Raw genomic sequence first — 54,699 nt, forward strand, 5'->3', positions numbered from 1 at the left:
GCGGTCCGGTCAGAGGGCCTGTGCCAACAGGTCGGCGAACAGGGCGTCGGGGTCGACGTCCAGGCCACGGGCCGTGAACCAGGCGCACACGGTGCGGCAGTCCCGCAGCAGCACGTCGCTCGCGAACGGGTTCGCCACGAGGTCCACGACCTGCGGCAGGTCGATGATGACCAGCCGCTCGCCGTCGGCCAGGATGTTGTACGGCGACAGGTCGCCGTGCGCGAAACCGAGCCGAGCCAGCACCGACATGCCGTGCGTCAGCTGGTCCCAGTACGACTCGAGCAGGTCGTCCGACGGGCGTACCCGGGTCAGCCGCGGCGCGGCGACCGCCTGGGTGCGGCCCTCGTCGTCGGTCACCTCGGTGCCCACGAACTCCATGAGCACCTCGGTGCCGTCGATCTGCACCGGGTAGGGCACCGGCGCGCCCGCCGACCAGGCGTCGCGCAGGGCGACGAACTCGGCGTCGGCCCACTGGGTGGCGGACACCGCGCGGCCCCACGCGGACTTGCGGTCCTCCATGGCGCGCTGGTCGCGCGTGCGCCGGACGCGACGGCCCTCGGTGTACTCGGTGCCGCGGTGGAACTGCCCGTGCTCCAGGCTGCGGTACCGCTTGGCGACCAGGAGGCAGCGCTCGGCCTCCTGGTCGGACGCGGAGCCGGACGCCGGGTCGGCGCCCGGCGGGACGGCACGCTCCACGAGGAACGCATCCGCCTCCTTGCCGGTCTTGAGGATGCCGAGCTCGGTGTCGAACGCGGCGTCGCGGGTGACCAGCCAGTCGGGCAGGGGCTCGGGCCCGCGCTGGCCCTTGGCGACCGACCGCCAGGTGGACCAGCGCTGCCCTGGCCCGGGCTGGGCGGGGTCGACGCCGGGTGGGTTGGCGCCGGGTGGATTGGTGCCCGGCAGATTGGCGCCGAGCATGCCGGTGCTGCGCGAATCCAAGTCGGCCCCGGTGGTGTCCTGTTCGACGCCGTGCTGGTCGCCTTCGTACTCATCGGCGCGGTACTCACTGGCGTCGTACTCACTGGCGTCGTACTCACTGGCGTCGTACTCACCGGCGTCGGCCGGATCCGCCACGAGCGTGCTCGGGTGCGGGCCCTCCAGGTCCTCGCGGCTGATGCGGGCACGACCGGACGCGCGTCGCTCGGCGGCGCTCGGCCGGGTGTCGGACTGGTTGCCGTCCCCGCGTGCGGCGCGGATCAGGACGGACTTCGGTGCTTCGGGAAAACGAGGCAAGACGGTGCTCCTTGATGCTGGAGCATCGCCGGATCAGTGCCGGGTGCTCCTGGTGACAGTGGCGTCTGCTGCCGCGAGGGCAGCCGCGCGAACGACGTTGTCCATGACCGCCTCCTAACCTGTCCGCACCGCACACGAACGCATCGTGCCGGAGCCGTCTTCCTACCTGGGCTGGCCGGCCATCGAGCGCCTCAAGGGTTGACCCGGTGACCGTGCGACGAGCATGCCACGCCCCTGCAGCGGACCGCACCTGTTTTTTCCGGTGACCGAATTGAGCGGCCGCCGATGCACATAGCTCGGCAGCGTCCTGTGAGGTCGGCAGTCGGCACCGAGGTCGGCTCAGGCCTGGACCGACCTCGGTGCCAACTGCCGACTCTGCTGTGCAAACTGCCGACCGCGTCGTGAGTCGGAGCACCGTGACGGCGTCGGTGGGCTGTCCTTCGGCAGCGGTCCGGCCGTCAGGCCGGCGGCAGGAGCGGGTTGATCCGGGCCCTCTTCACGACATCCGGCGGCATGTGCGCGGTGAACCGGGCGAGCATCGACCGGATGTCGCCGCGGTCGGATGCGCTCGCACGCTCCACCGTGACACCGGCTCTCCGGATGGCTTCGGCGCGGTCCTTCTCGCCCATGTACTCCTGCGCGGGGTCGTGACCAGGGCGAACGCCGTCGAGCCTGTACTTGACCAGCCCGTCGAACTCGATCCCGAGCGCCCACTGCTCATATCCGAGATCGGTGTGGAAGACCCCGCGCTCGGTCTGGACCGCCATCTGAGTGCGCGGTCGGGGCAGCCCGGCACGCAGCAGCTCGTACCGCACCCAGGTCTCCCAGGCCGACTGGGAACCGCCGTCCGCCAGCTCGATCACCAGCCGGGCCCGCCGGATACCGCGCAGGCCGGTTCGGGCGTCGAGCATCATGAGTAGATCGTCCCGCTCGGCGCCGAGCCGCAACGCGGAGTCGGCGATCACGAGCGCCTCCAGCGGGTGGAACGTCAGCGCGCAGTCGACGACGGTGCGCGTGAGCGAGGTGACCGGTAGACCCTGGGCTGTGGTGATGTCCTCGGGCGGAAGCTTGCCTCGGTGTCGTGCGATGTCGTTCGCCGAGCGGGTCGAGGCGCGATAGTCCTGATACACGTGCGTGCTGTCCGGCACCGTCCAGACGAGGCACCCCAGCAGCAGCGCCGCCGTCGTATGGCTGAAGACCGGATCTGAGCGCAGCTGGGTGTGCAGCGCGCGTGCGCGTGCCAGCTCCTTGTTCCGCTTCTCGCGCGCCGCCGCCGACGGCCCGTCGACCCGGATCGCGTCGGTGGTGCAGTATGCGCCACGCCGGATCCGTACGAGGGTGCCCTGGCGACTTGCCAGGGCGAGCTGGTTCTTGTCGCGCTCACGTGCGAGGAGGACATCGGGAACTGACACGGTGGCCAAGGTTGATGTGGTGTTCATGACCACGAGAGTGCCCGGCAGCACGTAGGGGCGGTTCGGCGGGTAGCGCCGTCTGTGGACAGATGCATCCCAAGCGCACCTGTGGTCGCGCTCGAACGGTTGCGGCACCGTATGGAGAGGCCGCATCTACACCGACGAACTGCTGGGAGTGGCAGTGGCAACGCGTCGGCGTCGTGGTGAAGTCCAGCTACGCGGCTGCCGAGGTCGGCAGTTTCCTGTGAGGTCGGCAGTCGGCACCGAGGTCGGCTCAGGCCTGGACCGACCTCGGTGCCGACTGCCGACTCTGCTGTGCAAACTGCCGACCGTGTGGGCGCAGACCAGGAGGCCGCCGACCTCGGCAGTCATGCGCCGGCGTCAGCCCCAGGCCGCCGACGGCGTCAGCCGCTCGGGTCTGAAAGTGCCGACGCAGGCGCAGGCGCCTCAGCTGTTGTTGTTGCTGTCGCTCCAGGGGAGGGCGTCCTCGATCGACTGCCAGACCGAGTCCCGCACGTCCTCGGTGGTGTCCTGGACGCCCTGCTCGAGGTCGTCCTGGATCTGCTCCCGCTGCTGCTCGAAGGAGTCACGGGCGTTCTGCGTGACCTGCTGCGCGTAGCCGACCACGCCCTGCACGGCGATCACGATCACCCACACCACGACGACCACCCAGAGCGGCCACGTACGCCCGCTGCGGCGCCTGCGCACCGCCGGCACGACGTTCACGACGGCGGAGGTCACGATGCCGAGCAGCGGGATCGACAGCTCCGCCATGCGCGGCGCCCACACCGGGTCGAGGCCGAGCATGGACACCGCGAGGTCGCCGAGCGCGGCGAACAGCGGCAGCTCGGCCGCGCTCGGCATCACGTCGAAGCCCGGGACCAGGCGCACCAGCTGGTAGACCGCGACGGCGAGCAGCACGCGCGGGATCCAGCCGACGATCGTCGCCACGGCCCGCGCGCCCCCGTCGGAGTCGCGCCTCGTGGCCTCCCGCGTCTCGCGGGCCTCGCGGGCCTCCCGCTCGTCGCGGCGCGACACGGGCTCGGCCGACGGCGCCGGCGGCTGCGCCGGGTCGCTGGGCCGGACCGGGGGACTCGGCTGCGTATCGGTCAGGGGCGCTGGCCGCTGCGCGGGGGCGGGCGCCGGACGCGCGGCAGCAGCCGCCGATCCCGGGCGGAACGACGGCGCGACCTGGGTGGCCTGCTGGTTGGTGGCGGGCGCCAGGCGCTGGGCCGGGCTGCTGGTCTGGCGCCGGGGCGCGGCCGTCGTCGGGCTGCCTGGCAGGGGCAGGCCGTGGCGCTGCCGGTAGGCGGCCCAGCCCTCGAACGTGTCCGCGTACCCCTCGGGCGTGAAGGCGGGCGCCCAGCGCATCGCGGCCCACAGGTAGTCCTTGATCTCCACGGGAGCGCGCCCGCCTGCCCGCTGCGGCCCGACGGCGGACAGGTACGTGGAGATGACCGCCTCGGCGGCGCCGTCGAACCCGTCGGCGTGCACCTGGTGCAGGCGGCCCATGAGCTGCTGGTCGTAGACCAGGTTGGTGATGGGCTCGCCCTGCTGCACCGGGTTGTTCGCGAGCACGCTGGTGGGCGCGACGGCGGACGGCGCCCCGCTGCCCGTGAGCACCTCGGTGACGAGGCCGCGCTCGACCATGGTGACCCCGGCGGCGGCGAGCAGCGCGGGATCGAGCCCGGCGCTGTCGCCGGCGAGCTGGGCCACGGTGCGCGACAGGTTGTGCAGCGGCGGGCGGTCCTCGGGCCGGTGCCGCGTCATGGCCAGGATCAGGGGCAGCAGCCGCTGGTCGACCGGCCCGACGTCGGCCGCCGTCAGGTCGCGGCCCGCGAAGTTGAGGTCGTTGGGCAGCTCGCCGGTGGCGAGGAAGATCAGCAGGAGGCCCAGGCTGTACACGTCGGAGCGGGCGTGCGGCTTGCGCACGAACAGCTCGGGCGCCATGTACGAGATGGTGCCCGCCGCGTGCGTCGAGGTGCTGGTGCCGTGCCCCTTGGCGATGCCGAGGTCGATGAGCACGTACCGGTCGGGCGCGGCGATGATGTTGGCCGGCTTCACGTCCCGGTGCAGGAAGTGCTCCTCCTGGAGCACGGCGAGGGCGTCGAGCACGTCGTCGGCCACGCGCAGCACGTCGTGCAGCGGCATCGGCCCGCCAGAGGCCAAGCGCTGGGAGAGGGTGGGACCCGGCACGAGCTCCATGGCGAACCAGGGCGTCGGCCCCTCCAGGTCGGCAGCGAGGAGCTGCGGGAACCCGCGCCCGGCGAGCCGCTGCAGCAGAGCGGCCTCGCCGGCGAACCGGTCCAGGGTGCCCGGCTCATGGTTGGTCAGGACCTTGAGCGCGACCTCGCCGCCCTGGCCCGTCGCGCGATACACGTGGGCGAACCCGCCGTGGCCGAGCGACTCGCCCAGCTGGAACGGGCCGAGGACCTCGCCCGTGGCGGGGATGCGCGGCGCGGTCGAGCCCCCGTTGCCCGCGTGCCCGACGGCGCCCCCGTGCCCAGCGGCGCCCGCCTGCCCAGCGACCCCCGTTTGTCCGGACGGCCCGGCGGGCGCCACCACCCTCGTCGGCGCGGTGGGCGGCACCACCCGCGTGGGTGCGGGCGGGGGCGGCACGAAGGCGGTCTGGTCGCCACCCCGGGCCGGCTGTCCGGCAGGGCGTGCGGCCGTCGTGCGGGTGGTCTCGTCGGACAAGAAAAGGACTCCTCAGCAGCGCACCGGAACAACCGGTCGGACCGGAGAAACGCTATCAGCGTCCCCCCACGCATGCGGGCAAAGTCCCCGAGCTGTGACCTGTTATCCGTTGCCGCCGGGCAGGGCGTCCTCGAGCTGGTCGGTGATGCCCTGCTCGACGCTCTCGGTCGCGTCCTGCTTGGCGTCCTCGACGCCCTGCTCGACCTCGTTCTGGACGGATTCCTTGGCGTCCTGCTTGGCGTCCTCGATGCTCTGGTCCACCGAGTCCTGGACGTCCTGCTTCACGTTCTCCGTGGCTTCCTGGGCGTAGCCGATGATGCCGCCGACGGCGAACACGACGATCCACGCGACGATCGCCAGCGCGTAGGGCCAGATGGCCAGCGACGTGTTCAGCGACCGGATCGTGTTGAACAGGCCCGCGAGCGCGATGCCGAGCACCGGGATGGTCACGTTGGCCGCCTGGTCGGACCACTCGGGGTTGAGGTTGAGCATGCCGAGCACGCCGTCGCCGATCCCGCGGAACAGCGGGAACTGCGAGACGTCGGGCATGACGTCGAACCCGGGGACCAGCCGGACCAGCTGGTAGACGCTCAGCACGAGCAGGATCCGCGGGATCCAGGCCAGGACGGCGCCCGCCACCGAGCCGCCCCCGCTCGAGTCGTCGTCCCGGTCGCGGTCGCGGCGCGGCGGCAGCGGCGTCTGCGGGCCGTAGCCCTGGTCGAAGGGGGAGGGCTGGCCCGGCTGCTGGCCGGGCTGGCCGTAGCCGGGCTGCTGCCCCTGGCCGTAACCCTGCTGGCCGTAACCCTGCTGCCCGTAGCCCTGCTGTCCGGGCTGTCCGTAACCGGGCTGCTGGCCGTAGCCCTGCTGGCCCGGCTGTGCGTAACCCGGCTGACCCTGCCCGTAGCCGGGCGCCTGTGCCTGCGTGGGCTGCTCGGTCTCGTACGGCCGGAACGGCCGCGCGGGCGGCGGCGTCGCGCTCCGGTAGTCGCGCTGCGGCTGCGCCATCCCCGCCGGGGGCATGGGGGGCATCATCTGGGTCTGTTCGTCGCCGGCGGAGCCTCCCCGGGGCGGCATCACCTGGGTCTGTTCGTCGACGGCCGAGCCTCCCTGGTACTCGGGAGACCACTGGCTGGCGGCCTGGCCCGCCTGGATCGCATCCATCCGCTGCGTCGCGGCATACGATGACGGGGCGCCGGGCTGTCCCGGACGAGAGGGTGGGCGCCGGATCTGCGTAGGGTCGTCCGCCGGAGGAATACGGCGGGTGGGCTCGTCGGACACGCGAAAGGCTCCTCGGTTGTGGTCCCGGTTTCGACACCTGTTTGCGCGAGAACCTACCAGGTGGGGTGAATGCCCCGTTGGGGTGGCCAGGCGGCCGATCATGTCCGACCCTTGCTTCGGGGGCGAACCACGCAATGCCGCCTGCCCAGGAACTTCGGAGGAAACGTATGAGCTCTGACACCGTGCCCCGCTGGCCTCGGATCGACGCGATCGTCCGGGAGGACGGCTCCGGTGAGGTGACGATCGACGGGACGTTCCACCCCATCAGTGCGGGGAGCCTGGAAGAGGCGCGCGTCGAGGTCCTGCGCAGGGTGACCGAGAACGCGGCGAAGGTGGGCCGGCCCGTGCGGGCCTCCGCGACCGGTCCCGAGGGGCTCTGGAACCTGATCGTGCACCCGGACGGAACAGTGGTGCCGGAGGAGGACGAGCTCGCGCCGCCGTCGTCCCCGACGCCGCAGGCGCCGCCCGCCGCGTCGATGCCCGAGCCGACGGCGGGGCCGGCCACGATCCCGGCCCCCGCGTTCGAGGGCGTGCCGGTCGCGGACCTGTCGCAGGGCGACGAGCCGACGGCGGCGGACCCGATCGCCACGCCCGGCATCCCCGGCGACGGCGCAGGGCCGGACGTGTTCGGCCCCGCCGTCGAGACCGACTCGGACGAGACGGTGCGCCGTGCCCCGCGGGCACCCGAGGCATCGGACGCCGGGGCGCCTCCGGCGGACCGGCCGGTACTTCCCGGCGCCTCGGCAGCCGCGCCGGGGCCCGCGTACACGACTCCGGTCTCGTCGAACGGCAAGGGCGCAGATACGGTCGTAGACCCCGGTGTCGCCGACTGGGTACGCGAGAAGGCAGCAGAGAACGGTCCGGGCAGCGTCCCCGGCGGTATGGCCGGCGGTGTCGCGAGCCCGGTGTCGGGGCCCGTTGCCGCGGTGCCGGCGGGCGGGTACACCAGCTCGGGCGGTGGCCTGTCCGCGCCGCCGTCGGACCCGACGCCGGTGACCGACGGCGATGGCCCGCGCTCGCGCCGCGAGGCACGCCAGTCGTTCCTCACGCACCAGCAGGACGAGGACCCGGCGACGCGTGGCTTCCGCGGGGTGCTGACCCGCATGGGCATCCGGGTCGGGCCGAGCGAGGCGGAGCGGGCCGAGCGGGCCGACGAGCGCGCGGTGAGCCAGCACTGGCCCGGGCCGCGCACCATCTCGACGGTGAACGGCAAGGGCGGCGCGGGCAAGACGCCGTCGACGGTGCTGCTCGGGGCGGTCTTTGCGCAGTTCGGCGGCGCGGGCGTGGTCACGTGGGACAACAACCAGACCCGCGGCACGCTGGGCTGGCGCACCGAGCAGGGCCCGCACGAGTCCACCCTGCTGGACCTGCTGCCGCAGACGGACCGGCTCCTGGGCCCGTCGGCGCAGGCCGCCGACCTCGCGCGGTACGTGCACCACCAGACGCGCGACCGGTTCGACGTGCTGCGCTCCAAGCCGATAGCGATGGCGAACGAGCAGCGGATCGAGCCCCAGGACGTGGACGCGATCCACTCCGTGCTGTCGAAGTACTACCGGATGATCCTCATCGACTCCGGCAACGACGAGTCCGACCCGATGTGGCAGCGGATGATCGACCTGACCGACCAGCTCGTGGTCGCCACCACCACGCGCGACGATCACGCGGAGGCCGGGGCGCTGCTACTGGAGGCGCTGGCCACCCGCGACGGGCGGTCGGCGTACCTGGCGCAGCAGGCGGTGGTGGTCGTGAGCCAGGCCGACCAGAAGGAGTCCCCGGGCGAGCTGGAGAAGGTCGCCGACGGGTACCGGTCGCTGGCCCGCGAGGTGGTCACCATCCCGTTCGACCCGGCGATGGTCGACGGCCACCTGCGCTACGGCGCGCTACGCCCGGAGACCCGCCGCGCCTGGCTGGCGGCCGGCGCAGCGGTAGCGGGCGGCCTGTAAGCCATTCTTGTTGTGGGCGTGATCGTTGCGCCTAGGACGGACGCACAAGCGCAACGATCACGCCCACGACAAAGCCCCGGGGGTGTCAGCCCGGGAAGAACGCGACGATCTGGTTCCAGACCGACATGGTGTCGTAGCCCATCTCGTTCAGCAGCGCCCACACGATCCCGATGATCGCGTAGAGCGACACGGGGATGAGGAAGATCCACTCGCGCACCGAGCCGGCGTCGCCAAGGATCGGCAGCGCGAGGTTGCCGCCGGACTTCCAGACCCTGTCGAGCTCGACTCCGCGCCCGTTGCGCATCCAGAACGGGGACTTGAACTTCAGCGGCCACAGCAGCGGCACGCCGGCGGTGGTGATCATGTCGCCCAGGATGTGCACGACGCAGCCGAGCGCCACGCTGAACGGCATCCAGTACCACTCCTCGGGCGCGAAGACCGCGATGAGGACCGCGAGCACTATCGACGTGGTCCACGGCAGGATCTTGGTGTCACGCGTGATCTTGAGCGCCTTGAGCGCGAACGCGACCAGCAGCACGCACATGATGCCCGGGCCGATGAGGATCGACCCGAACCGCTCGTCGCCGGTGTCGATGCTCAGGAGGCTGAGGGCCCAGGCGATAGCGGTGAACACGGCGACGCCGAGGATCGAGTGCGTGCCCTTGCGGTGCCCTCCGGAGACGGTCTCGATGCCCTTGACCACCACGTCCGAGACCGGCGACAGCGAGTTCGCGATGGTGCCGGAGTGATGGTCCGCGTCGGGCAGCAGCGCCGCTCCCGCGCAGACGAGGGCTCCCGCGATGACGCCGGTGTCCGTCACCGGGTACCAGCCGAAGGCGATCGGTGTCGACGCCGTGACTGCGATCCAGGCCGCGGCTCCCGTCGCGGCGTGGTGGCCTCCCATCATGGTGGTGTGCACTCCAGTTCCCGGGTCTCCCCGATTCGAAAAGATGGCATGGCGGAATCAGCCTGTTTGACCAGGTTTGTTCCAGAGCCGAACCAGGGAAGTGAACCAGAGAGCGCGGGGAAGTACGGGGAGGGCACGCCAAGCGAGCGGTCAGGCGCCCGTCACGTACGCGTAGTGGTGGAAATGCTGGTCGCGCACGAAGCCCTCCGACTCGTACAGACCCTGCGCGGCGACGTTGTCCCACGCGGTGGCCAGCGACACGCGGATGGCGCCGGCCTCCTTGGCCCGGCGGCACGTGTCCAGGACCAGCGCGCGCCCGGCGCCCGTCCCGCGCGCGGCCGGCGAGACGAACAGGTCGTTCAGGACCCAGGACCGGCTCAGGCTCACGGACGACCAGGTGGGGTAGCTCTGCGCGAACCCGACCAGCTCATGGCCGGCGCCCGTCTCCTCCGGGTCGCCACCTTCCGGCACGAGCACCGCGACCAGGAGCACGCTGTCGCCCGAGTCGCGGCGGGCGGTCAGGTAGGCGCGGGCTTCGGCGTCGGGCACCTCCTGCTCGTAGAACCGTAGGTACTGGCGGAAAAGGTCGACCACGGCATCGACGTCGTCGTCGGTCGCGGGGCGCACATCAACAGACACGCTTGCGATCATGTCAGGCCGAAGGGGGTCGGCGCCATGACCTCCCGCGATACCGGCAGCGATTCCGGCGCCCCGCGGGAGGAACATGCCAGGCCACGGAACGGTTGACAGAGGCGATGAATACCCAGCCTCGCTTGTCCGTCCTTGACCTCGTGCCCGTCCGCTCGGGCCAGACCAGCGCCCAGGCCCTGTCGGCCTCGCTCGACCTGGCGGCGCTCGCCGACCGGCTCGGCTACGAGCGCTACTGGTTCGCGGAGCACCACAACATGGCAGCGGTCGCGGCGTCGTCGCCGCCCGTGATGATCGCCGCCGCCGCCGCGCGGACCTCCCGCATCCGGGTGGGGTCGGGCGGCGTGATGCTGCCGAACCACGCCCCGCTCGTGGTCGCGGAGCAGTTCGCGGCACTGGAGGCCGTGGCCCCCGGCCGCATCGACCTCGGCATCGGCCGCGCCCCGGGCAGCGACCCCGTGGTCACCTCCCTGCTGCGCGCCACGGGTCCGACGGCGGACGTGGACCGCTTTCCGCAGCACGTCACCGACATCCTGAGCCTGATGGGGCCCGACGGTGCCCGGCTGCGCCTGGTCTCGGGCGACATCTACGACGTGCGGGCCACCCCGGCCGCCGGCAGCGTGCCGACCGTGTGGCTGCTCGGCTCCAGCGACTACTCCGCGCGCCTGGCCGCCGAGCTCGGGCTGCCGTACGTGTTCGCGAACCACTTCTCCGGGCAGGGCATGGACCAGATCCTCGCCCTGTACCGGGACGGCTACCGCCCCTCGCCGGAGCACCCGGAGCCGCGCACGTTCGTCACGGTCAACGCGGTGGCGGCGCCGACGTCGGACGAGGCCCACGACCGCGCCCTGCCGCAGCTGCGGCAGATGGCCCGGCTGCGCTCCGGCCAGAAGCTGGGCCCGCTGGAGACCGTCGAGGAGGCCCTGCGCGCCACGGCCGACGAGCCCGCCGACGGCATGATCGCCCAGTCCATCGAGGCGATGCGGACGCGCTGGCTGATCGGCGACGCCGAGCACGTCGCGGCCGAGGTGCGCGGCCTGGCCGAGCGGCACGGCGTCGAGGAGGTCATGCTCGTGCCGGTGGCCGGCTCGCGCGACGACGAGCCGCTGGACGCGACGTTCGGGCGCTCGCAGACGCTGGAGCTGGTGGCGGGCGCCCTGAGCGCCTGAGCGTCGCGACCGCGTCGCGCGGCACGACTGCGCCGCGCGGCACGGCCGCGACCGGCACGGCGGGCACCGCCGCGAACACGGGGTATCGGATCTGACCAGATCCGGTACCCCGTCGTCGTGCACGGGGGTTGTGCGTGGGGAGGCGCCGGGTGCATAGTGGGAGTGGCCAACCAACTTGTTGGTTGGCAACATCGAATCCCGCCCGAGGAGCCCACATGTACACCGTCCCCGATCAGACCGGCCGCACCGTCGTCGTCACCGGTGCCAACAGCGGCACCGGCCGCGAGGCCGCCAAGCGCCTCGCCGCCGCCGGCGCCCACGTGGTCCTCGCCGTCCGCAACCCGGACAAGGGGGCAGACGCCCTCGCGGAGGTCCTCGCGACCCGGCCCGACGCACGGGCCGAGGTGCGGCTCCTGGACCTCGCCGACCTGGCGTCGGTCCGCGCCTTCGCCGACGGGCTCGGGCGCGACCTCGACCGGCTCGACACCCTGGTGAACAACGCGGGCGTGATGGTCCCGCCGCAGCGGTACGAGACCGCCGACGGCCACGAGCTGCAGTGGGGCACCAACTTTCTCGGCCCGTTCGCCCTGACCAACCGGCTCCTGCCGATGCTGCTGGCGGCGCCCGCGCCGCGCGTCGCCACCATGAGCTCCGGCGTGGCCAACCGGGGGCGGATCGACTTCGGCGACCTCGACTGGGAGCGGCGCCCGTACCGGGCCTGGGCCGCGTACGGGCAGTCCAAGCTCGCCGACCTGCACCTGGCCCGGCACCTCGCGCACCTGGCCGCACGCCGCGGCTGGGCCCTGGTGAGCACGGCGGCACACCCCGGGTTCACCCGGACGAACCTCCAGATCACGGGACCGACCATGGGCCGGGAACGGCGGAACGGTTGGACCCCGCGGTCACCGCTGCCTTCGATGGCGCCGCCGGAGGGCGCCGGTTCGATCCTGCTCGCCGCCGCCGACCCCGGTGCGCCGTCCGGCGCCTACTACGGGCCTCGGTTCATGCTGGTGGGCGAACCCGTCCCGGCGCGGCTCAACCGGCGCATGCGCGACGACGCCACGGCAGCCCGCCTCTGGTCCGTCGCCGAGGAGACCACCTCGACCGCGGTGCCCGCGGGCTAGGCTGAGCCACATGCCCATCCCCGCCGCTGCCGACGTCGGACGCGCCTCGACACCCGAGCGCATCCTGGAGGCCGCGGCCGAGGAGTTCGCGCGGTACGGGCTCGCCGGCGCGCGCGTGGACCGGATCGCCGAGGGCGCCTCGGCCAACAAGCAGCGCATCTACGCGTACTTCGGCGGCAAGGAGGCGCTGTTCGACCAGGTGGTGAGCGCGCGGATCCTCGACCTGCTCGACGCCGTGCCCTTCACCGCGGACGACCTGCCCGGCTACGCCGGGCGCCTGTTCGACTTCACGGTGGGCCACCCCGAGCTGGTGCGGCTCCTGCTCTGGCACACGCTGGAGCGGCCGGGCGCGCTCGGCGCCCTGGAGCGGTCGGTGACGTCGAGCGCGGCCAAGGTCGAGGCGCTGCGCGACGTCCAGGCGCGGCACCCGGAGCGGATCGACGCCACGGTGCCGGCCGACCGGCTGCTCGGCCAGATCCTCGCCACGGTGCACGGCTCGGTGCTCACCGTGGGCGGGATCCTCGCCGCCCCGGAGGGCACGGAGGCGGCGGACGACGTGCGCGCCGACGTCCGCCGCGCCGTCACCCGGATCGTCGCCCCGGCCGCCTCCGGGTGACCTCCGGCGGGCGCGGCGTCAGGAGCAACGGTGCCAGAGGGCGCCGGCGTCAGAAGCCCCGGGCGAGCGCCGCGCCCGCGGCGAGCCACGCCCGGCGGGTCTGCGGGCGCAGGGCGCGGTAGACGAGCTGGCCGTCCACCATGGCGGGGTCGAACGGGATGGTGACCACCTCGCGCGCCAGCGAGCGGTACCCCTGGGCGACGCGCCGCATGTCGGCGGGAGTCGCCTTGGGGTCGGACTGGCTCACGACGACCACCGCCTTACGGGCCAGCTCGGCCATGTGCTCCCCGCGGTTCGAGAGCGCCTCCAGGAGCAGCGCGCCCGCCTCGGCGTGGTCGTCGCGGGTACTGGTGGCGACCACGAGCTGGTCGGTGTGGTCGATCATCCGTAGCCACATCGGGTCGGACTCGTCGTTGCCCGAGTCGATGAAGATCATCCGGTAGTACTTCGCGAGGACCGCGTGGATCGCGTCGACGTCCTCCGACGAGATGCGCTGCTCGTGCGCGAGCGCCATCGGCTTGGACCGCAGCACGTCGAACCGGTCGCGCGACTGGTGGTGCACGAACCAGGCGAGGTCGGCGAGCTGCGCCGTCGGGCCCAGGAAGTGCTCGGTCTGCGGGATCAGGTCGAGCAGGGTCGCCTCGTGCGGGCCCTGCTCGGTGCGCCAGCCCAGCGTGCCGCGCGTCTGGTTGTTGTCCCACGCGACGACGCCGGAGCCGCCGTGCGAGGAGAAGACTGCCGACAGCAGCACCGTGGCCGGCGTCTTGCCCGCACCGCCCTTGCCGTTCACTATCGAGATGGTGCGCGGGCCGGGCCAGTGCTGGCTCACCACCTGCTCGTCCGCGCGCTCGGCCCGCTCGGACTCGTTGGGCCGCACCCGGAACCCGACCCGCGCCAGCACACCGCGCACGCCCTGGGTGGCCGGCTCGTCGAGCCGGTCCTGCATCAGGAACGAGCGGCGGCTGTCGCGGCGTCCGCCGTCGGGCCCGGTCGCCGGGCCGAACAAGGACTCGCCGTAGGCCTCGGGGGCCGCCGGGGCGGAGCCCCCGAACGGGCCGCCCGGTCCCTGGCCCTGGGCCGGCTGCTGGAACGACGACGACGGCACCGCGCCGCGGCCCATGACACTCATCCGCTGCGGCTCGGCGGGTCCGGCGGGCGGCTGAACGCCGGACGGCACCTGGCCGGCCTGATACTCCGGCAGACGAGTCGGTACGGGGGAGGGCATGGGGGTCTGCATGGACATCGACACCGGGACCGGCACGGACATCGGCCCCGACATGGGCATGGCGCCGGGCATCGCGCCGGCGGGCCCGCCCGGGACCTGGTCGGGCGCGCTGTGCCGCATGTGGCCCGCCCGGGGACCCGGTGACCGCTCGGGCATCATCGACGCCGGGTCGCTCGGCGGCATCGCGGCCTGGGCGGCTTGCGCGGCGCCCGCGCCGCCGTCCTGCACCACGCTGCCGTCCGGGTAGACCGTGAGGCCGGTCGGCCCCTCGGGGCCCTGTGCCTGGACCTCGATGGCCAGCCCGATGCTCGTCGAGTACTCCATGATGAGGCGCATCACCTCGCTGCGCGCCTCACCCAGGCTTTCCCGGTAGACCGGCACCATCTGGCCGTTGATCGTCACGCGGCCTGAGCCGTCCTCGCGCACGACCGCTTCGGCGCGTGGCCACCCCGCGGTTTCGACGCTCACTGCGCGCCCCCTTCTCCGGTCGCCGGACATCGTTGTGGCGTGGGTCATGAACGCGGCCAGGGTACCGGTGACTTTCACCCGTTATGTTTCCGCTCCCCGCTGACGGGTGTGGTCGCCGGGCCGACGGCGGTGCCGAACCACCTGGGCACCTCGACGAGCAGGTCCGCCTGGTCCTCGCCGACCCAGGCCACGTGGCCGTCCGGCCGCAGCAGCACCGCAGGCACGTCCAGCTCGTCGCCGACGTCGACGACGTGCTCGATCCGGTCGGCCCACCCGTCGACCGAGAGCCGGCCGGTCCGGTCGAGGAGCATTCCGCGACCACCGTGCATCCGCTGGTAGAGGCGGCCTTGCCGCAGGCCGACGTCGCGCAGCCGCCGGCCGAGCAGCTCGTGCCCCTCGCCGGACCGTTCGCCCGATCGTTCACCCGATCGTTCGCTGAGGTCGTACCGGATCCCGACGGCGGTGACCTTCTCGATCAGGTACCGGTTCACGTCCTCGAGGTCCATCAGCTCCGACACCAGCCGGCGCACCGCCCGGGGGCCCGGCGCGACGGACAGCAGCTCGGCCTGCGCGCGGGTGAAGTCCAGCACGCCGGCGGCCACCGGGTGCCGCTCGGCGTGATAGCTGTCCAGCAGCCCCTCCGGGGCCCAGCCGTTGACCTCGGCGGCCAGCTTCCAGCCGAGGTTGAACGCGTCCTGGAGGCCGAGGTTGAGGCCCTGGCCGCCGAGCGGCGGGTGCACGTGCGCGGCGTCGCCGGCCAGCAGCACCCGGCCGGTCCGGTAGTGCTCGGCGAGGCGGGTGGCGTCGCCGAACCGGGAGAGCCAGCGGGGCGAGTGCGCCCCGAAGTCGGTGCCGCCGTGCACCCGCAGCTGCTGCTTGAGCTCCTCGAGCGTCGGCGGGACCGTGCGGTCCTCGGCCACGCCGTCGGCGGGCACGACGACGCGGTACACCCCGTCGCCGACGGGCCCGGCGCCGAACCCCCGCTGTGTGGCGCGGACCTCGGCCGACACCGCGGCCACAGTCTCCGCCGGCACACCCACCTCCACCTCGCCCAGCAGCCACTCGGTGCTCGCGGGCTCGCCGGGGAAGCCGACGCCGAGCAGCTTGCGCACGGTGCTGCGGCCGCCGTCGCAGCCGACGAGGTAGCGCGAGCGCAGCCGCGCGCCGTCGGCCAGCTCGGCGGTCACGCCCTGGTCGTCCTGGCTCAGTCCGACCAGCTCGCAGCCGCGCCGGAGCTCGATGCCGACCTCGACGGCGTGCTCGGTCAGCAGGCGTTCGGTGACGGTCTGCGGGATGCCGAGGACGTACGGGTGCGCGGTGTCCAGCCCGTCCGGTGCGGGCTTGCTGATGCCGGCGAAGGAGCCGTGCAGGGGGTACTGCTTGCCTAGCGGCAGGAACCGCTCCAGCAGGCCGCGCTGGTCCAGCACCTCGACGCTGCGCGCATGCAGCCCGAGCCCGCGGACCACTCGGTTCGGCTCGGTGTCCTTCTCCAGCACGAGCACCCGCACGCCCTGCAGCCGCAGCTCGGCCGCCAGCATCATGCCGGTCGGCCCGCCGCCCGCCACGATCACGTCGATCACGTCAGTCGTGTCAGTCATGAACGCCCCCACTCCCTGTTTCCGCAGGCCTTGGCCCGGGCCGACGATTCTGCGGCACGACCGGGGCCTTGCCGCAAGACCCCCGGTGCGCTATAGGTTGAGAGTGGCGGGGAGTGCGTGATCGGGCCATCCGTGGGACAGGTCCTACGCGGCGACCAGCCGGGCGCCGCCGTCGGCCTCGATGACCGTTCCGGTGAGGTTCGGGTTGGTGGCGGCCAGCGTGACGACCTCGGCGACGTCGTCGGCGGTGGCGATCCTGCGCGTCGGCAGCCCGCTCGCGACGCCGTCGAAGAACGCGCGCCTGTCGGGCTCGGGGAGCATGTCCCACCAGGGTGTGTCGACGTAGCCGGGTGAGACGGCGTTGACCCGGACGGGCGCGAGCTCCGCGGCGAGCGGCGCGACGAGCGCCTCGACGGCGGCGTTGACCGCCGCGATCCCGGCGGTGCCCGGCATGCCTGCGCGTGCCGTGATCGCCCCGAGGAGGGTGATCGACGCGTTCTCGCCGAGGTGGGGGAGCGTGGCACGCAGGGCGGTGACGTGGCCCCAGAACTTGGCGTCGAACGCGCGGCGGAGGGCGGCGATGTCGAGCTCGGCGAGCCGGCCGGCGCCCTCGTTGCCGGAGAGCGTCAGGACGAGCCGGTCGACCGGCGCCAGCTTCGCGGCGAGCGCGCCGACCGCCTCGGTGTCGAGCGCGTCGAGCACGTGGGCCGGCACGTCGCCGAGCGCGCTCCGTGCGGCGTCGAGCCGTTCCACCGAGCGCCCGGCGATGTGCACCTCGTCCCCGCGTGCGAGGAGCAGGCGCGCCGTGGCCAGCCCGATGCCGGAGCTGCCACCGATGATGAGCGTCGTTGTCATGACAGACCTTTCGATTTGTGAACCGGTGCGTTTCCATAAAGGTAGCGCCCATCACGGCCAATTGCGAACCGCTGCGTTCCCTAAAGCGGTAGGCTCTCCGGTATGACGACGGAACCGGCCGCCGAACCAGCGGCGCGGCGTGGCCGCAAGCGGAGCGAAGAGGGCCGTATCGCGATCCTCACCGCCGCGTACGAGCAGGTCGCCGAGGTCGGCTATCACGCGCTGACGATCGAGGGCATCGCCGCCCGAGCGGGATCGAGCAAGCGCACGGTGTACCGGTGGTGGTCGCACAAGGCGGACGTCCTGCTGGAGGCGCTCAGCGTGAAGGCCGAGCTGCGGATCTCCACCACCGATCACGGATCCTGGGCCGCGGACCTGTCCGCCTTCCTGCGCGACTCCTACGAGCTGGGGCGTGTTCCCGGCGTCGCGCCGGTGCTCCGGGCGCTCATGGCCGAGGCGCAGATCGATCCCGGGTTCGGGCAGCGGTTCCGTGAGGGATTCCTGGCACGACGCCGGGCCGCGCTCGCCACTCTCACCGACCGGGCGGCGCGGCGCGGCGATCTGCCGCCGATCGACCCGGGGCTCATCGCCGACCTGGTGTTCGGCACCATCTGGTACTGGCTGCTCGCCCGCGACGAGATCCCGGCCGACGCACCCACGGACGCGCTGACGGCCCTGCTCTCCGCGCGCCCCGAGGCGAACCCAGGTCCGGAGAACCGCGATCAAGACCGTGATCAAGACGACAAGGAGCAGCCATGACGACCACACGCGTGATCGCGCTGACCGGGGCTACCGACGGCCTCGGGCGAGCGCTCGCGGAACGCCTGGCGGACCGGCGGGACCACCTGCTGATCCTGCACGGACGCAGTCCCGAGCGGCTGGCTCGGCTCCGTGCGGACCTGCGGGACCGCGCTGCGGACGTCGTCACGGTGCGGGCCGACCTGTCCGAGGTGGCCCAGGTGCACGCGCTCGCCACGCAGATCAGCGCCGTGACGGGACGTCTCGACGTGCTCGTGAACAACGCCGGGGTCGGTGGCGGAGAGCCCGACGGCGTCGACCGGCGGCTCACCGCGGACGGCAACGAGCTGCGCCTCGCGGTCAACTACCTCGCACCGTTCGCGCTCACGCGCGACCTGCTTCCCCTGCTGCGCGCAGGGGCGCCGGCGCGGGTGGTGAACGTCGCCTCGATCGGGCAGTCGCCGATCGACGTCGACGACCTGACCATGGCGCACGGCTACAGCGGGACGCGTGCGTACGGCCGGTCCAAGCTGGCCCTCATCGCGGACGGCTTCACCCTGGCGAGCGAGCTTCCGGCGCAGGAGGTCACGGTGAACAGCCTGCACCCGGGGACCTACATGCCTACCAAGATGGTCCTGGAGAGCGTCGGGCACAGCATCGACTCCCTGGAGAGCGGTGTCGAGGCCACCCTGCGGCTCATCGAGGACCCGGCGCTGGAGGGTGTCACGGGACGGTTCTACGACGGCCTTCGGGAGGCCCGGGCGATGGACGACGCCTATCGCCCGGAGCTGCGCGAGCGCCTGCGCGCCGTCAGCGAGGAGCTGTGCGCCCGTCGGTGAGACCCATGGCGTAGATCGGCAAAAGGTCAGGTGATGGGCAACCCGAGTTGCCGATCACCTGACCTTTTGCCGAGCTCACCGTGCCCGGGCTACGCCGCGCGGGCCGCCCGGTGCCGGATGGCGCGGGCGTACTCCGCGCGCGGGACGTGTGGCGTCACGTAGAGCACCATGCCGGCCTCGGCCGGCGTGCGGTCCGCCTTGTGCGAGTTGCACGCGTAGCAGGCGGCCACGAGGTTCATCCACGTCGAGGGTCCGCCGCGCGAGCGCGGCAGGATGTGGTCCACGGTCTCGGCGGGGCCGCCGCAGTACGCGCACAGGCCGTCGCGCCGCTTCACACCCTGCTTGGTGCACGCGGGCGCCCCGCCCGACTTGTAGAGCCACCGCATCGTCACGTACCGGACCAGCCGCAGCACGCGCGGTAAGGGGAACGGCCCGAAGGAACGGCCGTCGACCGCCTCCTCCACGACCGCGACCTCGCGCACGAGCATGTGGATGGCGTGCCGGACCGATACCCGGTGCAGCGGCTCGTAGCCGGCATTGAGGACTAGGACGTCGGCCACGGGCCTGCTCCTTCCGGTGAGCTTGTCGTCTCGGTTCTTCTCGCTGATGTTCAGGTCGTGCTGTCCGGGCCCGGGACGACAAGAGCCGCCCGGGAACAGACATCCCGAGGCGGCTCACGTTCACTGGTCCGGCAGAACCGGATCAGCGGCGTATGGCGCCCCGTATGGCCTCGCGGCCGTCCCAGAGATGCTGCGCAATGGTGGGGTAGGACGATTCGGTGGCAGCACTGACCTTGCACAGGCCGGAGGCCTGGAGCGCAATGCTGGTGCGGGCCATCGTGATCTCGTCCTTCCCGTCTAGTTCGATGTAGCTGTTCGGCATGACTGATGTGGTGCTGAGTGCTCGAGCAGGTGGTCACAGACACACAACCTGCCGACACGGCACTAGTCCGTGTGTGAAGAAAGGTACAACGAGGACTTGGCAGCGTCTATGGCTTTTCCGGAACTGCAACCCAAGGATGCATCAAGTACCCCGGCGTGGCGTGGCATCACGGCGTGTCGCGCCGCAGCTACAGGTCACCAGCTGACGGGCTCCCGGATGATCGGGCACGTCATGCAGTGGCCGCCGCCGCGGCCGCGGCCCAGCTCGCCGCCCGCGATCTCGATCACGTCGACACCCGCCTTGCGCAGCAGGTCGTTGGTGGTGGTGTTGCGGTCGTACGTGAACACGACCCCGGGCTCGACGGCGACGGAGTTGTTGCCGCTGTCCCACTGCTGGCGCTCGGACTCGTAGACGTCGCCGCCGGTCTCGATGACCCGCAGCTCGCCCAGCCCGGAGACCTGCCCCACCACATCGAGGAAGGACGACCCGCCGGCGTCGGTGACGGAGACGCCGAGCGGGCCGTTCTCCGGGCGCAGCACGAACGGGTGCACGCGGTCCACGATCCGCGGGTAGACGGTGACGGTGTCGACGTCGACGAACGTCATGATCGTGTCCAGGTGCATGGCCGCGCGCAGCCGCGGCATGCCCGCCACGACGATCTGCTCGGCGGCGCCCTCCTGGAACAGGGAGGCTGCGACCTGCGTGATCGCCTGGCGGGAGGTGCGCTCGCTCATGCCCATCAGGACGGTGCCGTTGCCGATGGGCATGATGTCGCCGCCCTCGAAGGTGGCCTCGCCGTGGCCGTTCTCCGGGTCGCCCCACCACACCCGGCTGCCCACGAAGTCGGGGTGGAACGAGTAGACCGCCTTCATGAGCAGGGTCTCGTCACGGCGCGCCTGCCAGTACAGCGGGTTCAGGGTGAGGCCGCCGTAGATCCAGCAGGTGGTGTCGCGCGTGAAGAGCGTGTTCGGCAGCGGCGGCATGAGGTACTCGCGCGCGTCCGGGCTGACGTCCGCGAGCGCGCGGAAGCCCGGCGGCAGCTCGGGCACGTCGGCGACGGCGAGGCCGCCGATCAGGTATCGGGCCAGCTCGTGCTCCGGCAGGGACTCGAGGTACTCGCGCGTCGCCTCGACCAGGCCGTTGCCGACGATCTCGGGCACGATCTTGCGGTCGAGCAGCCAGTCGCGCGCGCCCGGCACGCGGAGCGTCTCGGCGAGCAGGGCGTGCAGCTCGACGACGTCGACGTCGCGCTCCCGCAGCTCGGCCACGAAGTCGGCGTGGTCCTGCTGGGCGCGTTCCACCCAGAGGACGTCGTCGAACAGCAGGTCGGCCGAGTTGGACGGGGTGAGGCGCTGGTGTGCCAGGCCTGGCGCGCAGACCAGCACCTTGCGGAGGCGGCCCACCTCGGAGTGGACGCCGTACGTCGACGAGGGTGAGCCGGCAGGGGGCGGTGTGCTGTCGATGGTGTTCATCGGGCGTTAACGGTACTCACCCGGCCGCCGTCGTGCCGAGCAGGGAGCCCAGCGCGAAGGTCGCGCCCAGCGCGAGCGCCCCGCCGATGACGACGCGCGCCGTGGCGCGCACCCGCGGTGCGTCGCCGATCCAGGCGGCGGTCCAGCCAGTGCCTGCGAGCGCCGCCAGGACGACGGCGAACGTGGCGCCGACCCGCCAGGGCTCGGGGATCAGGAGCACCGCGGCGAGCGGGAGCACGGCGCCCAGGGTGAAGGCCACCGCCGAGGCCAGCGCGGCGTGCCACGGGCTGACCACTTCGTCCTCGTCGATGTTGAGCTCGGCCTCCAGGTGCGCGGAGAGGGCGTCGTGCTCGGTGAGCTCGACGGCGACCTGGCGGGCGGTTGCGGGGGAGAGGCCCTTGGCCTCGTAGAGCCCGGCCAGCTCGGCGAGCTCCTCCTCGGGCATCTCGGCGAGCTCGGTCCGCTCCTTCGCGATGAGCGCCTTCTGGGTGTCGGACTGGCTGGAGACCGACACGTACTCGCCCAGCGCCATGGAGATCGCGCCGCCCACGAGGGCGGCGAGGCCGGCGGTGAGGATGGGCGCGGTCTGCGACGTCGCCGCGCCGACGCCGACGGCGACCGCCGCCACCGACACGATCCCGTCGTTCGCGCCCAGCACGCCGGCACGCAGCCAGTTCAGCCGCTCGGCGAGGCCCTCGGCGTGCGGTTCGTCGGCATGCCCGACGGCGGGGCGCCCGGCCTCGGGGCGATCCGTCTCGGACGGTTCGGTCGTCATGGCCCCAGGCAACCAGGAGCGGGAGCGCGCCGCCAACTTCCCGGAAGGGGTTGGACAGCCTCACCTTTCCGTGGCGCATTGGCCGACGGCTGTTCTCCCGCCCTGTGCGTTGCGTATAAGCACTGATTCGCCGCATCCACTGCGAACGATCATCGACCTTGGCAAACTCGACCCATCACAGGCTTAGGCAACCTGGTGGACGATGGGAAGTTTTCATAACATGTGCGTTATAGTGGAGGTAGGGATGTGGAAGGTCGTCCTGCTCGAGGAGGTTGATGCGTGGTTCCTCGAATTGGTTCGTGGGTCGGATCCTGTCGCGGAGCATGTCCATGCGGCAATCGAGTTGCTCGCCCGCTCTGGTCCTTCCTTGGGCCGGCCCGTGGTTGATTCCATCAAGGCCTCGACGGTGCACAACCTCAAGGAGCTCCGCGCGAGCACAGTCCGCGTCCTGTTCGTGTTCGATCCTGCGAGGAGGGCGGTTCTGCTCGTGGCAGGTGACAAGGCCGGTCGATGGGACGAGCGGTATCGGGTGAACATCCCGGTTGCCGAGGATCGCTACGAGCGCTGGCTCGCCGGCGAGTACGACGAGGAGGTGTGAGAGATGGCCCGTTCATGGGACGAGGTACGGACCGACGCTGTTGCAGCTGGCCTGGACGAGGCGCGGGCAGCGGAGATCATGGCCGAGATGCGCGAGCAGGTGCGTGCGTACAAGCTCGCTGAGATCCGGCGGTCGCAGCACATGACCCAGGCGGTGATCGCTCAAGGTATGGGTGTGGCTCAGCCTCGGGTCTCTGCGATCGAGCACGGCCGACTTGATTCGACCGAGCTGGGCACGCTGCGCTCGTATGTTGAGGCGCTCGGTGGCCGACTGCGGGTGATTGCCGACTTCGGCGACGAGTTCATCGTCGTGCAGGGCTGACCGGCCCCCTACTTCGTGGTGCGCTCGCCCACCGGGACCTCGACGTCCAGGGTGTTGCCCGGTTGTGCGAGCGGGCACGTCCACGCCGGGTCGTAGGCGCAGGACGGGTTGTAGGCGAAGTTGAGGTCGAGCACCAGGTCGCCGACGCCGAAGTCGTCGGGACCGCCGCCCTCGCCGCCGTCGGAGCCGCCGGTGTGGCCGAGCCACGCGCCCTTGATGGTGTCCAGGAGGTAGCGGCCGCCGCCGTAGGTGCCGCCGGGCGAGCCGGCCAGCGCGTCCTTGATCGGCACGAACAGGCTGCCGCCGTACGAGGCGAGGCGCCAGACGTCGAGCGTGCCGAGGTCACCCAGGGCGTCGGAGCGGAGGGCGACCGTGCCGAGCAGCTCGAACGGCACGACGCCGTCGGTCCCGGTGGGGACGTCGAGGCGGCGCGGCGCGCCGTCGGGCCCGGGCTCCGCGGGAACGACCGGGGCGGTGAGGCGCCAGGCCGGGTCGTAGGGGGTGACGGACAGGCCGGTGAAGCCGGGCTTGTCCTCGGGCAGGATGGGCGACGCCGGGTGGGTCGCGAAGAGCTCGTCCCGGGCGGTGATCCATCCGGCGTGCGCGGCGGCCGGGTTCACCACGGCGCGGGCGCGAGCTTCGGAGTACAGCGCGAAGACGCGCCGCCGCCAGTCCGCGGTCCGGAGGGCTGTGGTGACCGGGGACGTGGTGGCGGCGTGCGTCATGCGTACGACACTACCTACCGCCGGGGGTCGGCCGGGTCGTCACACGGGCACCCGGAGCGTCGTGTGGTGCAGCCCGCGGCGACCGAACCGGACACCTTCGCCATCTGCAGCGCGTACCCGTCGGAGAACACGTTGGCGGAGCGGCTGACAACGTGCCGTCACCGGCGCTCAAACAGCGCGTAGACGCGCTCGAGGCGGTCGTAGGCGTCGTCGAACCAGTCGTCGGACACGGGCGCGACGGTCGTCACGTCGGTCAGCAGGCCCATCCTGTCGCGGACGGTGACGATGAGGGTGTCGTCGTCCTCCCAGCGGACGTGCACCTCGTCGGCGCGCAAGTCCTCGCGCCAGGCGACGTCGTACCCCATGTCCAGCGCGTCGAGGACCTTCCGCCAGGCGTCGACGTCGTCCGCGGCGACGAAGGTGGGCAGTACACCCCTGACCCCGCGTCCGGCCGCGAGGTCTCCACAGTCGATCTCGATCGTGCCGCTAGCCTGTTCGACGCTCCCGCCGGGCCGCTGATCCAGGGAGTCGAGGCGAAGGGCCACCACATTCCCCTCGACCCCGAAGCGGAAGAGCTCGCACGGCACACCTGTATCCTGTGATGTCACGGGCGGGAGTCAACCACGGGTCACCCGCACGGGGGCTCAGGGCGTGGGTGTGAGCCGGATGACGGGGATCTCCCGGTCGGTCGTCTCCTCGTACCGGCGGAACTGCTCCGCCTCGGCGGTGATCTGCTTCCAGGCCTGCTCGCGCTCGGTGCCGTGCAGCTCCTCGGCCGTGACGGCGACCTTGCGGCCGCCCTGCTCGACCGTGACCTGGTCCGGGTGGGCGGCCAGGTTGAGGTACCACGCCGGGTTGGCGGGGGCGCCCCCGGCGGATGCCACGATCAGCCAGCTGCCGTCCGGGCCGGGGAACCACGCGAGCGGGTTCACGCGGGCCTGCCCGCTCTTGCGTCCGACAGTGGTCAGGACCAGGAGGTTCATCCCCATGGTCTTGGCCTCGGTGCGCCGGGCGCGCCTCAGGAGCAGCCGGTTCATCACGCGGAACATGCGGCCGGGCTGCCTGGCGCCCCGGGTGCCGGTGGGATGGGTGAAGCCCATGGAGGTGCCTTCCTGTCAGTCCTTCGGGGTCAGCCGGATGACCGGGATCTCCCGGTCGGTCGCCGTCTCGTACTTGCGGAACGCCGGCGCGTCGGTGGTGATCTGCGTCCAGGCCTGCTCGCGTTCGGTGCCGTGCAGCTCCTCGGCGGTCACGGCGACCTTGCGGCCCGCCAGCTCGACGGTCACCTGGTCCGGGTGCGCCGCGAGGTTGAGGTACCAGGCGGGGTTGGCCGCGGCCCCGGCCGCCGACGCCGCGATCAGCCAGCCTCCGTCCGGGCCGGGGAAGTAACCGACCGGCGTCGCGCGGGGCTCCCCGCTCTTGCGTCCGATAGTGGTCAGGACCAGCAGGTTCATGCCCATGGTCTTGCCGCTCGCGCGCCGGGCGCGGCGCGCGACCAGCTTGTTGATCCAGTTGGTGGACCGGCTGGGCTGCCTGGCGCCGCGGGTGCCGGTGGGGTGGGTGAAGCTCATGGCGTGGCCTTCCGTCCGATGGTTCGTGCCATTGACTATACATGGCCATAACCATTTGCGCTGTGTACCTTTGACGGGTGAGGCCCGACGAGACGACCACCGATGTGTTGCGCTGCACCGCGCACGGCTTGGGCGAGCTGCCCGAGCTCGTGGAGCTCGCGATAGTGCTGACGAGCACCATGGCGCGAGTGGCCGAGGAGCACGAGCTCACTCCGATGCAGGGCAGGCTGCTCTGCGGCCTGGGCGAACAGCCCCGGCGCATGGTCGACCTGGCGCAGTCCCTGGGGATCGAGAAGGCGGCTCTGACCGGGCTCGTCGACCGGGCCGAGCGGCGCGGGCTGGTCGAGCGGACCCCCGTGCCGGGCGACCGCCGTGCCGTCCAGGTGACGCTGACGGAGGACGGGGGCCAGGCGATGGTCGCCTTCGGGACCGGGGTCGCGAGCGCGCTCGGCGAGCTGCTCGAACCGCTCCCCGTCAAGGACCGTGCGACGTTCTGCCGGCTCGCGTCGGCCGTCGTCGGCTCGGCCCGTGCCACCTGGGATCACGCCTAGGATCACTGGGTGCTGCGACTCTCCGATGCCACCTACCTCGTCCGCGACCAGGACGAGGCGATCACCTTCTTCGTCGATGCTCTCGGGTTCGCCCTGCGGGAGGACGAGACCAACGCGTCCGGCCGACGGCGGGTCGTCGTCGGCCCCGCGGACGGCGGAACGGGCCTTGTGCTCGCCCTGACCGACGCCGCGGACGCCGTCGGCAACCAGGCCGGCGGATCCGTCGCGTTCTTCCTCAAGACGGACGACTTCGCCACTCAGCACGCGCGGATGGTGGCGGCGGGTGTGCGGTTCCGTGAGGAGCCGCGGCACGAGGTCTACGGGACGGTGGCGGTCTTCGAGGACCTGTACGGCATGCCCTGGGACCTGATCCAGCCCCCGGCGCAGGGCTAACGCTCAGGCCGCGTGCGTTCCCCGCAGGAGGTACGTGCTGTCGCCGAAGACGGCAGTGATCTGAATCGTGCCACCGAGCGCTTCGACGTAGCGAGCCACCGCGGAGAAGGTCGAGACCTCCCCGCGCTCGATCTGCGAGACCCGGCTCTTGGTGATTCCCATCCGCTCGGCCAGCTCGAGCTGTGTCAGCCCGAGCTCCTTGCGGCGCTCTGCGAGCCGATACCCGTCGATGTACGCCTGGGTCCGCTCGTGCGCATCGGCGAGTGCTTCGGCACCGAGGCGCTCGGCGACCTCGGGTCGTACATCGCTCCACTTCCGGGACGTGGTCATGATCTGCCTTCCTCCTCTTCGCGCTCCTTGACGTAGTCCACATACAAGCGCTCGGCCTCAGGGATCGCAGTGCGGTACCAGGCGGTCCAGTTTCCCGACTTGTCGCCACCGACGAGCAGGATCGCCGACCGCCAGGGATCGAACACGAACAGCACCCGGACTTCGCTGCGTCCACTGGACGCTGGTCGTAGTTCCTTCATGTTGTGGACCTGTGAACCCTCAAGCCGATCGACCAATGGCCTGCCGAGCTGCGGTCCGGTGTCCGCCAGCCTGTCAATTGCGGCCGAAACCAGCGCTTGCGACTCGTAATCGACCGTGTCGAACCACGCGAGGAACTCGTCGGTGACTCGGATCTCCCACTCCTCCATCCAACGAGTGTAGTAAATCCTCTACCGTGTCGCGCGGTCAAGACCCAGGTCGAGGATGCCGGCCTCGACGGTGCGACTAGGGCCTGTCCTGCGAATGCACCCCGCTAGCAGCCGGGCCGCGTAAACGTCCCAAATGACGACGAAGCTGTCGCTGTTGTGGCAGCCTTTTCGCATGATTGACGGGTTTGCCAAGGCGTACTTGCACGAAGAGCTGCAGTGGGCACGGGAGGCACTGGTCTGGAAACTCAACGGTCTCTCCGAATACGACATTCGGCGCCCCCTGACGGCGACCGGGACCAACCTCCTCGGCCTGGTCAAGCATATGGCGACCTGGGAAGTCAGATATCTTGGCGAGATCTTCAACCGGCCATTTCCCGAGCCGCTCCCCCGGTGGCAAGACTCCGACGGCAGCGATCTGTGGGTGACCGAACCAGAGAGCCGAGAGCAGATCGTCGACTTCTACCGGCGCGCCTGGGAGCACGCAGACGCCACAATCAATGAACTACCCATCGACGCTCCCGGACACGTGCCGTGGTGGCCACGACCTCACGTGAAGCTATTCGGCATCATGGTCCACGTTCTCAACGACACCACCCGGCACGCCGGGCACGCGGACATCCTGCGCGAACAACTCGACGGTCAGACCGGGGTCGCCGCCGGACAGCACGAGCAGATCGACGCCGTTGCCCGTGAGGCTCACTGCGCGAAGATCGAGGAGGCCGCCAGAGCAGCTTCCCGGCAGCGAGGGGAACCGCCGCTGGTCGACTAGGCCGTGTTCGGTGAATCGCGGAGCCAGAGGACGATCGCGGCGAGCGCGAGTTCGGTCCGGTAGTTGGCCGCGCGTTTGGTGAAGCGGGTAGCCAGGGCTCGGAACTGCTTGAGCCGGATTCGCAGGACACGCCCTAGCTCTCGCGGGCGCGGCCCGGGATGATCAGCGCGATCGCCAGGAGTATCGCGACGGCGAGGACCACTACCTGGCCGGTGGCCTCGCTCGACGTGAGGTGCGCGAGATGGGTGACGTGGTACGCGAAGTGCAGGACCCCGAAGAGGGTCCATGCGATGCCGAGCACGCGGCAGCCGACCTGCGCGGGCCGGACGAGCCCGTAGAGGGTTGCCGCGCCGAGCCCGAGATACATGGCGCCGTGGTCGCGGACGAGATGCTCGTTGTAGGGGCCGTCCTTGGAGACCCACTCTCCGAGGAAGACCGGGAAGTGGTCGTAGTAGGCCTGCGGCCAGAAGTAGGACCACACGCCGACCACGCCGACGATGATCACCGTCGCGCCCAGCGCGGCGTACTGCGTGCGGCTCACCGCACGTGCCCGGGTCGGCGTGCGTCCCGCTGTAGCTGTCTCAGCCATCGTTCTGTCCTTCGTCCGTTCGAGGTGTTGGTAGCCAGCCGGTGAGCTTGGCGGGGTTGAGCATGATCCAGACGTCGGTGACCAGCCCGTTCCGGACGCGGAAGTTCATGACTCCCGCGACGAGGTCGCCGGTTCGCAGCAGGACGCCGAGCCCGTCGCTCATGGGCTCCACCCGGTGGGTCAGCTCGGGCATCTTCGCGTCCACGCCGAGCACAAACCTCGCGACCCGGTCGGGGCCCTCGACGACGTTGAGCGCGGCGGTGACCACGCCGCCGCCGTCCGACCACAGCTGGACGTCCGGCGCGAGCACCCGCGTGAGCTGGTCGACGTCGCCCGCCTGTGCGGCACGGAGGAACGCCCGCACCGCGCGGTCGTGCTCGGCGCGGGGCACCGCCGCGGTCCGGTTCTCGCGGACGTGCCGGCGGCCGGCCGCGGCGAGCTGCCGGGCGGCCGCCGGCGACCGGCCGACGATCTGGGCGATCTCGTCGAAGGGGACGGCGAAGACGTCGTGCAGCACGAACGCGACCCGTTCCGCCGGCGTCATCGACTCCAGGACGACGAGCAGCGCCGTGCTGACGGCGTCGTCGAGGGTGACGCGGTCCAGCGGATCGACGGGGCCGGCGTCGGTCCCGCGGTTGCCCGGGTCGGGCGCCGTGCCGTCGAACAGGCCCGCTGGAAGCGGTTCGGGCAGCCACTGGCCGATGTACTGCTCCCGTCTCCTGCGGGCCGAGGCCAGCAGATCGAGGGCGCCGCGGCTCGCCACGCGGGTCAACCACCCGGCGGGGTTGACGATCTCGGCGCGCTCGGACTCCTCGAGCCGGTACCAGCGCAGATAGGTCTCCTGCACGATGTCCTCGGCGTCGGCGAGGGTGCCCGTCATCCGGTACGCGAGCGACAGCAGCCGGCGTCGTTCGGCGTACACCTCCTCCAGCTCGTCGTCCACGGGTTCTTTCTCGCTCTCGGTGTCGCGGTGTCTTGCTCTTCGTCAACATGACCGGACAGCCCCGAGAAATGTGAGGTCGACAAGAGGCCTCACATTTCTCGGGGCTGTCCGGTCATGTTGATGGAGGGTCGAAGACGAAGAAGGCAAGGAGCGGAGGAAGACCGATGAGAATCGCTGTCGCAGGAGGAACGGGAACTGTGGGCAGGCACGCCGTGGCCGCGGCGCATGAGCGTGGGCACGACGTCGTGGTGCTGTCGCGGGCAGACGGGGTGGACGTGACGACGGGAGTGGGGCTGACGGCGGCGCTGCGCGGGGCGGACGTCGTCATCGACGTCACCAATACGACGACGTTCTTCGCGAGCACGGCGCGGAGGTTCTTCGAGACCGCGACGCATCACCTGCTCGCGTCGGAGCAGGCGGCCGGGGTCGGCCACCATGTGGCCCTGTCCATCGTCGGGATCGACGACATCGACGCCTCCTACTACGCGGGCAAGCTCGCGCAGGAGCGCGCCGTCGCGGCCGGGAAGGTTCCGTACACGATCGCGCGCGCGGCGCAGTTCCACGAGTTCGTCGGGCAGCTGCTGGCGAGCCAGAAGGGGCCCGTCGTCGTCATGCCCACGGCTCCGATGCGCCCGGTCGCCGCACGCGAGGTCGGCGAGTACCTCGTGACCGTGGCCGAGTCCAGCCCTGCCGGGCGTGCCACCGATCTCGTCGGGCCGCGGGACGAGCAGCTCGCCGACCTCGCGCGCCGTCAGCTCGCGCACGACGGCGCCCGCCGCAAGGTCCTGGAGCTCAGGCTTCCCGGCCGCTACGCCCGGGGTCTCGCGTCGGGCTCGTTGCGCGGGGACGGGCCGCGGATCGAGGGCAAGGTCACCTTCGACGACTGGCTCACCAGCGCAGACGTCCGTCGTACAGCCTGACGCACCCGCAGGACCGAAGGCCCCCGAGGCGAACCTCGGGGGCCTTCGGCGTTCCAGCGTGACCGTCAGTCGCAGTGCTCGAACGGGCTGGTGTAGCTGGTGCTGCCGACCGAGCCGCCCCACTTGACGCAGGTGTTGGGCGCCGATCGCTTCACCGGGCCCGCGTAGTACGAGTAGCTGCCGGAGTCGGTGGTGCGGGACGCACCCTCGGGTTCCAGGAAGGCCGAGACCGCGCTCGGGGTGCCCAGGCTCGTGTACTTCAGGGTGACCACGCAGTTGCTGCCGGTGCCGGAGCTGTACAGCAGGTAGGTCCGGCCCACGGTGCCGAGCGCGGCCTCGTCGACCACCGCGTAGCCGCTGCCGCAGACCTCGGTGGGGGTGTACGGGTTGCTCCCGCCGCCGCACGCGTTGGTGCTCGTGACGGCCTTCTTCTGGCCGACCGAGACGGTCACGCCCTCGACGGTCGGGGAGGTGTCGACGACGCCGGACGAGCTGCGCTGTTCGTAGTGCAGGTGCGGCGCGTCCGAGCCGCCGGTCGACCCGACGGTCCCGATGACGGTGCCCTGGCTGACCGACATCGTCTGGCCGGGGCTGCGCACCATCGTGGCGAGGTGGGCGTACCGCGTGCGGGTGCCGTCGCTGTGCACGATCTGCACCCACTGGCCGTAGCTGGTGCTGCCCTCGTTGTCGAAGGTGGCGGTCCCGGCGGCCGTTGCGCGGACCGTCTCGCCGTTGATGGCGTCGCTGCCGTAGGACTGCCAGTCGATGGAGCCGTTGGGGCTGTGGCCGCCGCTCCAGTTGTTGGCGTAGAACGTCTTGCTGCAGTTGAACGGCGACTTGTGGGAGATGGCCAGCACGCCGGCGTCGTCCGCCGCCGTGGCCGAGGCCGCCGGTGAGACGAACAGGGCGACCGCGGCCATGGCCGCGAGCGCCCACTGCTTCGTGGTCCTTCTGCGGAACGGGGAGATGACTGACATTGGTGCTCTCCATCCTGGGGTCCGACTCTTGGTCTGACGCCGGAAGGCTGACACGGCCCGCAGGAGGTGCCCATGGGTAGGGCTCCCCCTGGACGTCGCCTGGATGTAGTGCCTGCTGGCTTCCTCCGTGGGCGTACGTACCTGCGTTGACACCGGCCACGCGAGGATGCACGGTGCAAAACATGACGCATATCCCGGTGCTCGGCCGATCCTCTCAGCCCGAGCTGCTCGTGCTCCACTCCGTCCGGATCCAGGGCATGGCCGACGACGACGCCGTCGCCGGGCGCTTCGGCCTGGACCAGGCGGACGCGCGCGAGCTCCTGCTCGACGCCGAGGCGTACGGCTGGATCAGGCAGGCGGCGTTCGGGGAGACGGCGGGATGGTCGATGACGGAGCGTGGCCGCGCCGAGGACGACCGGCTCCTGGCCGAGGAGCTGGCGGGCACGGGCGCCCGGCCCGTCGTCGAGCAGGTGCACGAGGCGTTCGTGCCCCTGAACGGCCGCCTGCTGCAGGCGTGCACCGACTGGCAGCTGCGGTCCGAGGAGGGCGGCCGGCTCACGCCGAACACGCACACCGACGACGAGTGGGACGCGCGGGTGCTCGGCGAGCTCGAAGGGCTGGGCGGCGAGCTGGGACCGCTGGTCGCCGCGCTCGCCGCGGTCCTGGCGCGGTTCGCGGGGTACGACACGCGGTTCTCCGCGGCGTTGGGCTGGGTGCGGGCCGGGCGGGGCGAGTGGGTGGCCGGCACCGGTATCGACTCGTGCCACGTCGTGTGGATGGAGCTGCACGAGGACCTGATCTCGACCCTGGGCATCCAGCGGAGCGCGTAGCCGGCGCCGCGGAGTAGTTGTCTCCCGGGGCTATGCATCATGCACATCGCGCTGGTACTGTCCGGACGGCGATGTCCGGACCGGACATCCGACCAGTCCCCAGCGCACAGGAGGCACCGCGTGCACCCCGGCTACACCTCGGTCCCCGACGGCGACGGCCCGTTCCCCGGCGTCGTCGTGGTGCACGACGCCTACGGGATGACCGCCGAGCTGCGCCGCGTCTGCGACCACCTCGCGGCCCAGGGCTACCTCGTGCACGCCCCGTCGATGTACCAGCGCGGGCGCTGCCTGCGGCAGACCTTCCGCAGCCTCGTCGCCGACGAGGGACCGGCCTACGACCGGCTCGAGGCCGAGCGCGCGGCGCTCGCGGCCCGGCCCGACTGCACCGGCCGGGTCGGGATCATGGGGTTCTGCCTGGGCGGCCGGTTCGCCCTGGTCGCGGCGGGGCGCGGCAGGTTCGACGCCGCCGCGGTGCAGTACGGCCTGCTTCCCGAGGGCAAGCAGGAGCCGGAGGAGCTCGACCGGATGCTGTCGGCGCCGTGCCCGGTCGTGGCGAGCTACGGCGCGCGGGACAAGGTCGTCGCGGTCGCGGAGGTGGACAAGCTCCGGACCGGTCTCGAGCGGTCGGGCGTCCCGGTGGACCTGAAGGTGTATCCCGAGGCGACGCACTCGTTCCTGGCCCAGTACACGGGCCCGCTCGGGATGCTGATGCGGGTCCAGGGCATGTCGCACGACCCGGAGGCGTCGGCGGACGCCTGGGAGCGGACATTCGCCTTCTTCGAGGAGCACCTCGGCGAGGCGAGCCGGCCGGCTTCGGACTAGGCCGGCGACGGACCGCCGGTCAGGACCACAGCGCGGCCAGGGCCGCGGCCTGCGCCCGGCCCACCGCACGTCCGGCGGCCGCCGACGGCGCCCGCGTCGCGGGCGAGAGCGGGTTGCCGCCGAATGCCTCGATCGAGGCGTCGTCGGCGCCGATCATGAGGACCCTTGCCGGTGCCAGGTCGGCGATCTGATCGGCGGCCGAGGGGCCGAACGGGGACGTCGTGCCCTCGCGCTGCGGCGTGATGACCAGGACGAAGTCGGCGCCGGCGGCGAGGTCCACGTTCGCCACCGAGCGCATGCCGCCGTCGATGTAGCGCCGGTCGCCGATGGTCACCGGCGGCCACAAGCCGGGGACGGCGCAGCTGGCGGCAACGGCGTCCAGGAGCCGGACGCCGGAGGCGCGCCGGAAGATCGTCAGCTCGCCTGACTCGGCGTCGACGGCCGGGATCACGAGGTCCGTGCTCGGCCACTCGGTGCTCGGCAGGCGCGCCTCGTGCACCTTGAGGCGGGCCGCCTCGTCGGTGGTGGGCGCGGCCAGCGCCATCGCGCCGATCCGACGCCGGAACTCGGCCGGCTCGGGAGCGGTGCCGTCGGCGTACGGCCGCATCGCGGCGGTCCAGCCCGCGATCATCGCGACCGCGTCGAGCCGGACCTCGATCACCACGGTCTCCGGGACCAGCTGCGCAGCGTAGAGCTCCTCCAGCGGCGTACCGCTCGTGATCTGGGCGGCTACCGAGGAGCCGGCGGACGTCCCGATCACCCGGTCGGCACCCAGGATGCGGGCGGCGAGCTCCGCGTCCTTGTCGGCGATGCCCTGCAGCACACCCAGCTCCCAGGCGACTCCGGCGACACCGCCACCACCCAGTACGAGTGCGACGGTCATGATTCGCACTGTACGGGGCGGTGCTCGGTGAGTCGCGGTGCGGGGTCAGGTTCACCCGGGTGGTCTGAGTCCCGCAGGCCTACTCGATCAGGCCCGCCCAGCGCCGGGACAGGTCCACCAGGGTGACCCGGTCCAGCGCGTCGACCTGCTCGGGCGTGTGCCAGGCGACGCCGTCGGTGGAGCCGTCCTCCTCGACGCGCAGCTCGCCGCCGGTGACATGCGCCCGGTACACGATCCGCAGGGCGTGCACCGGGCGGTCCGACGGGCGCACGCGCTCCGCGCTGGGGATCACGAAGCTGTCGACACCGAGCAGCCCGTCCAGCTCCACGTGGTACCCGGACTCCTCGAAGACCTCGCGGACGGCGGCGTCGGCCGGGTCCTCGCCCGGGTCGATCCCGCCGCCCGGCATGGTCCAGCCGCTGTGCCCGCCCTCGTTCCAGTGCGGCAGGAGCAGCCGTCCGTGCTCGTCGGTGATGAGGGCGTACGCGGCGACACGGAGGTCCATCGCTCCGTCTGTACTGGTGAACATGGTGCCCATCATTCCGTCAGCGGGCGGGGTCAGCCGACGTCCTCGCCCGCGAGCGCCTTCGCCGCGAGCCGCTCCTCCTCGCTGACCTCCCACACCTCGTGCGCGGCGTGCAGGGCCAGGAGGATGATCACGCAGCCCAGGATCAGGTCGGGCCACCCGGAACCGGTCCACGCGGTGACCAGGCCCATGGCGATGATCGCGACGTTGACGAGCACGTCGTTGCGGGCCGAGAGGAAGGCGGCGCGGCCGAGCGCGCCGCCGTGGTGGTGGGCCCGGGCCAGCAGCCAGGCGCTGGTCCCGTTGACGGCTATCGCCCCGAGGGAGGCGACGACGAGCGGGACGACGTCGGGCGCCGTCGGCGCGGCGAACCGTTGCACCGCCTCCCAGGCCGCCAGCGCGGCCGGGCCCAGGATGATCAGGGCCATGGCCTTGCCCATCCGGGCCCGCCGGGCGAGCGGCCAGCCCAGCGCGACGAGGATCAGCACGTTGATCGCCGTGTCCTCGAGGAAGTCGACGCTGTCGGCGAGCAGGGAGACGGACCCGGCGGCGAGGGCGACGGAGAGCTCGACGAAGAAGTAGGCGAAGTTCAGGGCCGCGACGATCAGCACGGCCCGGCGCAGCCGGGCCGCACGGGGATCCTGGGTACCGGTCACGGCACCCATTGTCCCGTGCGGCCCGGCCGCGCCGGACCGCGGGGTCAGTCCGTCGAGCGGATCATCGCGCGCACGCCGACCGCCAGGCCGAGCGCGGCCGTGGCCACGGCCGCGACCCAGCCCCAGGCGACCGCCGAGGACAGGACGTCGCCCGCGAAGGCCGCGCGGCCCGAGTCGACGACGTAGCGCAGCGGGTTCACCGAGGACACGGCGCGCATCCACGCCGGGCCGGTCTCCAGGGGCAGCAGCATGCCCGACAGCAGCATGACCGGGAACAGGACGGTCTGCTGCACCACCCAGAACATCCACTCCTGCTTGCGCACCGCGAGCGCCAGCGCGTACGACAGGGAGCCGACGCCGATGCCGAGCACCGCGAGCTGCAGCAGCGTGAGCGCCGCGCCGATCGGGTCCGGGCGCAGGCCGAACGGCAGCATGACGAGCAGCACCACCGCGGACTGGGCGATGATCGGCACCATCTCCTTGAGCGCGCGGCCCACGAGCTGCGCCGGGCGGGAGAGCGGGGTGACCAGCATCCGCTCGTGCACACCCGACGAGAGGTCGAGCTGCAGGTTGGAGCCCGTCACCGAGGTGCCGAACAGCGTGGTCATCGCCAGGACGGCCGGCACGAACCACAGCCAGACGTCGCCGCCGAGGGTCCCGCCGGCCGAGCCGGCGAGCAGCGGGCCGAACAGCCCGAGGAAGACGAGCGGCTGCACCAGGCCGAAGACCAGTGAGAACGGGTCACGCACCACGGGCCGGAGCTCGCGGACCAGCACGATCCGGGTATCGCGCAGGAAGCTGCGGCGGGGGAGCTGCCGAGCGGCCGCGGCCGAGGTAGGGGTCAGGTCGGGGGACACGGTCGCGGCGCTCATGCCAGGACCTCCTTCTTGGTCGGTTCGGATCCGTCGGTCGAGAGTTCGTCGGTCGCGCCTGTCGGGGCCCCGGTCTCGGCGGGCCCGGCCCCCGAGCCGTCGACCCCGGTCTCGCGCAGGCTGCGGCCGGTCAGGCCGAGGAAGACGTCGTCGAGGGTCGGCCGCGCGACGTCCACGCGGCTCACGGCGAGGCCCGCGGCGTCCGCCGCGCGCAGCAGGCCTGGCGTGGCGCCGGGACCGTCGACCGTGCGGATCGCGACGCTGCTCGCCCCGGACTCCGGCACCACCCGGACCGAGCGGGTGCCCGGCGCGCGCTCCGCGACGGCGGCCAGCGCCGCGGCGTCGTCGGGTGCCACGCGGAGGGTGACGAGGTCGCCCGCCAGCTCGGCCTTCAGGGCGTCGGCGGTGTCGTCCGCGATGACCTGCCCGTTGTCCACCACGATGACCCGTTCGGCGAACGTGTCCGCCTCGTCGAGGTAGTGCGTGGTGAGCACTATCGTCATGGGCTCGGCCGCCGCGGTGCGCATCCGCAGGATGTGCTCCCAGAGGTTGGCGCGGTTGTGGGGGTCCAGCCCCGTGGACGGCTCGTCGAGGAACAGCAGCGACGGCTCGTGGACCAGGCCGACGGCCACGTCGAGGCGGCGCTTCTGCCCGCCCGACAGGCTCTCGATCTTCCGGTCGGCCTGCTCCGTCAGGTCGAGGGCCTCGAGCAGCTCGCCGGCCCGGCCCCGGGCGGTGCGCCGGTCGAGGCCGTAGATCTCGCCCTGGGTGACGAGCTCGTCCCGGACGCGCTGGGAGGCACCGCCGGCGCCGCCCTGGCCCACGTAGCCGATGGCGGCGCGGACCCGGTCCGGGTGGGTGACGACGTCGTACCCGGCGACCTGAGCCGTGCCCGACGTCGGCGGGATGAGCGTGGTCAGCATGCGCAGCGTCGTGGTCTTTCCGGCGCCGTTGGGGCCGAGCACGGCCACCAGCTCGCCCGGCTCGACGTCGAGCGAGATGCCACGCACGGCGTGGACGGTGCGGGTGCGGCTCACCACGAAGTCCTTGGTGAGCTCTCGAGTGCGGATCACGGTTGTCTCCTTCTAGCGGTCTCGTCCTGCGGTCTGGCTATGTGACCCACTCTTCCGGTAGTAGCGGTCAGCTCCTGTCCTCTACCGCGTGCGATGCTGAACTCATGCTTGAGACCTCCGGACGCCTCCTCGCCCTCCTGTCGCTCCTCCAGGCGCGCCGCGACTGGCCGGGCGCGCTCCTGGCCGACCGGCTGAACGTGAGCCCGCGCACGGTGCGGCGCGACGTCGACCGGCTGCGCGAGCTCGGCTACCCGGTCAACGCCACCAAGGGGCCCGACGGCGGCTACCGCCTCGACGCCGGCGCTGAGCTGCCGCCCCTGCTGTTCGACGACGAGCAGGCGATCGCCGTCGCCGTCGCGCTGCGGACCGGGGCCATCCCCGGGGCGGAGGAGGGGGCGCTGCGGGCGCTGGCGACGATCCGCCAGGTCATGCCGGCCCGCCTGCGGACGCGCCTGGACGCGCTCGAGGTGACCACCGTGCGGCGTCGGCCCCGGGCCGACGAGGCGGCAGTGGCCCCGGACACGCTCCTGGCGCTCGGTTCGGCGTGCCAGGCCCGCGAGGTCGTGCGGTTCGACTACGCGGGCGGGACCATGGCCGCCCTCGGCGAGGGGGAGGCCGCCTTCCGGCCGCCGCGCCGGGTCGAGCCGCACCACCTCGTGACGTCGGACGGGCGCTGGTACCTCGTCGCCTTCGACCTCGACCGCGACGACTGGCGGCTCTTCCGGGTCGACAGGCTGACGCTCCGGTCGGGGACCGGGCCGCGGTTCGTCCGGCGGGAGGTGCCGGGCGGCTCCGTCGCGGACTTCGTCGGCTCCCGGATCAGCGGGGCGCCGTCACCCGTGCGCGGCGAGGTGGTGTTCCATGCCCGCGCCGCCGACGTCGCGCCCTGGGTCGGGGCCCAGGGCCTGTGCGAGCCGCTGCCGGACATCGACGGCGCGGCCCGCTGCCGGGTGGTGCTCGGCTCGTGGTCCTGGGGCGGCCTGGCCGGGCGGTTCGGCGCCTTCGACGTGCCGTTCGAGGTGGTGGGGCCGCCCGAGCTCGCCGAGGCGACCCGCGTGCTGGCGGCCCGCTACGCGGGAGCGGTGCCGGGCTGACCGGCCGCCGGACGCACGGGCCGGCGTGTGGCCTGACCTGCGCGAAGGGGGCGCGGGGAGGGGGAACCGCACAGTAGGTTGGGGCGTTCCCCGTATTCACGACCCCAACAGAGAGCGTGCGCATGACGAACCTGTCGGACTTCACCGGCGACGACCTCGACCAGATCCTCGACGCGCCGGGAGCCGTGCTCAAGGGCGCGACCCTCGCCGACGGCCGTCCGGGAGCCTTCCAGTTCCTCAAGGAGATGACCTCGGGCGCCAAGGTGTTCCGGGAGGCCCAGGAGCATGAGAACGACTTCGTCCGCTCGGTGGCGATCGGCATGCGTGACCGGCTCAAGGAGCAGGACGCGGCCGAGGCCGAGGCGGTGGCGAACCCCGCCTCGCAGGTCGGGGTGGCGGCCGCGGCCGCCGCGACGGAGCGTGCGGCGACCGAGGGCGCGCGTCCGGACCCGGAGGGGGAGACCGCCCGGGCGGTCGAGCTGACCGGCGCCGCGGTCGCGCTGCTGCGCGCCCGCGGCGACGAGAAGGACGCCGTCGCCTACGGCGAGTGGCTGCTCCGGATCGCCGAGCAGGTCGCCGGGGCCGCTGGGTCCAAGGAGGGCGGCTTCTTCAGCAGGCGGGTCAAGGTCTCCGCGGGCGAGCGTGCCTTCATCGACCGGCTCACGACCGCTGTCGGGGGCTGACCTCGCGAAGGGAAGCGCGCCGGCGTCAGGCCGGCCGCTGCCGCGCGTACTCGAGCTCAGGCCGCCCGCGCGCCCCGTACCGGGGCGCGCGGGTGGCGACCCCGGCGTCCGCGAGGAACTCCAGGTAGCGGCGCGCGGTGATGCGCGCCAGGTGGAGCTCGTCGGCCACCTCGCTCGCGGACAGCGCGCCGGGCTGCCGGGCGAGCAGGTCGGACACGGCGTCCAGCGTGTCCTGCGACAGGCCCTTCGGCAGCCCGGCGGCGTTGGAGGTGCGCAGCGCCGCGAACGCCGTGTCCACCTCGCGCTGGCTGAGCGTGGAGACGGGCGAGCGCATCTGGTCGAAGTACTTGCGGTACGCGCCGAGCTTCTCGGCGAACAGCCCGAACGCGAACGGCTTGATGAGGTACTGCACGACGCCGATGGCCACCGCCTCGCGCACGGTCTCGAGCTCGCGGGCCGCCGTCACCGCTATCACGTCCACCACGAGGCCGGCCGCGCGGAGCTGACGGCACAGGACCAGGCCGTGGTGGTCGGGCAGGTTCATGTCCAGCAGGAGCAGGTGCACCTCCTGCCCGGCCGACTGGGCGTCGCGCAGCGCGCGGACGGTGTCGCTGGCGGTGTGCACCACCCCGGCGAGCTCGAACCCGTCCACCCGGCGCACGTACTCGCCGTGCGCCTCGGCGGTGCGGTGGTCGTCCTCCACGACCAGGACCCGGATCATGAGTTGCGCACCGAGCCGCTCAGCCGGGTGCCCGGCGCCGGCGCCGGCAGGTTCGCGGGGCGGGGGAGCGTGACCGTGAAGACCGCCCCCGCGCTCGTGCCGGTCCCGCGGGACACCTCGACGTCGCCGCCGAAGCTCTCGGCCACCTGGCGCACGAGCGCCAGACCGTAGCCGCGGCCGCCTGCCGCGGCGTCCTTGGTGCTCCAGCCGTGGTCGAAGATGTGGTCCAGGTCGGCGTCGGCGATGCCGGATCCGCTGTCGGAGACCTGGAACACCAGGGAGCCGTCGTCGCCGTTGGCGAGGTACACCTCCACCCACGCCTCGGCGGCCGGCTCCGCGGTGTCGTCCAGGGCGCGGGCCGCGGCGGCGTCTATCGCGTTGTCGATCAGGTTGCCCAGGATGGTCACCACGTCCACGGGCTCCAGCCAGTGGGTGCCCGGCGCCAGGTGCGTCTCGAAGTGCATCTCGACCGCTCGCTCGCGCGCCTGCGCCGCCTTGCCCAGGACGAGCGCGGCGATCACCGGCTCCTCGATCGCCTGCACCACGCGGTCCGTGAGGCGCTGGCCCAGGTCGCGCTCGCTCGCGACGAAGCGCAGCGCCTCGTCGCTCCGGCCCAGCTCGATGAGCGTGGCGATGGTGTGTAGGCGGTTGCTGAAGTCGTGGGTCTGGGCGCGCAGCGCCTCGGAGATGGTGCGCACGGAGGACAGCTCGCCGGTGACGCGCTGCAGCTCGGTGCGATCGCGCAGGGAGACGATCTCGCCGACGTTCCGGCCGGCCGCCGCAGCGGTGTCGCGGCCGACGAGCAGCACCCGGTCGCCGACCCGGACCGGGCCCTCCGGCGTCGCGCCGCCCAGCACGTCGCGGACGGCGGCGGACAGCCGCGGGTCCGTCACGGAGAACGGGGCCGCGAGGTCCGGGACGTCGAGCAGGCGCAGCGCCTCGTCGTTGGCGAGGACCACCGTGCCGTCCTCGACGAGCAGCATGCCCTCCTCGACCGAGTGCAGCACCGCCTCGTGCGCGGTGAACAGGTGGGCCAGCTCGTCCGGGCCCTTGCTCTCCGTGATCCGGTCCAGGCGGCGCGCGAGCAGGGTCGCGGCGACGGCGCCCGTGCCGAACGCCAGGAGCGTCCCGACCCCGACGATCACCAGGCGCGGCACGATGCTGTCCCACAGCCGGTCGAGCGTCACCCCGGCCGACACCATGCCCACCACCTCGCCGTCGTCCGCCACGACGGGCACGACGGCGCGCACCGACGGTCCGAGCGTGCCGTCGTAGACCTCGGTGAAGGCCTCGCCGCCCAGCGCCGGGGCGATGGTGCCCACGAACGACTGCCCGATCTGCCACGTGTTGCGGTGCGTGTAGCGGGTCCGGTCGGTGTCCATGACGGTCAGGTAGTCGATCTCGGTGGTGGCCATGACCCGCTCGGCATACGGCTGCAGGAGGCCCGACGCCTCGGCGACCGAGCCGGCGCGGTCCGTCGCGGCCTCCTCGTGCGCCCGGGCCACTGTGTCGATCACCAGCGACTCCGCCGCGACCGTGGCCGCGAGGTCGGTGCTCTCCTTCGCGGCGTGCGTCTCCGCCGAGGACCGGGCGTCGAGCGCCAGCAGCCCGAACACGACGACGGCGCCCGCGAACAGCAGCGCCGTGTGCATCGCGAGGAACCACCTCGCGATACTCGCACCCCGTCGCTGCGCCACGGACCCATTGTGGCCCGTGCGCGAGGCGCCGGTGACCGCCCGAGAACACTATGTACGCAATGGTGGGGTTCGCCGCCGTCGCCCCCACTCTTGTGGCTGACCACACAACGTTGTGAGAGGAACAAGACCATGGCGGCAACGCAGCCCCCCGGCGTCGGGACCACCCCGCGCCGTCGGCTCGACAAGAGTCACTACCTGTACATCGCGGTGATCGTGGCCGTCGTGGCCGGCGTCATCGTGGGCCTGGCGTCCCCCGAGACCGGAGTGGCGCTGAAGCCGCTCGGCACCGGGTTCGTCGCACTGATCAAGATGATGATCTCGCCGGTGATCTTCTGCACCATCGTGCTGGGGATCGGGTCCATCGCGAAGGCCGCGACGGTGGGCCGGGTCGGCGGGCTCGCGCTGCTCTACTTCATCGTCATGTCGACGTTCGCGCTGTTCATCGGCCTGGTCGTCGGCAACGTGCTGCACCCGGGCGAGGGCCTGTCCGTCGCGGGCGTGAGCTACGAGGCGGAGGGGGAGGCGTCGTCCACCGTCGACTTCCTGCTCGGGATCATCCCGACCACTCTGGTCTCGCCGCTCAGCGGCGAGTCGGTGCTGCAGACCCTGTTCGTGGCGCTGCTGGTCGGGTTCGGCATCCAGCAGCTCGGCACGCGCGGGAAGCCCGCGCTCGAAGCCGTGCGCCTGATCCAGTCGATCGTGTTCCGCGTCCTGACGATGATCCTGTGGGTCGCGCCGGTCGGTGCGTTCGGCGCCATCGCCGCCGTCGTCGGCGAGACCGGGTGGGGCGCGGTCGTCCAGCTGGGCATCCTGATGGCCGGCTTCTACGTGACGTGCATCCTGTTCATCGTCGTCGTGCTCGGCACCGTGCTGCGGCTCGCGTCCGGCGTGAACATCTTCTCGCTCATGAAGTACCTGGCGCGCGAGTACCTGCTGATCGTGAGCACCTCGTCGTCCGAGGCGGCCCTGCCGCGCCTGATCGCCAAGATGGAGCACCTGGGCGTCTCCAAGCCGGTGGTGGGCATCACCGTGCCGACCGGGTACTCGTTCAACCTGGACGGCACGGCGATCTACCTGACCATGGCGTCGCTGTTCATCGCGTCCGCCCTGGGCACGCCCATGTCGATCCCCGAGCAGATCGGCATGCTGGCCTTCATGATCATCGCCTCCAAGGGTGCGGCAGGCGTCACCGGCGCCGGCCTGGCGACGCTGGCCGGCGGCCTGCAGACCTACCGCCCCGACCTGGTCGACGGCGTGGGGATCATCGTCGGCATCGACCGCTTCATGTCCGAGGCGCGGGCGGTGACCAACTTCACCGGCAACGCGGTGGCCACGGTGGTCATCGGCACGTGGACCAAGGAGATCGACCGCGAGCGCGTGGGCCAGGTCCTGGCCGGCACGATCCCGTTCGACGAGACCGCGATGGACGACCCGCACGGCGGCCCGGCCGACGCGGAGAACAGCGTGCCCGACGGCGGGGACGCCCCCGCCAACGGCACGCCGGAGGGCGCGGCCGCCGGCCAGAACGGCAGCCCGCGCACGAAGGCGGCCGAGCCGACGGCGGTCTGACCGGCTGAACGACCGACGGCGGCCGAGGCGCTCTGGGGTGCCTCGGCCGCCGTCTCTTTGCCTCCGGATATGGACGCGGCGTACACATCTGTGGTTATATGAACGCACAGTCCACATCGGAACCCCCGGGAGTACCCCATGAGCACCAGCACCAGCACCACCCGCGTCGCCCTCGTCACCGGCGGGTCCGGCGGCATCGGGCGCAGCGTCGTCAACCGGCTCGCGGCCGACGGCTTCGCGGTCGCCGTCCACTACGCGGGCAACCAGGCCAGGGCGGAGGAGGTCGTCGCGGCGGTCCAGGCCTCCGGCGGGCAGGCGATCGCCGTCGGCGGGGACGTCGCCGACGAGGTAGCGATGGCCGCCGCGTTCGACGCCACGGAGGCCGCGTTCGGCGGGGTCGACGTCGTCGTGAACACCGCCGGGATCATGATCCTCGGCCCGGTCGCGAGCTTCGACCTGGCCGACCTCGACCGCATGCACCGCACCAACATCCGCGGCACGTTCGTGGTCGCGCAGCTGGCGGCCGGCCGTGTCCGGTCGGGCGGCGCGATCATCGGCTTCTCCACGAGCCAGACCCGCCTCCAGCACCCCAACTACGCCCCCTACGCCGCGTCCAAGGCCGCCGTCGAGACGCTGACCCTGGTCCTGGCCCGTGAGCTGCGCGGCAAGGACATCACCGTCAACGCCGTCGCGCCCGGGCCCACCGCCACGCCGCTGTTCCTGGACGGCAAGGACGAGCAGACCATCAACACCCTCGCGCACCTCGCACCCCTGGAGCGTCTCGGCACCCCCGACGACGTCGCCGAGACCGTCGCCTTCCTGGCCGGGCCCGCCCGGTGGGTCAACGGGCAGACCGTCTACGTCAACGGCGGAATCGCCTGACGGCGGCCGTCAACCAGCACTCGCGAACCAGCGCGGACCATCGGACACAGGGAGTATCAAGATGAGCAACGTCATCGTCATCACCGGAGCCTCCTCCGGCTTCGGAGCCCTCACGGCGCGGGCCCTGGCCTCCGCGGGCGACATCGTCTACGCGGGCATGCGGCAGACCGCAGGCCGCAACGCGCCGCAGGTCGAGGCCGCCGAGGCATTCTCGAAGGAGCACGGGGTCGACCTGCGCGCCATCGAGCTCGACGTGAACTCCCAGGAGTCGGTCGACCGCGCCGTGGACCGGATCCAGGCCGAGCACGGCCGCATCGACGTGCTGGTCCACAACGCCGGCCACATGGTCGTCGGACCGACCGAGGCGTTCACACCGGAGCAGCTCGCCGAGCTGTACGACGTCAACGTGCTCTCCACCCAGCGCGTGAACCGGGCGGTCCTGCCCGGTATGCGCCGTCGCGGCGCGGGGCTCGTGATCTGGGTGTCCAGCTCCAGCGTCAAGGGCGGCACCCCGCCGTACCTGGCGCCCTACTTCGCCGCAAAGGCGGGCATGGACTCCCTCGCGGTGTCGTACGCCGCGGAGCTGGCCCGCTGGGGCGTGGAGACGTCGATAGTCGTGCCCGGCTCGTTCACGAGCGGCACCAACCACTTCGCGCACGCGGGCCACCCGGCCGACGGGGACGTCGAGGCCGAGTACGAGACCCGGTACGCCGGACTGATGGGCCAGGTCGCCGAGAAGCTTGCCGCCCTGGCCCCCGAGGGCGCGGACGCCTCGCTGGTCTCGGACGAGATCGCCCGCATCGTGGCACTGCCCGCCGGGCAGCGGCCCTTCCGGGTGCACATCGACCCGGCCGACGACGGCTCCGAGGCGGTCTCGGACCTGGCCGACCGGACCCGCCGCGAGTTTCTCGACCGGGTCGGCCTGGCCGACCTGCTCACGGTGGCCACCGCGTGATCGGCGCGGCCACCGATCACGCAGGTCAGTGACGTGCCCCGGCCTAGACTGGCCGGCGACGTGCGAGGGGGGACCAGTGTGACCAACGATGTGACGGCGCCCGCAGGGGAGACCGGGGCGCGGGCCCGGGGCCGTGGGCGGCGGCCTGCCGACGAGGTGCGCGACGACGTGCTGCGCACCGTCGGCCGGCTGCTGCTGGCCGAGGGCATCGCCGACCTCACGTTCGAACGGGTCGCTCGGCTGTCCGGCGTCAGCAAGACGACGCTGTACAAGTGGTGGCCCTCCAAGGGGGCGCTGGCCCTGGACGGCTACTTCCACGCGGTGCAGCACACGCTCGCCTTCCCCGACACGGGTGACATCCGCACCGACCTGCGCGACCAGCTCCGCGCGTTCGTGCACCTCATGACCACCACGCCCGCGGGCCGTCTCCTCGCGGAGCTGATCGGCCAGTCGCAGACCGACCAGGACCTCGCCGTCGCCTACCGCACGCTGTACTCCTCCGAGCGGCGCCGCCTCGCCGGAGAGCGGCTGCGTGCGGCGCAGGAGCTGGGGCAGATCCGGGCCGACGTCGACGTGCAGGTGGTGGTCGACCAGCTCTGGGGCGCCGTCTACCACCGGCTGCTGGTCCCGGACGAGCCGGTCACCGAGGCGTTCGCGAACGCCCTGGTGAACAACCTGCTGGGCGGGATCGCCCGGGGCTGATCCCAGGCCGGTCCGTCTCGTAAGGTGTCCTGCGGCGAGCGAGCGCTCGCAGCTCCGGGAGAAGGCAGACCATGGGATCACCGTCCGAGCAGGACACGGCACCGACCCGTACCGAGGTGCGGTGGAGCATCGTGTTCGCGCCGATCCTGCTCGCGGGGATGATCGGCCTGGCCGTCATCCTGGTCACGGCCGTCGCCGCGGCCGGCGGCCCGTCGGACACGGTCGGCATCGCGCGCCCGTCGCCCCTCTGGGCTCTGGTCGTCGGGGTCAGCCTTGCCGAGGCGGTGATGTTCGGGGGCCTCCGCCAGCAGTTCTCGACCTTCTCGCGCGCGCGGCGGCTCGGCGTCCGGGAGGATCGCAGGTCCCGCTGACACCGGTCGCGGAACCTGAGCCCTCCATGGAGCCGGGAGCCGTCACCGCACCAGGCACGGTCGCTTCGGGTCGAACTCCCACCCCTCTATCAGGTACTGCATGGCCATCGCGTCGTCCCGCGCCCCGAGCCCGTTCTTTCTGACCGGCTGAACGACCGACGGCGGCCGAGGCGCTCTGGGTGTGCCTCGGCCGCCGTCTTCTCGTGCCTTGCCGCCGGACCTCACCCGTCGAACGTAGGCTTGGTCGCTTCATGGGCGCCTATGGCGCTACCACTCCTACGTTCGGCGGGTGAGCCTTCATGTCGCTTGAGCCCAGCACCATCCCGACCGGCTTCATCACCTAACAGAGGCAGACCCTGGCGCCGGTGTCGCCGGAGAGGAGTGCTCTTTACTAAGCGATTGTCAACAAGCAGAAGATCATCGCGTCCGATCATTACGCCATGGGAGTTATCACCTCCTACTGCATCGGCGACCCGTGGTGCGACGATTGGGTGAAGAATGCCCTCAACATCTGAGAGGACGGCCTCGATGGCTGAGCACGAGGCACAGAGGGCTGCGGTCCGGAGAGTGTTCGACACTGACACGACGACCAAGCGCTTTGTCGTGCATGAGGTTGATGTGGACGCCGAGCGGGCGAGGGTGAGCTTCTCGGAGCGGAATTCGGACCTCATCTACCGCGCCGAAGTCTCGATTCGCGATTGGAACGACGTCTTCCTGGATGACATGGACGACGTGGACGGCCTGGACGGATGGGCGGCCACGGCTGTTCTTGTGCCCGTTGTCGAGGCGTTCGACACGGGCCCGAAGTCCCGTAGGACCGAGGCAGACGGCAGCGTGACCCTGTTGGTAATCGACTGAGGACGGTCAGCCCAGCAGGAGCGTGATCAGCAGCGACACCGGCAGGGCGAGCAGCATGCTCAGCAGCGTGACGTCGCGGACCGACGTCGTCGCCAGGCGGAAGTGGCCCGCGAACAGGAAGACGTTCTGCGCGGTGGGCAGCGCTGCCATGAGCACGACCCCCAGCAGGTCGAGGCCGTCGAGGCCGAACAGGAACCGGCCGACCGCCCAAGCGATCGCCGGCATCACCAGGACCTTGAGCACCGTGCCCAGCGTGACCTCGGCCCGCGCCTCCCGGCCCATCGGCCGCTGGCCGCGCAGCGAGATGCCGAACATCAGCAGGAGAAGCGGGACCGACGCGTTGCCGAGCATCTCGACCGGCCGCGCGAGCACGGCGGGCAGGTCCACGGCGAACGCCGCCGCCAGCAGGCCGAGCCCGGTGGCGACCGTCACGGGGTTGGCGAGCGACCGGCCCAAGGTGGCGCCCAGCGGGCGGGCGTCGCCGCCCTCCCCGCCCGCGTCACGTCCGGCCCGGTGCCGGCACCACGCGAACACCGACAGGTACAGCGGGGCGATCACCAGCAGCTGCGCGATCAGCACGGACACCACCGGGGCGGCGGTCCCCACGGCGTAGAGCGCGATCGGGACGCCGATGTTGCCCGCGTTCACGTACGAGCTCGCCATCGCGCCCGCAGCGACCGGCCCGGCGGGCCGCCGCAGCAGCCCGCCCGCGACCAGCGCGTAGAGCAGCCCCGTGGCCGCCGCCGTGATCAGCGCTATCGGCGTGTAGGTGCGCAGGACGGCGCCGAGGTCGGCGTTCGACAGCAGCAGGAACATCAGCGCCGGGTTGGTGATGTAGTACACCAGCGGCGCGATCCCGCGCTGCATCGCGTGTGCCTCGCCCGGCAGCAGCCAGGCGGCCACGAACCCAACGGCCACCAGCACCAGCACTATCGCGAACCCGAGCAGGACACCGGACACGGGTCAGTCCACCGCCGTCATCGCACCAGGCACGGGCGCTTCGGGTCGAACTCCCACCCCTCGATCAGGTACTGCATGGCCATCGCGTCGTCCCGCGCCCCGAGCCCGTGCTTCAGGTACAGCTCGTGCGCGGCGGCCAGGCGCTCGCGGTCCAGCTCGACGCCGAGCCCCGGGGTTGTCGGTACCCGGATCTCGCCGGCGCGGATCTCCGGCGGCGCCGTCGTCAGGCCCTGCCCGTCCTGCCAGATCCAGTGCGTGTCCAGCGCGGTGATGTCGCCGGGCGCCGCCGCGCCGACGTGCGTGAACATGGCCAGCGAGATGTCGAAGTGGTTGTTGGAGTGCGACCCCCACGTCAGGCCGAACTCGTGGCACAGCTGGGCCACCCGCACCGAACCGGCCATGGTCCAGAAGTGCGGGTCGGCCAGCGGGATGTCGACGGCGTCCGCGCGCACCGCGTGCGCCAGCTCGCGCCAGTCCGTGGCGATCATGTTGGTCGCCGTGGGCAGCCCGGTCGCACGCCGGAACTCCGCCATGACCTCCCGGCCGGAGAACCGGCCCTCCGCGCCGCACGGGTCCTCGGCGTAGGCGACGACGCCGCGCATCCGCCGGCCCAGCCGGATCGCCTCGGCCAGCGGCCAGCCGCCGTTGGGGTCGAGCGTGATCCGCGCGTCGGGAAAGCGCCCCTTGAGGGCAACGACGGTATCGACCTCCAGGTCCCCGGCCAGCACGCCGCCCTTGAGCTTGAAGTCGGTGAAGCCGTAGCGGTCGCGGGCGGCCTCGGCCAGCCGCACGACGGCGTCGGGCGTCAGGGCCTGCTCGCGGCGCAGCCGGCCCCACGCGTCGGACTCGTCGTCATCGCGCAGGTACGGCAGGTCCGTGGCGTCCGGGTCGCCCACGTAGAAGAGGTAGCCGAGCATCGGCACGGCCTCGCGCTGCGCGCCCTCGCCGAGCAGCTCGGCAACGGGCACGCCCAGGTCCTGGCCGTGCAGGTCCAGCAGCGCGGACTCCAGGGCCGTGACCGCGTGCACGGTGGTGCGCAGGTCGAAGGTCTGCAGGCCGCGCCCGCCCGCGTCGCGGTCGGCGAAGGTCCGCGCCACCTCGCGCAGCAACGTCCGGTACCGGGCCACCGGCTGCCCGACGGCGATCCGGCCCGCCTCCTCGATGGTGGCCCGGATCTTCTCCCCGCCGGGCACCTCGCCGAGCCCGGTGCGGCCGTCGGAGTCGGTGACGATCGCGATGTTCCGCGTGAAGAACGGGGCGTGGGCGCCGGACAGGTTGAGCAGCATCGAGTCGTGGCCCGCGACGGGCACCACCTCGACGCGGGCGATGGTGGGGTGGGCGCTCACTGGAGCACCCCGTCCACCCGCCGCGTCAGGTGCCACGGGTTGTCCGACCGGACGGGCTCGGGCAGCAGGTACTCGGGCAGGTTCTGGTAGGCCACGGGGCGCAGGAAGCGCTCGATCGCGAGCGTCCCCACCGACGTCGTGCGGCTGTCGGACGTCGCGGGGAACGGGCCGCCGTGCACCATCGCGTGCCCCACCTCGACGCCGGTGGGCCAGCCGTTCGCGAGGATGCGGCCTGCGGTGCGCTCCAGGACGGGCAGGAGCGCAACGGCGGTCTCGCGGTCGGCCTCGGTCAGGTGCAGCGTCACGGTGAGCTGCCCCTCCAGGTGCTCGATCGCGGACAGCAGCTCTTCGGCGTCGTCGTACCGGACCACGAGCGACGCCGCGCCGAAGATCTCGGCCTGGAGCACGGGGTTGCTCAGCAGGTTCGGCACCGCGCTCGCGAACACAGCCGGGGCGGGGGCGTTCTGGGTGTCGCCGGGGGCGCCGGCCCCGACCAGCCGCACGCCGTCCTGGGCGGCCAGCTCATCGACGCCGTCCTGCCAGGCCTGCGCGATGCCCGCGGTGAGCATGGTCTGCCCGGCGGCGGCCGCTGCGGCGCGCCCGGTGGCCTCGACAAACGCGTCACCGCGCGGGCCGCTCGGCACGAACACGAGCCCGGGCGCGGTGCAGAGCTGGCCCGACGAGCCGGTCACCGACGTGAGGTATGCGGCGGCGAGGGCGTCGACGTCGCCGGCCAGGGCGCCGTCGAGCAGGATCGTGGGGTTGATCGAGCTCATCTCCGCGTAGACGGGGATCGGCACGGGGCGGGACGCGGCCGCGGCGACCAGCGCGAGGCCGCCGCCGCGGGAGCCGGTGAACCCGACGGCCTGGATCACGGGGTCGGTCACGAGGGCCTGGCCCACGGCGTTCCCCGGCCCGTAGACCAGGGAGAACACACCCGGGTGCAGGCCGCACTGCGCGACGGCGTCGGCCACCGCGCGGCCCACGAGCTCGGCCGTGCCCGGGTGCGCGTTGTGCGCCTTGACGATCACGGGGCAGCCCGCCGCCAGCGCCGAGGCGGTGTCGCCGCCTGCGGTGGAGAAGGCGAGCGGGAAGTTGCTCGCGCCGAACACGGCGACCGGGCCGAGGGGCACCTTGCGCTGGCGGATGTCGGCGCGCGGCAGGGGAGTGCGGTCGGGCAGCGCGGGGTCGATCCGCACGCCGCGGTGGTCGCCCTGGCGGACGACCTGCGCGAACAGGCGCAGCTGGCCGGTGGTGCGGGCCACCTCGCCCGTCAGGCGGGCCGCCGGGAGACCCGTCTCCTGCCTGGCCCGCGCGACGACGTCGGGCCCCACGGCGTCGATGTTCGCCGCGACCTGCTCCAGGAACCGGGCGTGGGGCTCGGGCGCGAGCGCCGAGAAGGACGCGAACGCCTCCTGCGCGGCCGCCGTCGCCCGGGCGACCTGCGCCTCGTCGAGGAGGGTGTAGGCGGGTTCGAGCGCCTGGGCGGTCGCCGGGTCCTGACCGGCGAAGGTGCCGGCGGTGCCCGCCAGCGGCGCGCCCGCGACTATCGAGTGGCCGGTGAGCTGCGCGGTCCGGGTGGTCGGCTCGGTCGTCATGCCGTGTCTCCTTCGGAAGGGGTGGGTCAGCCGGCCAGCGCCGCGTTGCCGGCAGGGCGGACCCCGGCGGCGTCGATCAGGGCGCCGAGGTCCGCGAGGTCCTGGGTGGTGAGGTCCTGCAGGGGCGCACGCACGCTGCCCATGTCGCGGCCCACCGCCTTCATGCCGCCCTTGACGATGGACACCCCGTACCCCTTGGCGCGGTCGCGGATGTCGAGGTAGGGCAGCACGAACCGGCCGAGCTTCTCGGTGACCGCCGCGTGGTCGAGGGCGCGCACGTCGCGGTAGAACGCCAGGGCGAACTCCGGCACGAAGTTGTACATGGCCGAGGAGTAGGTGCTCATGCCGAGCTGCAGGAGCGGCAGGGCATAGGTCTCCGCGGTGGGCAGTCCGCCCAGGTAGAAGAGCCGGTCCCCGTTGGTGGCGTAGACGCGGGCGAGCTGCTCGATGTCGCCGAGCGCGTCCTTGAACCCGATGAAGTTGGGGTGCCGTTCGGCGAGCCGCGCCACGGTCTGCGCTGAGTACACGGCGTTGCCGCGGTTGTAGACGATGACCCCGAGGCTCGTCGCGGCGCACACGGCCGAGGCGTGCTCCAGCAGCCCGTCCTGGTCGCACTCGGTCAGGTAGGGGGGCAGCAGCAGGAGCCCCTCGGCGCCGGCGGCCTCGGCGGCCCGCGCGTTCTGGATCGCCTGGGCGGTGTTGCCGCCCGCGCTGCCGAGCACCGGGGTGCGTCCGGCGGCGGCCTCGACGGCGAGCCGGACCACGCGGGCCGACTCCTCGGGAGTCAGGCTGAAGCCCTCGCCCGTGCCGCCCGCGGCGAAGAGGCCGCCGATCTCGTAGCTCGACTGCCAGTCGATGTGGTCGCGATACCGCTCCTCGTCGATCCCCCCGTCCCCGGTGAACGGGGTGACGGGAAAGGACAGCAGCCCGTCCTTGAGGGCGGCGGCGAGCTCCTGGGGTGCATATGTGGCCAAGGTGGCCCCTCCTGTGACAGACGTCGGCGATGGCGTGCAGGTGCGGTGCTGTGACGGGCCGATGCCCGGCAGGTCCGCCGCCAACCTAAGAACCCGCGACGATGCCTGTCCAAGCCCGATGTTGCATCGGGTCATACCCGGGAAGCATCGCTCAGTCGTCGACCGGGTGCAGGAAGCGGAGGAACTCGTGCAGGGCCGGGTTCTTCGAGTCCCGGTTCCAGATGGCGTGCAGCTGGACGACGCCGTGCGGCACGTCGGCGAGCTCGAGGAACGTCACGCCGGGCAGGCCCAGGAGGCGGGCCGACTCGGGGACGAACGCCACGCCGCGTCCAGCGGCCACCAGCGAGCACATGGTCAGGATCTGGCTGACGACGTGCACGACGGCGAAGTGCTCGAGGGCGATGTACCGCACCACCATGTCGTAGAAGTAGCGGGCCTTGGTGGGGTGGTGTCCCACGACCGGCTGGTCACGCAGGTCGGCGACGGTGACCGGCCCGTCCAGCCGGGTGAACGGGTGCCCGTGGGGCACGGCCAGCACGAGGTCCTCCGACAGGAGGAGCCGGGAGTCGAAGCTCTCCTGGTCGAACGGTGGCCGGCCGAGCGCCAGGTCGAGCTCGCCGCGGCGGATCGCCTCGATCTGCTCGATGGTGACGAGCTCCTGGAGGTCGAGGTCGACGTCGGGCATGAACTCGGCGATCTCCTGGACGAGCGTGCCCAGCAGGCTGAAGCCGGAGGCGGCGGTGAACCCGAGGCGCAGCACGCCGGCGCGGCCCGCGGCGATCTTCCGGGCCAGGGCGGGGGCGGCGTCGGCCGCGGTCAGGAGGCGGCGGGCCTCCTCCAGGAACACCGCGCCGGCCGTCGTCAGCTCGACGTGGCGGTTGTCGCGCTCCAACAGGGGGACGCCGACGGCACGTTCCAGCTTCTGGACCTGACGGCTCAGCGGCGGCTGGGTCATGTTGAGTCGCTCCGCGGCGCGGCCGAAGTGGAGCTCTTCCGCCACGGCGAGGAAGCAGCGGACCTGGTCGAGGGTGTACACGATGCCTTCCGAGAATCAAGCAATGCAGTAAGAGGCTTAGACAGGCATCGTATGGGCTTCCTATGCTCAACGCCCGACCCGGATATGCCTTCCGCCGGTCGCGTGCGGTCCCGTATCGCTCGTCCAAGATCCTGTTCGAGATCTCAATGAGGAGAGCTGTGATGACAACTCCTGCCCGCCGAACCCTGCGCACTCGCAGGGCCGTCCTGGGTGCTACCGCTGCCTTTGCCGCCATGACCCTCGCCGCGTGCGGCGGGAACGTGGGCGGTGCCGCCGCCGAGGGTGCCGACTTCCCGACGGGCCCCGTGACCATCACCGTGGGTGCGGATGCCGGCGGCTCCACCGACGTGATCGCCCGCGCCGTGGCCGAGGGCATGGCCGAGGACCTCGGGGTGGCGGTGCCCGTCGTGAACCGTGCGGGGGCCAACGGTGCCGTGGCCATGGAGGAGGTTGCGGGCAAGCCCGCCGACGGGTACGAGCTGATGATCCTCAACGCCTCGCTGATCACCATCACGCCCCTGGCGGTGTCCGAGGACGAGGCGGTGGACATCGCCGACCTCGACGTGCTCAAGGGTCTCTCCCAGGACGACTACGTGCTGATCGCCAGCCCGGAGTCCGGCTTCGAGAACCTGGACGACCTCAAGGCCGCGTCCGGCGAGATCAAGTACGGCACCACCGGGGTGGGCACCGGCTCTCAGCTCGCGCAGGCGGTGCTGTTCAAGCAGGCCGAGATCGACGGCGCCGCCGTGCCGTTCGACTCCGGATCGCCCGCGCTCACCGCCGTCGTCGGCGACCAGGTGCAGGTGGCCACGGTGCAGCTCGGCGAGGCCAAGCCGCAGATCGACGCCGGGAACGTGGTGCCGCTGCTGGCGTTCTCCGCCGAGCGCAACCAGTTCCTGCCCGACGTGCCGACCGCCGTCGAGGAGGGCTACGACGTGCCCGTCTCCCAGTACCGCGCGGTCGCCGCGCCGAAGGGCCTGCCCGAGGACGTCAAGGCCCGGCTGATCGAGTCGATCGACGCGGCCATCGCCACGGACGCCTACCAGGAGTTCAACAAGAACAACCTCTTCACGCCGCACGAGATCTCGGGCGAAGAGGTCACCACGGAGTGGACCGAGCTCGGCGAGAAGTACCAGGCGCTCACCGAGGAGTACGACATCAACCTCGCGGACGGCTGAGCGGCAGTGGGAACGGCAACCGAGGAGGCGCACGTGCCGAACGGAAGTGCGGACGCGACGACCGGCGAGCCGGCGGAGGTCCCGGCCGCCGGGCCGGCCGTGGAACCGGCCGACGAGTGGGCCGAGGACGGCCAGCCGCCCGCCGGGCCGGTCGCGAACCTGGCCGCCAGCCTGGTCACGGCCGCGATCGGCGTCGCCGGCGCGGTCTCGGCGGTGGCCCTGGGCCTCGGCACGCTGACGCAGCCGGGCGCCGGCCTGTGGCCGTTGGCGATCAGCGTCGCGGTGGTGGTCCTGTCGCTCGCGCAGGTCCTGATCGGACGCCGGGGCGGCGACGGCGAGAAGTTCTCCCGGTACTCGTGGCTCTCGCTGGTCGGCCTCGTGACCCTCCTGGGGCTCGTGGCGCTGCTGCCCGTGATCGGCTTCGAGATCCCGGCCCTGCTGCTGAGCCTCGTCTGGATGAAGTTCCTCGGCGGGGAGTCCTGGCGCTCGGCCGTCCTGTACTCGGTGCTCGTCGTGGGCGTGCTCTACGGGGTCTTCGTCGGGGCGCTCGGCACCAACGTCCCGCACCTCTTCTGACCGACGCTCGCTGACCGCACGCAAGCTCAGACTGCACCGCAAGGGAATCGCACGTGGAATCGCTGCAGAACGTCGCCGACGGGTTCGCCGTCGTGCTGGAACCGACGAACCTCCTGTACTGCCTCGTCGGGGTGGTCATCGGCATGCTCATCGGGGTGCTGCCGGGCCTGGGCCCGGCCGCCACCATCGCCATCCTGCTCCCGCTGACCTACGGCGTGGAGCCGGTCACCGCGATCATCATGCTCGCCGGGATCTTCTACGGCGCCCAGTACGGCGGCACCATCACGTCCGTGCTGCTCCGCCTGCCGGGCGAGGCCAGCTCGGTGGTCACGGTCCTGGACGGGCATGCGCTCGCCAGACAGGGCAAGGCGGGCACGGCGCTCGGCGTCGCCGCCGTCGGCTCGTTCATCGGTGGCACGGTCGCCATCGTCGGGCTGACCTTCCTCGCGCCGGTCGTTGCCGGCTTCGCCCTCGACTTCGGGCCGCCCGAGTACGCGGCGCTCGCGCTCCTGGGCATCCTCCTGGTCTCGACCATCGCGTCCGGCGCCAAGGTCAAGGCGCTGATCGCCGCCGCGATCGGGCTGCTCCTGGCGACCGTGGGGCGCGACGCCTTCACCGGCGCCGAACGCTTCACGTTCGACAACCTGAGCCTGGCCGACGGCATCGACTTCGTCCCCGTCGCCATGGGCCTGTTCGGCCTCGGCGAGATCCTCTACAACCTCGAGGAGCGGCACCGCGCGGTGCACCCGCCGGGCAAGGTGACCAACGTCTGGCCCTCCCGCAAGGACCTCAAGGAATCCGCGGGCGCCGTGACCCGCGGGTCGGTGCTCGGGTTCTTCCTCGGCATCCTGCCCGGCGGCGGCGCGACGATCGCCTCCATGGCGGCCTACGCCGCCGAGAAGA

General features: G+C 72.0%; 59 protein-coding genes and 1 pseudogene (1 of these 60 cut by a window edge). 25 read left to right on the plus strand and 35 right to left on the minus strand.

Translation table 11 applies throughout. The annotated features are described in order from the left end of the window. Positions 1-9 precede the first annotated feature (9 nt). The 4 genes from C8K30_RS27770 to C8K30_RS31070 form a co-directional block, all read right to left on the minus strand. The gene (locus tag C8K30_RS27770) at positions 10-1,233 is read right to left on the minus strand and encodes a serine protein kinase RIO (protein ID WP_233257522.1); all 1,224 of its coding nucleotides are present in this window, start codon (positions 1,231-1,233) and stop codon (positions 10-12) included. A gap of 458 nt (positions 1,234-1,691) precedes the next feature. Beyond that, positions 1,692-2,672 carry a hypothetical protein gene (locus tag C8K30_RS27775; protein ID WP_108496206.1) on the minus strand — a complete coding sequence of 327 codons (981 nt, stop codon included), beginning with the start codon at positions 2,670-2,672 and terminating at the stop codon, positions 1,692-1,694. 420 nt (positions 2,673-3,092) lie between these two features. Then, positions 3,093-5,342, minus strand: coding sequence for a serine/threonine-protein kinase (locus tag C8K30_RS27780; RefSeq protein ID WP_108496140.1), 2,250 nt, complete (start codon positions 5,340-5,342; stop codon positions 3,093-3,095). 102 nt (positions 5,343-5,444) lie between these two features. Continuing rightward, the gene (locus tag C8K30_RS31070) at positions 5,445-6,503 is read right to left on the minus strand and encodes a hypothetical protein (protein ID WP_199230737.1); all 1,059 of its coding nucleotides are present in this window, start codon (positions 6,501-6,503) and stop codon (positions 5,445-5,447) included. A gap of 284 nt (positions 6,504-6,787) precedes the next feature. On the opposite strand from C8K30_RS31070, the gene C8K30_RS31505 reads away from it, so the two are divergent. Next, the gene (locus C8K30_RS31505) at positions 6,788-8,563 is read left to right on the plus strand and encodes an ATPase (protein WP_233257523.1); all 1,776 of its coding nucleotides are present in this window, start codon (positions 6,788-6,790) and stop codon (positions 8,561-8,563) included. A gap of 85 nt (positions 8,564-8,648) precedes the next feature. Here the strand turns inward: C8K30_RS31505 and C8K30_RS27795 are convergent, their stop codons facing one another. Then, complete coding sequence (locus tag C8K30_RS27795; protein ID WP_233257524.1) at positions 8,649-9,482, minus strand: metal-dependent hydrolase; 834 nt, start codon at positions 9,480-9,482, stop codon at positions 8,649-8,651. Positions 9,483-9,620: 138 nt separating this feature from the next. Beyond that, the gene (locus C8K30_RS27800; RefSeq protein WP_233257525.1) at positions 9,621-10,109 is read right to left on the minus strand and encodes a GNAT family N-acetyltransferase; all 489 of its coding nucleotides are present in this window, start codon (positions 10,107-10,109) and stop codon (positions 9,621-9,623) included. Positions 10,110-10,225: 116 nt separating this feature from the next. Here C8K30_RS27800 and C8K30_RS27805 point away from each other — a divergent pair, with 116 nt between their 5' ends. From C8K30_RS27805 to C8K30_RS27815, 3 genes are all read left to right on the plus strand, one after another. Beyond that, complete coding sequence (locus tag C8K30_RS27805) at positions 10,226-11,287, plus strand: LLM class flavin-dependent oxidoreductase (RefSeq protein WP_108496142.1); 1,062 nt, start codon at positions 10,226-10,228, stop codon at positions 11,285-11,287. Between the two features lie 215 nt (positions 11,288-11,502). After that, positions 11,503-12,411: an SDR family oxidoreductase gene (locus tag C8K30_RS27810; protein ID WP_108496143.1), complete on the plus strand. Its 909-nt coding sequence runs from the start codon at positions 11,503-11,505 to the stop codon at positions 12,409-12,411. A gap of 10 nt (positions 12,412-12,421) precedes the next feature. Then, positions 12,422-13,027, plus strand: coding sequence for a TetR family transcriptional regulator (locus tag C8K30_RS27815; RefSeq protein WP_108496144.1), 606 nt, complete (start codon positions 12,422-12,424; stop codon positions 13,025-13,027). Between the two features lie 49 nt (positions 13,028-13,076). Here the strand turns inward: C8K30_RS27815 and C8K30_RS31510 are convergent, their stop codons facing one another. The 3 genes from C8K30_RS31510 to C8K30_RS27830 form a co-directional block, all read right to left on the minus strand. Next, positions 13,077-14,720 carry an ATPase gene (locus tag C8K30_RS31510; protein WP_233257526.1) on the minus strand — a complete coding sequence of 548 codons (1,644 nt, stop codon included), beginning with the start codon at positions 14,718-14,720 and terminating at the stop codon, positions 13,077-13,079. Positions 14,721-14,794: 74 nt separating this feature from the next. Then, positions 14,795-16,318, minus strand: coding sequence for a rifampin monooxygenase (rox, locus tag C8K30_RS27825; protein ID WP_233257527.1), 1,524 nt, complete (start codon positions 16,316-16,318; stop codon positions 14,795-14,797). 144 nt (positions 16,319-16,462) lie between these two features. Further along, complete coding sequence (locus C8K30_RS27830; protein WP_108496145.1) at positions 16,463-17,173, minus strand: SDR family oxidoreductase; 711 nt, start codon at positions 17,171-17,173, stop codon at positions 16,463-16,465. 102 nt (positions 17,174-17,275) lie between these two features. Between C8K30_RS27830 and C8K30_RS27835 the strand changes: the two genes are divergently transcribed. Next, the gene (locus tag C8K30_RS27835; protein ID WP_108496146.1) at positions 17,276-17,932 is read left to right on the plus strand and encodes a TetR/AcrR family transcriptional regulator; all 657 of its coding nucleotides are present in this window, start codon (positions 17,276-17,278) and stop codon (positions 17,930-17,932) included. After that, positions 17,929-18,750 carry an SDR family NAD(P)-dependent oxidoreductase gene (locus C8K30_RS27840; RefSeq protein WP_108496147.1) on the plus strand — a complete coding sequence of 274 codons (822 nt, stop codon included), beginning with the start codon at positions 17,929-17,931 and terminating at the stop codon, positions 18,748-18,750. Before C8K30_RS27835 ends, C8K30_RS27840 begins: the two co-directional genes overlap by 4 nt. 89 nt (positions 18,751-18,839) lie before the next feature. On the opposite strand, the gene C8K30_RS27845 is transcribed toward C8K30_RS27840, so the two are convergent. The 4 genes from C8K30_RS27845 to C8K30_RS27860 all read right to left on the minus strand — a co-directional run bounded on the left by C8K30_RS27845 (position 18,840) and on the right by C8K30_RS27860 (position 21,879). After that, positions 18,840-19,310, minus strand: a complete 471-nt coding sequence (locus C8K30_RS27845) for an HNH endonuclease (RefSeq protein ID WP_108496148.1) — start codon at positions 19,308-19,310, stop codon at positions 18,840-18,842. Between the two features lie 142 nt (positions 19,311-19,452). Continuing rightward, positions 19,453-19,632: a hypothetical protein gene (locus C8K30_RS27850; protein ID WP_108496149.1), complete on the minus strand. Its 180-nt coding sequence runs from the start codon at positions 19,630-19,632 to the stop codon at positions 19,453-19,455. 194 nt (positions 19,633-19,826) lie between these two features. Beyond that, on the minus strand, positions 19,827-21,104 hold the full coding sequence (locus tag C8K30_RS27855; RefSeq protein ID WP_108496150.1) for an arginine deiminase: 1,278 nt from the start codon (positions 21,102-21,104) through the stop codon (positions 19,827-19,829). A 16-nt stretch (positions 21,105-21,120) separates the two neighbouring features. After that, on the minus strand, positions 21,121-21,879 hold the full coding sequence (locus tag C8K30_RS27860) for a VIT family protein (RefSeq protein WP_108496151.1): 759 nt from the start codon (positions 21,877-21,879) through the stop codon (positions 21,121-21,123). Positions 21,880-22,123: 244 nt separating this feature from the next. Between C8K30_RS27860 and C8K30_RS27865 the strand changes: the two genes are divergently transcribed. Both C8K30_RS27865 and C8K30_RS27870 read left to right on the plus strand, forming a co-directional pair. Next, positions 22,124-22,477 carry a type II toxin-antitoxin system RelE/ParE family toxin gene (locus C8K30_RS27865; protein WP_108496152.1) on the plus strand — a complete coding sequence of 118 codons (354 nt, stop codon included), beginning with the start codon at positions 22,124-22,126 and terminating at the stop codon, positions 22,475-22,477. A 3-nt stretch (positions 22,478-22,480) separates the two neighbouring features. Next, positions 22,481-22,798 (plus strand): XRE family transcriptional regulator, encoded by a 318-nt coding sequence (locus C8K30_RS27870; protein WP_108496153.1) that lies wholly within the window; start codon positions 22,481-22,483, stop codon positions 22,796-22,798. A gap of 8 nt (positions 22,799-22,806) precedes the next feature. On the opposite strand, the gene C8K30_RS27875 is transcribed toward C8K30_RS27870, so the two are convergent. The 4 genes from C8K30_RS27875 to C8K30_RS27890 all read right to left on the minus strand — a co-directional run bounded on the left by C8K30_RS27875 (position 22,807) and on the right by C8K30_RS27890 (position 25,094). Further along, on the minus strand, positions 22,807-23,523 hold the full coding sequence (locus tag C8K30_RS27875) for a DUF1684 domain-containing protein (RefSeq protein ID WP_108496154.1): 717 nt from the start codon (positions 23,521-23,523) through the stop codon (positions 22,807-22,809). A gap of 158 nt (positions 23,524-23,681) precedes the next feature. Further along, positions 23,682-24,131, minus strand: a complete 450-nt coding sequence (locus C8K30_RS27880; protein WP_146197616.1) for a DUF5959 family protein — start codon at positions 24,129-24,131, stop codon at positions 23,682-23,684. Between the two features lie 36 nt (positions 24,132-24,167). Beyond that, entirely contained in the window at positions 24,168-24,623 is a 456-nt protein-coding gene (locus tag C8K30_RS27885) for a nitroreductase family deazaflavin-dependent oxidoreductase (protein ID WP_233257528.1), read from the minus strand. A gap of 15 nt (positions 24,624-24,638) precedes the next feature. Next, positions 24,639-25,094 carry a nitroreductase/quinone reductase family protein gene (locus C8K30_RS27890; RefSeq protein ID WP_108496156.1) on the minus strand — a complete coding sequence of 152 codons (456 nt, stop codon included), beginning with the start codon at positions 25,092-25,094 and terminating at the stop codon, positions 24,639-24,641. 77 nt (positions 25,095-25,171) lie between these two features. Between C8K30_RS27890 and C8K30_RS27895 the strand changes: the two genes are divergently transcribed. Continuing rightward, positions 25,172-25,645 (plus strand): MarR family winged helix-turn-helix transcriptional regulator, encoded by a 474-nt coding sequence (locus tag C8K30_RS27895; RefSeq protein WP_199230739.1) that lies wholly within the window; start codon positions 25,172-25,174, stop codon positions 25,643-25,645. 9 nt (positions 25,646-25,654) lie between these two features. Beyond that, the gene (locus tag C8K30_RS27900; RefSeq protein ID WP_108496157.1) at positions 25,655-26,038 is read left to right on the plus strand and encodes a VOC family protein; all 384 of its coding nucleotides are present in this window, start codon (positions 25,655-25,657) and stop codon (positions 26,036-26,038) included. A 3-nt stretch (positions 26,039-26,041) separates the two neighbouring features. Here C8K30_RS27900 and C8K30_RS27905 read toward each other — a convergent pair whose 3' ends face one another. Together C8K30_RS27905 and C8K30_RS27910 are read right to left on the minus strand one after the other, a co-directional pair. Next, positions 26,042-26,368: a helix-turn-helix domain-containing protein gene (locus tag C8K30_RS27905; RefSeq protein ID WP_108496158.1), complete on the minus strand. Its 327-nt coding sequence runs from the start codon at positions 26,366-26,368 to the stop codon at positions 26,042-26,044. Further along, positions 26,365-26,736 carry a type II toxin-antitoxin system RelE/ParE family toxin gene (locus C8K30_RS27910; protein WP_108496159.1) on the minus strand — a complete coding sequence of 124 codons (372 nt, stop codon included), beginning with the start codon at positions 26,734-26,736 and terminating at the stop codon, positions 26,365-26,367. The genes C8K30_RS27905 and C8K30_RS27910 overlap by 4 nt, the downstream gene beginning before the upstream one ends. 133 nt (positions 26,737-26,869) lie before the next feature. Between C8K30_RS27910 and C8K30_RS27915 the strand changes: the two genes are divergently transcribed. Continuing rightward, a complete protein-coding gene (locus C8K30_RS27915; protein WP_233257529.1) occupies positions 26,870-27,505 on the plus strand; it encodes a DinB family protein in 636 nt (211 codons plus the stop codon). 133 nt (positions 27,506-27,638) lie between these two features. On the opposite strand, the gene C8K30_RS27920 is transcribed toward C8K30_RS27915, so the two are convergent. Both C8K30_RS27920 and sigJ read right to left on the minus strand, forming a co-directional pair. After that, positions 27,639-28,094 carry a hypothetical protein gene (locus C8K30_RS27920; protein WP_108496160.1) on the minus strand — a complete coding sequence of 152 codons (456 nt, stop codon included), beginning with the start codon at positions 28,092-28,094 and terminating at the stop codon, positions 27,639-27,641. Continuing rightward, the gene (gene sigJ, locus C8K30_RS27925; RefSeq protein WP_108496161.1) at positions 28,087-29,037 is read right to left on the minus strand and encodes an RNA polymerase sigma factor SigJ; all 951 of its coding nucleotides are present in this window, start codon (positions 29,035-29,037) and stop codon (positions 28,087-28,089) included. The genes C8K30_RS27920 and sigJ overlap by 8 nt, the downstream gene beginning before the upstream one ends. Before the next feature lie 164 nt (positions 29,038-29,201). On the opposite strand from sigJ, the gene C8K30_RS27930 reads away from it, so the two are divergent. Next, the gene (locus tag C8K30_RS27930) at positions 29,202-29,957 is read left to right on the plus strand and encodes an SDR family oxidoreductase (RefSeq protein ID WP_108496162.1); all 756 of its coding nucleotides are present in this window, start codon (positions 29,202-29,204) and stop codon (positions 29,955-29,957) included. Between the two features lie 65 nt (positions 29,958-30,022). Here C8K30_RS27930 and C8K30_RS27935 read toward each other — a convergent pair whose 3' ends face one another. Beyond that, complete coding sequence (locus C8K30_RS27935; protein WP_108496163.1) at positions 30,023-30,934, minus strand: M23 family metallopeptidase; 912 nt, start codon at positions 30,932-30,934, stop codon at positions 30,023-30,025. Positions 30,935-31,116: 182 nt separating this feature from the next. Here C8K30_RS27935 and C8K30_RS27940 point away from each other — a divergent pair, with 182 nt between their 5' ends. Together C8K30_RS27940 and C8K30_RS27945 are read left to right on the plus strand one after the other, a co-directional pair. Next, a complete protein-coding gene (locus C8K30_RS27940) occupies positions 31,117-31,764 on the plus strand; it encodes a transcriptional regulator (RefSeq protein WP_108496164.1) in 648 nt (215 codons plus the stop codon). A 120-nt stretch (positions 31,765-31,884) separates the two neighbouring features. Continuing rightward, a complete protein-coding gene (locus tag C8K30_RS27945; RefSeq protein WP_233257530.1) occupies positions 31,885-32,586 on the plus strand; it encodes a dienelactone hydrolase family protein in 702 nt (233 codons plus the stop codon). 19 nt (positions 32,587-32,605) lie between these two features. Here C8K30_RS27945 and C8K30_RS27950 read toward each other — a convergent pair whose 3' ends face one another. From C8K30_RS27950 to C8K30_RS27970, 5 genes are all read right to left on the minus strand, one after another. Beyond that, positions 32,606-33,469: a patatin-like phospholipase family protein gene (locus tag C8K30_RS27950; protein ID WP_108496166.1), complete on the minus strand. Its 864-nt coding sequence runs from the start codon at positions 33,467-33,469 to the stop codon at positions 32,606-32,608. Between the two features lie 79 nt (positions 33,470-33,548). Beyond that, the gene (locus C8K30_RS27955; protein WP_108496212.1) at positions 33,549-33,974 is read right to left on the minus strand and encodes an NUDIX hydrolase; all 426 of its coding nucleotides are present in this window, start codon (positions 33,972-33,974) and stop codon (positions 33,549-33,551) included. A 53-nt stretch (positions 33,975-34,027) separates the two neighbouring features. Continuing rightward, entirely contained in the window at positions 34,028-34,651 is a 624-nt protein-coding gene (locus tag C8K30_RS27960; protein WP_233257531.1) for a cation transporter, read from the minus strand. A 44-nt stretch (positions 34,652-34,695) separates the two neighbouring features. Then, positions 34,696-35,523, minus strand: coding sequence for an ABC transporter permease (locus tag C8K30_RS27965; RefSeq protein ID WP_108496168.1), 828 nt, complete (start codon positions 35,521-35,523; stop codon positions 34,696-34,698). Continuing rightward, complete coding sequence (locus tag C8K30_RS27970; RefSeq protein WP_108496169.1) at positions 35,520-36,596, minus strand: ATP-binding cassette domain-containing protein; 1,077 nt, start codon at positions 36,594-36,596, stop codon at positions 35,520-35,522. Before C8K30_RS27970 ends, C8K30_RS27965 begins: the two co-directional genes overlap by 4 nt. A gap of 104 nt (positions 36,597-36,700) precedes the next feature. On the opposite strand from C8K30_RS27970, the gene C8K30_RS27975 reads away from it, so the two are divergent. Together C8K30_RS27975 and C8K30_RS27980 are read left to right on the plus strand one after the other, a co-directional pair. Beyond that, entirely contained in the window at positions 36,701-37,690 is a 990-nt protein-coding gene (locus C8K30_RS27975; RefSeq protein WP_108496170.1) for a YafY family protein, read from the plus strand. 122 nt (positions 37,691-37,812) lie between these two features. After that, entirely contained in the window at positions 37,813-38,373 is a 561-nt protein-coding gene (locus C8K30_RS27980) for a hypothetical protein (protein ID WP_108496171.1), read from the plus strand. 25 nt (positions 38,374-38,398) lie between these two features. Here C8K30_RS27980 and C8K30_RS27985 read toward each other — a convergent pair whose 3' ends face one another. Then, entirely contained in the window at positions 38,399-39,094 is a 696-nt protein-coding gene (locus C8K30_RS27985) for a response regulator (protein ID WP_108496172.1), read from the minus strand. Then, positions 39,091-40,791: an ATP-binding protein gene (locus tag C8K30_RS27990; RefSeq protein WP_146197617.1), complete on the minus strand. Its 1,701-nt coding sequence runs from the start codon at positions 40,789-40,791 to the stop codon at positions 39,091-39,093. The genes C8K30_RS27985 and C8K30_RS27990 overlap by 4 nt, the downstream gene beginning before the upstream one ends. A gap of 129 nt (positions 40,792-40,920) precedes the next feature. On the opposite strand from C8K30_RS27990, the gene C8K30_RS27995 reads away from it, so the two are divergent. The 5 genes from C8K30_RS27995 to C8K30_RS28015 all read left to right on the plus strand — a co-directional run bounded on the left by C8K30_RS27995 (position 40,921) and on the right by C8K30_RS28015 (position 45,270). After that, positions 40,921-42,360 (plus strand): cation:dicarboxylate symporter family transporter, encoded by a 1,440-nt coding sequence (locus tag C8K30_RS27995; protein ID WP_108496174.1) that lies wholly within the window; start codon positions 40,921-40,923, stop codon positions 42,358-42,360. A gap of 138 nt (positions 42,361-42,498) precedes the next feature. Beyond that, positions 42,499-43,242 carry an SDR family oxidoreductase gene (locus tag C8K30_RS28000; protein WP_108496175.1) on the plus strand — a complete coding sequence of 248 codons (744 nt, stop codon included), beginning with the start codon at positions 42,499-42,501 and terminating at the stop codon, positions 43,240-43,242. Between the two features lie 61 nt (positions 43,243-43,303). Next, entirely contained in the window at positions 43,304-44,197 is an 894-nt protein-coding gene (locus C8K30_RS28005) for an SDR family oxidoreductase (RefSeq protein ID WP_108496176.1), read from the plus strand. Positions 44,198-44,275: 78 nt separating this feature from the next. After that, positions 44,276-44,899, plus strand: coding sequence for a TetR/AcrR family transcriptional regulator (locus C8K30_RS28010; protein ID WP_199230740.1), 624 nt, complete (start codon positions 44,276-44,278; stop codon positions 44,897-44,899). A gap of 71 nt (positions 44,900-44,970) precedes the next feature. Beyond that, complete coding sequence (locus tag C8K30_RS28015) at positions 44,971-45,270, plus strand: hypothetical protein (RefSeq protein WP_108496177.1); 300 nt, start codon at positions 44,971-44,973, stop codon at positions 45,268-45,270. Positions 45,271-45,312: 42 nt separating this feature from the next. Here the strand turns inward: C8K30_RS28015 and C8K30_RS31855 are convergent. Continuing rightward, positions 45,313-45,408, minus strand: a pseudogene (locus C8K30_RS31855) (glucarate dehydratase); the annotation flags it as partial. Between the two features lie 390 nt (positions 45,409-45,798). Here C8K30_RS31855 and C8K30_RS28025 point away from each other — a divergent pair. Then, a complete protein-coding gene (locus C8K30_RS28025; protein WP_108496179.1) occupies positions 45,799-46,128 on the plus strand; it encodes a hypothetical protein in 330 nt (109 codons plus the stop codon). Positions 46,129-46,134: 6 nt separating this feature from the next. On the opposite strand, the gene C8K30_RS28030 is transcribed toward C8K30_RS28025, so the two are convergent. The 5 genes from C8K30_RS28030 to C8K30_RS28050 form a co-directional block, all read right to left on the minus strand. Next, positions 46,135-47,088 carry an AEC family transporter gene (locus tag C8K30_RS28030; protein WP_108496180.1) on the minus strand — a complete coding sequence of 318 codons (954 nt, stop codon included), beginning with the start codon at positions 47,086-47,088 and terminating at the stop codon, positions 46,135-46,137. Between the two features lie 17 nt (positions 47,089-47,105). Further along, positions 47,106-48,434, minus strand: a complete 1,329-nt coding sequence (locus C8K30_RS28035) for an enolase C-terminal domain-like protein (RefSeq protein WP_108496181.1) — start codon at positions 48,432-48,434, stop codon at positions 47,106-47,108. Then, positions 48,431-50,032 (minus strand): aldehyde dehydrogenase (NADP(+)), encoded by a 1,602-nt coding sequence (locus C8K30_RS28040; RefSeq protein ID WP_108496182.1) that lies wholly within the window; start codon positions 50,030-50,032, stop codon positions 48,431-48,433. Before C8K30_RS28040 ends, C8K30_RS28035 begins: the two co-directional genes overlap by 4 nt. Before the next feature lie 26 nt (positions 50,033-50,058). Further along, positions 50,059-51,006, minus strand: a complete 948-nt coding sequence (gene kdgD / locus C8K30_RS28045; RefSeq protein ID WP_108496183.1) for a 5-dehydro-4-deoxyglucarate dehydratase — start codon at positions 51,004-51,006, stop codon at positions 50,059-50,061. Between the two features lie 151 nt (positions 51,007-51,157). Further along, a complete protein-coding gene (locus C8K30_RS28050; protein ID WP_108496184.1) occupies positions 51,158-52,042 on the minus strand; it encodes a LysR family transcriptional regulator in 885 nt (294 codons plus the stop codon). A gap of 161 nt (positions 52,043-52,203) precedes the next feature. Between C8K30_RS28050 and C8K30_RS28055 the strand changes: the two genes are divergently transcribed. The 3 genes in view from C8K30_RS28055 to C8K30_RS28065 are tightly spaced (at most 53 nt apart) and all read left to right on the plus strand, a layout consistent with a single transcriptional unit that may run on beyond the window. After that, the gene (locus C8K30_RS28055; RefSeq protein ID WP_108496185.1) at positions 52,204-53,220 is read left to right on the plus strand and encodes a tripartite tricarboxylate transporter substrate binding protein; all 1,017 of its coding nucleotides are present in this window, start codon (positions 52,204-52,206) and stop codon (positions 53,218-53,220) included. Positions 53,221-53,253: 33 nt separating this feature from the next. After that, positions 53,254-53,796 carry a tripartite tricarboxylate transporter TctB family protein gene (locus C8K30_RS28060; protein WP_233257532.1) on the plus strand — a complete coding sequence of 181 codons (543 nt, stop codon included), beginning with the start codon at positions 53,254-53,256 and terminating at the stop codon, positions 53,794-53,796. 53 nt (positions 53,797-53,849) lie between these two features. Next, positions 53,850-54,699 carry the 5' portion of a tripartite tricarboxylate transporter permease gene (locus C8K30_RS28065; RefSeq protein ID WP_108496186.1) on the plus strand. Its footprint extends 689 nt past the window's final position, so 850 of the gene's 1,539 nt are visible here — the first part of the coding sequence; the start codon lies at positions 53,850-53,852; the stop codon falls past the right edge of the window.

This window comes from Promicromonospora sp. AC04, assembly GCF_003058225.1.
Taxonomy (GTDB): Bacteria; Actinomycetota; Actinomycetes; order Actinomycetales; family Cellulomonadaceae; genus Promicromonospora.

Bases quoted from the DNA above. Each gene is read 5' to 3' on its own strand.
- C8K30_RS27775 (WP_108496206.1), bottom strand. From the start codon at position 2,672: ATGAACACCACATCAACCTTGGCCACCGTGTCAGTTCCCGATGTCCTC.
- C8K30_RS31070 (WP_199230737.1), bottom strand. From the start codon at position 6,503: ATGGATGCGATCCAGGCGGGCCAGGCCGCCAGCCAGTGGTCTCCCGAG.
- C8K30_RS31505 (WP_233257523.1), top strand. From the start codon at position 6,788: ATGAGCTCTGACACCGTGCCCCGCTGGCCTCGGATCGACGCGATCGTC.
- C8K30_RS27805 (WP_108496142.1), top strand. From the start codon at position 10,226: ATGAATACCCAGCCTCGCTTGTCCGTCCTTGACCTCGTGCCCGTCCGC.
- C8K30_RS27810 (WP_108496143.1), top strand. From the start codon at position 11,503: ATGTACACCGTCCCCGATCAGACCGGCCGCACCGTCGTCGTCACCGGT.
- C8K30_RS27815 (WP_108496144.1), top strand. From the start codon at position 12,422: ATGCCCATCCCCGCCGCTGCCGACGTCGGACGCGCCTCGACACCCGAG.
- rox (WP_233257527.1), bottom strand. From the start codon at position 16,318: ATGACTGACACGACTGACGTGATCGACGTGATCGTGGCGGGCGGCGGG.
- C8K30_RS27830 (WP_108496145.1), bottom strand. From the start codon at position 17,173: ATGACAACGACGCTCATCATCGGTGGCAGCTCCGGCATCGGGCTGGCC.
- C8K30_RS27835 (WP_108496146.1), top strand. From the start codon at position 17,276: ATGACGACGGAACCGGCCGCCGAACCAGCGGCGCGGCGTGGCCGCAAG.
- C8K30_RS27840 (WP_108496147.1), top strand. From the start codon at position 17,929: ATGACGACCACACGCGTGATCGCGCTGACCGGGGCTACCGACGGCCTC.
- C8K30_RS27850 (WP_108496149.1), bottom strand. From the start codon at position 19,632: ATGCCGAACAGCTACATCGAACTAGACGGGAAGGACGAGATCACGATG.
- C8K30_RS27855 (WP_108496150.1), bottom strand. From the start codon at position 21,104: ATGAACACCATCGACAGCACACCGCCCCCTGCCGGCTCACCCTCGTCG.
- C8K30_RS27860 (WP_108496151.1), bottom strand. From the start codon at position 21,879: ATGACGACCGAACCGTCCGAGACGGATCGCCCCGAGGCCGGGCGCCCC.
- C8K30_RS27865 (WP_108496152.1), top strand. From the start codon at position 22,124: ATGTGGAAGGTCGTCCTGCTCGAGGAGGTTGATGCGTGGTTCCTCGAA.
- C8K30_RS27870 (WP_108496153.1), top strand. From the start codon at position 22,481: ATGGCCCGTTCATGGGACGAGGTACGGACCGACGCTGTTGCAGCTGGC.
- C8K30_RS27875 (WP_108496154.1), bottom strand. From the start codon at position 23,523: ATGACGCACGCCGCCACCACGTCCCCGGTCACCACAGCCCTCCGGACC.
- C8K30_RS27885 (WP_233257528.1), bottom strand. From the start codon at position 24,623: ATGGGCTTCACCCATCCCACCGGCACCCGGGGCGCCAGGCAGCCCGGC.
- C8K30_RS27890 (WP_108496156.1), bottom strand. From the start codon at position 25,094: ATGAGCTTCACCCACCCCACCGGCACCCGCGGCGCCAGGCAGCCCAGC.
- C8K30_RS27905 (WP_108496158.1), bottom strand. From the start codon at position 26,368: ATGACCACGTCCCGGAAGTGGAGCGATGTACGACCCGAGGTCGCCGAG.
- C8K30_RS27910 (WP_108496159.1), bottom strand. From the start codon at position 26,736: ATGGAGGAGTGGGAGATCCGAGTCACCGACGAGTTCCTCGCGTGGTTC.
- C8K30_RS27915 (WP_233257529.1), top strand. From the start codon at position 26,870: ATGACGACGAAGCTGTCGCTGTTGTGGCAGCCTTTTCGCATGATTGAC.
- C8K30_RS27920 (WP_108496160.1), bottom strand. From the start codon at position 28,094: ATGGCTGAGACAGCTACAGCGGGACGCACGCCGACCCGGGCACGTGCG.
- C8K30_RS27930 (WP_108496162.1), top strand. From the start codon at position 29,202: ATGAGAATCGCTGTCGCAGGAGGAACGGGAACTGTGGGCAGGCACGCC.
- C8K30_RS27935 (WP_108496163.1), bottom strand. From the start codon at position 30,934: ATGTCAGTCATCTCCCCGTTCCGCAGAAGGACCACGAAGCAGTGGGCG.
- C8K30_RS27940 (WP_108496164.1), top strand. From the start codon at position 31,117: ATGACGCATATCCCGGTGCTCGGCCGATCCTCTCAGCCCGAGCTGCTC.
- C8K30_RS27950 (WP_108496166.1), bottom strand. From the start codon at position 33,469: ATGACCGTCGCACTCGTACTGGGTGGTGGCGGTGTCGCCGGAGTCGCC.
- C8K30_RS27955 (WP_108496212.1), bottom strand. From the start codon at position 33,974: ATGGACCTCCGTGTCGCCGCGTACGCCCTCATCACCGACGAGCACGGA.
- C8K30_RS27965 (WP_108496168.1), bottom strand. From the start codon at position 35,523: ATGAGCGCCGCGACCGTGTCCCCCGACCTGACCCCTACCTCGGCCGCG.
- C8K30_RS27975 (WP_108496170.1), top strand. From the start codon at position 36,701: ATGCTTGAGACCTCCGGACGCCTCCTCGCCCTCCTGTCGCTCCTCCAG.
- C8K30_RS27980 (WP_108496171.1), top strand. From the start codon at position 37,813: ATGACGAACCTGTCGGACTTCACCGGCGACGACCTCGACCAGATCCTC.
- C8K30_RS27985 (WP_108496172.1), bottom strand. From the start codon at position 39,094: ATGATCCGGGTCCTGGTCGTGGAGGACGACCACCGCACCGCCGAGGCG.
- C8K30_RS27995 (WP_108496174.1), top strand. From the start codon at position 40,921: ATGGCGGCAACGCAGCCCCCCGGCGTCGGGACCACCCCGCGCCGTCGG.
- C8K30_RS28000 (WP_108496175.1), top strand. From the start codon at position 42,499: ATGAGCACCAGCACCAGCACCACCCGCGTCGCCCTCGTCACCGGCGGG.
- C8K30_RS28005 (WP_108496176.1), top strand. From the start codon at position 43,304: ATGAGCAACGTCATCGTCATCACCGGAGCCTCCTCCGGCTTCGGAGCC.
- C8K30_RS28015 (WP_108496177.1), top strand. From the start codon at position 44,971: ATGGGATCACCGTCCGAGCAGGACACGGCACCGACCCGTACCGAGGTG.
- C8K30_RS28025 (WP_108496179.1), top strand. From the start codon at position 45,799: ATGGCTGAGCACGAGGCACAGAGGGCTGCGGTCCGGAGAGTGTTCGAC.
- C8K30_RS28040 (WP_108496182.1), bottom strand. From the start codon at position 50,032: ATGACGACCGAGCCGACCACCCGGACCGCGCAGCTCACCGGCCACTCG.
- C8K30_RS28055 (WP_108496185.1), top strand. From the start codon at position 52,204: ATGACAACTCCTGCCCGCCGAACCCTGCGCACTCGCAGGGCCGTCCTG.